Below are 57,671 nucleotides of genomic sequence, written 5' to 3' on the forward strand. Positions count from 1 at the left end.
TGTTCTATAATTAAGGCCTTTCTATATTTCAGTTCAAGAACTGGTGATTTTTGGTATTTAACCTACATGAATAGACTTTTACTACTGCCTTTATTTTCCTTCCCTATACCTGCATGTGCATATACAATGGGGGTATCAGGTTTGAATAATGGGAGGAATAGTATTGAAGATCACATCATTGATAAAGACGGCAACATTATTTAAGGTGGACATTTTCTTTAAATGAAGAACAGATTGATTATGTGATGTTTAATTAGCCACTAGGCCAACGCCTAAACCTGTGCAGCGCAGGTTTGAAACCATTTTAGTCCGGCCAACCTTATATAAGCAATCACCCGAAGCAACCACTCATTATGCTGGAATACTCTATGTTCGAAAGGCTCCCTTACCGGAGCCAGCGCGAAGCCCTGAAAAAAGAAGGTACGCTCATTGCGCAACGCCAGGTGAACGGGTATACGATCCTGCTCTACATTTTGGGGCACACCTTCGTGGAGGTATGGACGGGCGCAGAGGCAGAGGTGGTGAGTACGTTTAAGAAATCCGCAAATGCGATGGCTGTATTAGAGCCTTACATTGAAGCAATGGAGACGGTAGATTGGTTGGGCGAGAACGAGATTTGACCACGCCAAGTGTAAAAAGCACTTGTTTAAAATAGAAAGGGAAGGCATGAAGCCTTCCCTTTTTTGTTTCAGAATGCGGTATACTTTAAGCTATACCCGCTCCATCACCGGAGCTTCCTGCATGTAGCGCTCAAAGCTGTCGTCCATCTCGTCGAGCCAACGGGTGTGGTGCCTGGCAGCTTCCGTGCCCGTCATCACCGAGGTGTAGGTCTTGTCGCGGTAGCGAAGAATGTCCTCTTCCTTGTCTATGAGCCATTGCTTGAAGAGGGTTGCCACTTTGTCCAGGTCAATATTTGGATAGTCGGTCATGTTCATCAGTTCGCGCACGTACGCCGTCTGGAAGTCAATCTCATCATCGTGGGTGCAGTTCGCTGCTGCCTTGTTCAGCCACAGGTTAATATCTTTCTGTCTTTCCTCCTTTTCTGGCAGCTGAATCTTGCCCTGGATCACGTCGCGCGCGTACCAGGCCTGCACATCAAACATATTGAAGGTATAGTACTGGTCCTGCATGCCCAGGTACATGAGTTGGGGCAGTTCGTTGAAAAACAGGCCTTTGTAGATCTTGTCCGGGTAGAGGCAGTTTTTTGTTTTCAGGCGCAGCTCGTCGGGCAGGAAGGGGAATTTGTGCTGGTAGCCGGTGCACATCACCACCGCATCATAGCGTTCCTGGGTGCCGTCGCTGAAGCGGGCTATATCACCCTCAAATTGAGTGATAAGCGGTACTTCCTTCATCCCTTCAGGCCAGTCCATACCGATGGGGTTGCTGCGGTAGCTCAGGGTAACAGACCGGGCACCGTGCTTGAAGCTCTGCACGCCAATGTCCTCAGCCGAGTAGCTGCTTCCGATGAGCAACACGTCCTTGTCCCTGAAAATATCAGCTCCACGGAAGTCGTGCGCGTGCATGATCAGGCCAGGAAATTCCTCAATGCCTTCGAAGTAGGGCATGTTAGGCGTAGAGAAGTGGCCCGAGGCTACGATCAGATAATCAAACTCCTCGGTATAGGTCTTGTTATTGGCCAGGTCCTCGAGCACTACAGAAAACTGCTGCGTGTCTTCCTTGTACTCTACCCAGCGGGCGGTTGTATTGAAGCGGATGTAGTCGCGCACGTTGCACTTGTCTACACGGCCCTGGATGTAGTCAAAGAGCACAGGGCGTGGCGGATAAGAAGAGATAGGTCTGCCAAAGTGTTCATCGAAGGTATAATCTGCAAACTCCAGGCACTCTTTCGGCCCGTTGGACCAGAGGTAACGGTACATGCTGCCGTGGATCGGTTCTCCATACTTACCCACACCCGTACGCCAGGTATAGTTCCAGAGGCCGCCCCAATCCGCCTGCTTCTCAAAGCAAACGATTTCAGGTATAGCCTCGCCTTTCATTTCTGCTGATTTAAACGCGCGTAGCTGCGCCAAGCCGCTCGGACCGGCTCCGATGATACCTACTCTTAACTTCATGTATACTTAAAAATGGTGAATGCAAAATGCAATATTCTGCCTCGAGATATGTTTCAAAAAATTATTGTTTTGTGATCTGAAAAATCACAATTACGGTTTTCTGTGCGAGGCTAACACCTGCAGGGTAGAAAACAGAGAGGGGCATGGAGTATAAAAAAAGAGGCGTTGAAATGGATGCCTTACAAAAGAAGCCGGCTGGCCTGAACTATACTAACAAAGTGCCCTTCTGAAATATTCATATCTCTATATGTCAGAATGCCTGTTTTGCAAAGATACAAAATGTAGAGGAATAATTATAATTTGCCTTTTAAGTTACTGTCTGTAGGTAAAGGCCAAAATTGAAATAAGTAAGTTGGAAATTTAAAATATGCAAACCTTTTGGAAAGCTGTTCTATTGGACTTTTGTTAGTGTCCGTCTGGGTTAAAGATACTGTTCGGAAGATAATGTTGGTGGATGTAAGCAATTGCTAATCAGCATGAGAGCATATTCGAATCTGGAGATGAGTTAACTTGCGATTGCTTGGATTTAAAGATAAAACGCGGGAGTCCGGAGTATGCTGTCTGTCAGGCAATTAAAAAAATGGGAAAGTTGGTAAAAACAACTGATTTGGTCTGGAAGCAGAAGACAGTGTTTCAGTTTTATCCTGGAGTTACTCAAAAAAAACCGCTCCTCCATCGTGAAGGGGCGGTTTGCTTATACCTGTATCTATACCTTGATATTTACTCACATCCAATATACTCTCCACTTCCAATTGGAGCACCAGGAGGCAGGTTCAGCATTTTAGCCGGCTTCACTTCCTCCGGTTTTTCCATACGGGCTAGTGCGAAATCCAGATGTGCTTTGTAGCCGGTATCGCGTGTTCGCTTGGCCTGACTGGTAGCATGTTGCTTGATGTCGGCAAGTGCACTTGTGGCAATGGCGCGTGCCTGGTAAGAGGCGTTTTCGTCTTGTGCAAGGGCCATCAGGTGGGTAAGCACCACCTGCTCAGTTTGTAGTTGCACTTGTGCGGCCAGTCCGTTCTGGCGTCTGCTTTTCCAGGTGTTTTCTATTAATTGACTGGTGACATCCTGCAGACTGAGCGTATTATAACGAGCGCCAAACTCTACCAACCGCGTAGCTCGCTGCGGATGTAGCAAAAAGGAAAGCGAGAACTCTGCAGATGCCTGTGCAGCCGCCAATGGATCGAAGGTGAGGCCGGTTCTTTTGGTGAATAGCTCCCGGTTGTTGCCCAGACCCGGCGCACGTGGAGGTATCAGCGCAATGATGTTTTCGGGCAGGGTGAGCACTTCCGGTGAAATTGTAAGAAGCATGGCATCGAGGGCTTTTTGTTGCTCTCTTTTATCGAGCACTTCGGTTACTGTTTGCTTGTCGCCGCGCAGGGCGTAGGTATAGCGCATGCCGCCGATCAGCTTGGCTGCCGCCTCGGTCTGGTAACGGTGGAAGTTATAGATCGGCACCAATACATCCTCCAGCATACCCATCGGCGCATTGGTTTTTATGTTCTTTTCAGAGAAGTTCTGCAGGGCTTTGCGGCGTACGTCGAGCACACGCATCAGTTCATCGCTTGCATTCGTGCCATTGTCCCAAAGGTGGGCGGTAGGGTGGGCGCCACCGGGAGCGCGGGCATCTGTGTCTGAAATAAAAGTCAAACCCTGGGCGCGACCCTGTGCCAGCAGCTCATTCAGCGCTTTCTTTTCGTCAGTTCCTTTCGGAAAGTGCTGGTAACCATAAGTGATGGCCAATTTATCCCACTCACCAATAGTGGTGCCATAGGCATTGCTGATGTTGATCTTGCCGGCTCTGTCCAGTTGTACCTGCGGGTGCGGGTAGTCCATCACGGAGGCGTTGTTGTTGGCGTCGTAGTTGTGCATGATGCCCAGCGTATGGCCCAGTTCGTGCGCCGATAGCTGCCTGATGCGGGCCAATGCCATCTCCATCATAGCTTTGTTCTCCGGTTTTCCATCTTCATAAGGCGCCAGCAACCCTTCGGCAATCAGGTAATCCTGACGTACGCGCAACGAGCCCAGCGACACGTGCCCTTTGATAATCTCACCGGTACGCGGATCTATAACAGAAGCGCCGTAAGACCAGCCGCGGGTACTGCGGTGCACCCACTGAATCATGTTGTAGCGCACGTCCATTGGATCGGCTGTATCAGGCAACACCTCCACCCGGAAGGCATCCTGATACCCGGCAGCCTCAAAAGCCTGGTTCCACCAGCGGGCTCCGTCTAGCAGGGCGGAGAGGATCGGCTCCGGCGCGCCATTGTCTACGTAGTACACGATCGGCTTCACCGCTTCCGATACCTTGGCAGAAGGGTTCTTTTTTTGCAGACGGTGACGGGCAATGTAACGCTTTTCAATGTTTTCGTTTACCGGCGTGGCATAGTCGAAGTAGGAGATGCCGAAGTAGCCGGCTCGCGGATCAGCCTCACGTGGGGTATAGTTATTGTCCGGCAATTCAATGAAAGAATGATGCTGGCGAAGGGTAACGGCCTGCGGGTTGGGAGCCACGCTGCGCACAATAAAACCGCCGTTGTCGCTCGTAAAAGTAAGGGTGGATTCGAACTCGGTGTTTTTGGGGAAGTTTTTGGTGCGTGGCAGGTATAGCGCCGAGCGGCTGGCATCGAGGCGGTAAGTGCCCTGACCTGCCCGCCGGATGCTCCCGATGGCGTCGTGCGCATCTTGCAGTAGAAAATCAGTCGCGTCTACCAGCACCCGCTTTCCATCCGCGGCTTCAGCTTTAAACCCCCAAAGTACCGACTGTGCGAAAGACTCTTCCACAGCGCGGGCTTCGTTCTGGTTATCAGTGATGGCTCTGTAGCGCAGGTTTGGCTGCACGAGGAGTATTTTGGGTCCCACTTTTTTGAAGGACACAATGCGCTCGCCTCCCAATTGTCCGCGGTCGAGCCCGATATCGTTGGAGCCAAGACCACCCGGCAGGGAGTTTACATACAGAAAATCATAGTCGAGCTTGTCGATCTCAAGCCATATTTTACCGCTTTGCTCATCCCAATAGAAGGGGAAAAAGCCATTGAATTTTTTCATTCCCGCAGTTTTGGAGACAATGCTGGGAAGTGATTGTGCTGTAGTGCTGCCCAAAGCTAAAAGCGGGAGGAGCAGGAGGAGAATCAGTTTTTTGCAAGTCGATGTCATAGAGTCAGGTATAGGGTGATGTCGTGTATGCAGGCTTAAGTTACACATTTCAATCATAGGATACCGATAATATAGTGTAAATTGCATTAAACGATAACCTGATCTGAAACATAAAACTTTAAGAGCTCAGGTCAGTACATATTCTCTAAGTGCTCTTTGAGTAAAATCAGTAGAAACAAATAATTATCCCTATGAAAAAGATATTGATGGCCATCTCAGCCTTCGCGCTTCTGACCGCCTGCGGCAACGAACAGAAATCAGAGTATGAGCGCTACTACGACAGCGATTATCAGCCTGATACCACGGCTGTTGCCTCACGTCCGCAACCGCCACGTCCGGCCACGACGCCACCTGACAACGCTGCTACAGAAAATGTACAGACTAATCCTGCTGACACACCAACGGGAACTGGAACTACGGAAGCAGCCGGGCAGCAAAAAGAAGCACTCGCCGGCCAGTATGCGAAAGGCGAAAAACTGATTGCCGGATCTGACTGCCTGGCCTGCCACAAAGTGGATCAGAAAGTAGTGGGTCCTTCGTATGAAGAAGTGGCGCAAAAGTATGAAATGAATGATAAGAACTTAGGCTACCTGGCGGGCAAGATCATCAAGGGTGGTGCCGGCGTATGGGGACAGATCCCGATGCCACCGCATCCGAACCTGAGCGAAGCCGACGCGAAAGAAATGTCGCGTTACATTTTGTCGCTAGGCAAATAGACAGTCTTAGAAAAGCTGTTCCCGGTACCCATACAGGTATAGGAGCAGCTTTTTTTATACCTTAACCAAAGCAAGCCAACACACCATGAGCAGAGCCAAAAACTACAGTGAATTGGAAGCAGAACTGGTGCTCGACGCGAAGGCGACGCTGGGGGAAGGGGCCATCTGGCATCCGTCTGAGAAACGCCTGTTCTGGGTGGATATAGAAGGCCGTGAGCTGCATCTGTTTGACCCTACTACCGACGAAAACAAGGCCTGGCCGGTTGGAGAGCGGGTCGGTACAGTGGTACCGGTGGTTAGTGGCGGCGCCTTGGTGGCCCTACAGAACGGTGTACATTTCATTAACACAGAAACCGGCGATCTGACACTGGTGGCCAATCCGCTTAAAAAAGATGACATCCGGTTCAATGACGGGAAATGTGACCCGGCCGGCAGGTTTTGGGTAGGCACCATGGCGCTCGATTCACGGGAAGGAGCCGCTGCGCTCTACCGCATGGAGCATGACGGACAGATGACCCAGGTGCTGGAAAACCTGAGCGTTTCCAATGGCCTTGTTTGGACGGCAGACAAGCAACACATGTATTTGATTGACACGCCTACCCGTAAGGTCCAGCGGTATAGCTACGACCATGAGGCAGGAACCATACGGAAGGAGCGGGATGCGATTGCTATACCTGAGCACGAAGGAAAACCCGACGGGATGACCATCGATGAAAAAGGGCGGCTGTGGATCGCGCTTTATGGAGGTGGTGGTGTAGGCTGCTGGGATCCGGAAACCGGCGAAATGCTCCTGAAAGTAACAGTGCCTGCCCCGCATACCACCTCCTGTGCCTTTGGCGGAGAGCGCCTTGATACCCTCTACATCACCACCGCCCGCGACGGCCTGGACAATGAGCAACTGCACCAATATCCGTTAAGTGGCGGTGTCTTTGCCCTAAGACCTGATGCCAAAGGCGTACCCGCAAACTTTTTTCTGAGTCGCTTGTAAGGTATAGTGTGTATTCTGGTCTGGTTGCGAAACAATAGGATAGAGTTGCTGCTACTTCAGTAAAGTTCACCAACGTTTCATATGTTATACCTATACCTGATCGCACTACGCCGAGAGCCCTGCAGACCTTTCAACTTATAACTCGTAACTTTTAACTAAAATAACCTATGATCCAAGCAAAAGCATATGCCGCATTCGATCCTACCAGTCCGCTCGGGCCATTTAGCCTGGAGCGCCGCGAAGTAGGGGAGCATGACGTGCTGATCGATATCAAATACTGTGGCGTGTGCCACTCTGACCTGCACCAGGTGCGCGACGAGTGGGGTGGCGCCATGTACCCGCTTGTGCCCGGCCACGAAATTGTGGGCGTGGTGACGAAAGTGGGTTCTGGCGTAAAGAAATTCAATGAAGGTGACCTGGCCGGTGTGGGCTGCTTTGTGGACTCCTGCCGTACCTGCGACAGTTGCAAAGAAGGGCTGGAGCAGTACTGCGAAGTGCAGAACGTAGGTACCTACAACAGCCTGGAGCGTGACGGCAAAACTGTTACTTATGGCGGTTACTCCAGCCAGATTGTGGTGGACGAGAACTATACCTTGAAAGTGCCGGAGAATCTGGATCTGGCCCGCACAGCGCCTTTGCTTTGCGCCGGTATTACGACCTACTCACCGATTATGCAATGGAAGATCGGGGAGGGGCACCGTGTAGGTATTGTGGGGCTTGGCGGACTGGGCCACATGGCCGTAAAAATCGCTGCTGCCAAAGGTGCTGATGTGACGGTACTGAGTACCTCGCCTAATAAAAAACAGGATGCCCTGGACCTGGGAGCCCACAACTTTGCCGTGACAAAAGACGAAGCCACGCTCAAGCAATTGCGCAATTCTTTTGATTTCATCATCGATACCGTATCAGCGCCGCACGACTACAACCTATACCTATCCATGCTCAAGCGGGATGGTACCATGATCCTGCTCGGAGCGCCACCGGAGCCCTCTACCGTAGCCGGTTTCAGTCTGATCACCCGTCGCAAGCGATTGGTTGGATCCATGATCGGTGGTATACTTGAAACGCAGGAAATGCTGGACTTCTGCGCCGAGCACAATATCATGTCCGACATCGAACTGATCAAAATGGAAGACATCAACAATGCTTACGAGCGCATGATCCGCAGTGATGTGAAGTATCGTTTTGTGATCGATATGGCGAGTTTGTAAGTTACAATTAGTTTATAACGAGAGCCTCCTCGCTCATGTCTAGTATAGTGAGGCCTCTGGCCGCTACTTGTTTCAGAACAGGGCCAGATACCCTGTAATAGCAAGTCACCGACGAGGAAGATCGCAGCATTAATACAGCCCCATCTAATAGGAGATGGGGCTGTATTAATGCTTTATCCTTCTAACTCACGTTGTAGATTCGCTCTTGCTTTATCCTCCAATGCTGCCTGAAAAGCGGGAGTTATATAAATCTGTTTGTGAGAAAGGAAGTGCTGCAGCACCTTGCGTCTGCCGGGTTTGTAGATCAGGTCAGGATAAATGCTGTATTCTTTCCGCACGCCCTGGCTATACCTGTCATAGCGCGCTTCGTCTGCTCCCAAAATAGCAAGGTCTAGGTCAAGTAGCAGGTTGGTGAGATTATCCTCTTGTGTCAGATGTGTCTTGGTGGCGATGATCATTTCTTCCACCTTCATCAGATGAGCTTCAGGTATACAGAGCTGGCGCAGTCGCTCTTCTGCGACCAGGGCACTCTGTGCTTCGTTGTCGGAATGGGTCGCCTTATACACAATGTCGTGGTAGAAAATGGCGAAAAGTAGCAAGTCGAACTGCGGACTGCCAACTCTATACCTGTCTGCCAGTTCCAGCATGTAGGCAATGTGGTCGAAGTTGTGGTAGTGCCTGTCCTTTGCGGTATAAGCCTTTTTCAGTTCACGCCACAATTGCCCGATCAACTCCTCATCAGAGCTATACCTGCGGCACAGCGCTTCCCATTCTGATTTTACAAAGTCCTCCATCTGGTTTTATTTTTCAGGTCTGAAGCGCACGACAATTCTCACCTCTTGATTGATTTTCTTGCCATCCTGCGTAGCCGCTTGCCATTTTGGGCCCTGTGCTAGCAACCGCATGGCTTCATCGTTGCAAAGCTTGCAAAGGCTCCGAACTACTTCCAGATTTTCGAGTGAACCGCTTGTCGTAACTGTTGCCCGCACCACGACACGACCTCTTATCATATCGGAGGTATAGCGCAGGTTTTCTGCTAAATACTGACGATAAGCTTTATGGCCCGCTGCAGGTCTGGCCGACACAACAGGAGCTGGATTAGTAGGTTGATGCGTTACGACCACCTCACTCAAGGCACGGTTGTCCACCTGCAAGTCCATGGTAATCGGAGCTGTGCCGGCATAGACTCCCTTTTCTCTGGTTTGATAACCAATGAACCGGAAAACCAGTGTTGCCTTATCATCGGGCAAGGTCAGCACGAAATTACCCTGTGCATCAGTGGCTACTCCCTGTGTAGTGCCTTTCACTACAACCGAAACGCCGGGCAGCGGCGTACCATCCTGATCGACCACCTGCCCCTGTACCTGGTTCTGGCCGATTTGTTCATTGCGCTGCACCTGCACACCAGCTATCCGTCCTTTTAGTGCTTTGGCAACAGCGGTACTTTCCGGCATCATTGTGTTTCGCAGCGGTGTTGGCGGTACTGTCACCTCGGCCAGCTTTTGAGGCTGAGCAGTTACAACTCGCTCAGGTATAGACTCTGTCAGATCAGCCATGTTTATTTCAACTTCAACCTCTTCCAATTCATCAGCTAAAAGTGCTTCTTCCCGAACAGCCTGACTGCTCGTGCGAGCCCGCGGCGTACGAAGTGGAGCCGGCCTGGAAATGGCTGCTATCTGGCCTGGGCGCACCGTATCCGGGTTGGCATCTGCCACGGTTTCAGGTATAACCGGTGCCTGCTCTTCGCTAAAGTCCATCGCTTCCTGAATTGCTTTTTCCTGCTGGGCGGCTATTCCTTGCTGCTCGCGTACCTGCTGGTAGTTGTAATAGAAAACCACCACCGTTGAGAGCAGCACCATGGCCACGGCAGCGGCAACACGCCAATCGGTCAGGTAAAGCGGCACCGGCTTACGATTCTGGCGGCGACTTTTAACTTCAATATAGGAGTTGATGTCCTCTACCTGGCTTTCTGTCTGGGCGGCATCCGACACAGACAGTCCTTCCAGCACATCTGAGCACAGGTCGCAGTCCAGCAGGTGACGCTCCAGTTGGTGGTGCAGGGCATCGGGCAAAGTACCTGCCTGGTACTGCTCCAGCAGTTCCACGGAAGGGTGGTCGCCCTGGTCCCAAAGTATATGTCGCTTATCTGGCTGCATGGTTTTTCTCCATGATGATTTTCAGGTTTCGCTTTCCGTTCTGGATGTAGCTTTTCACTTTATTTAGGTCGCATCCCGTGAGGGCGCTGATCTCTTTATAACTCTTCTGCTGCAAATAAAACAGCTCCACACACTCCCGCTGTTGCGGTGACAATTCCTTCAAGGCCGCATGCAAAGCCTGTTCCAGTTGCTCAGATTCCTCCGCGTGAGTAGGATGCAGCGGCTCTGCAGTTTCCATAAAAGGTGACGTATTATCGGAGAGCGGCACCGTGTTTTTGTGCTTGTTTGCTCTGAGTTGCATCAGGCAGTAGTTTCGGGTGGTCACGTGCAGCCAGCTTTTAAAGTTACTGACCTCGTGTAGTAGCAGCGCTTTCGAAACATGCTCGAACAGCTGCATGGTAGCGTCTTTACTTTCCTCGGGGTCCTGCAGGTATTTCTGGCAGACCAGGTATACGAGTTTGGAGTGGCGCTGAAACAATTCTCCCAAATGCTCCAGATCGCCCGTCTCTTTATACAGCTGCACCAACTCCTGATCGTCGGGAGGAGGTTTGGCGTTGGTAAAGAGCTTGATGAAAAAAGGGAGCATGTGCCGGAATTGTTTTCTAAAGAAAAGAAAAATATTCTGAAAATTTTATGGAAAGCCTGTGGAGGTGGCATCATGTCGGAAACCAAAACATAATAGCCATGAAAAAGTACCTCTTCCTGCTCTTCGCCCTGATCCTGTTCGGGCTGACTGCAACCGCTCAAAATCGCACCGTTGCCGGCACTGTAACCGACTTGAATGGCGGCAATCCACTGCCCGGCGTGAGCATTACCATTAAAGGCACAACCAAAGGCGCCGCCACTGACAAGCATGGTAAGTACAGCTTGTTTATACCTGACAACAACGCCGTGCTGGTGTTCCGCTACATCGGCTACAGGACTCAAGAAGCAAAGGTGGGCACGCGAAATGTAGTGGATATAAAATTACAGTTGGATACCCATACACTGCATGAGGTGGTTGTGACTGAACAAAGCATACCCCGGGCACTGGCAGGTAAGGTAGCAGGTGTTTTTTCAAGGAGAGATGCGGTAGAAAACATGACCTATGCACCAGCACACGTACCCCTGCACGATACCGCTCCGCTTGTGCACAACACCGAAAACTATGATTTCATTAAAGAGAACACCTTCCTGGATGCGCAGAAAAATCCGCTTTCCACTTTTTCCATCGACGTTGATAACGCCTCTTACAGCAATGTACGCCGCTTCCTGAACCAGGGGCAGCGCCCGCCTTCTGATGCTGTGCGCATCGAGGAAATGTTGAACTATTTTAACTACGACTACCCACAGCCAACTGGTGATGCGCCCTTCTCGGTAACAACCGAGCTCTCGGCCAGCCCCTGGAACAAAAACAACCAGCTGCTACACATCGGTTTGCAAGGCAAGCGTGTTGCGACAGACCAACTGCCGGCTTCTAATTTGGTTTTCCTGATCGACGTGTCCGGTTCGATGTTCTCTACGGATAAACTGCCACTCGTGAAAGCCGGTCTTAAGTTGCTGGTGGAGGAGCTTCGTCCACAGGATATGGTGTCGATGGTGGTGTATGCGGGCGCGGCAGGATTGGTGCTGCCCTCCACCTCCGGAAAAGAAAAGAAGAAGATAATAGATGCCTTGGATAAGCTCGAAGCAGGCGGTTCCACGGCTGGTGGCGCAGGTATAAATCTGGCTTATAAAGTAGCAGAGGAGAGCTTCGTAAAGGGTGGCAACAATCGCGTGATTCTGGCTTCAGACGGTGACTTTAACGTGGGCATGAGCAGCGACAGCGAACTACAGCGCCTCATCGAGAAGAAACGTGAAACCGGTGTGTTCCTGACTGTTTTGGGCTTCGGGACAGGCAATTATAAAGACTCGCGCATGGAGCAACTGGCCAACAAAGGTAACGGCAACTACGCATACATTGATAATATCCGAGAAGCGCAGAAAGTGTTTGTGAACGAGTTCGGCGGCACCCTCTTCACCATCGCAAAAGACGTGAAGCTGCAGCTCGAATTTAACCCTGCCAAAGTAAAAGCCTACCGCCTGATCGGCTACGAAAACCGCGCACTGGCTAACGAAGAATTCAACGACGACAAGAAAGACGCTGGTGATATGGGCTCAGGCCATACTGTCACTGCTTTGTATGAAATCGTACCAATAGGGGCCTCATCCGAGACACAGGTTGGCAAAGTGGATGACCTAAAGTACCAGAAAACAAACCTCGACCCGAAAGCCAAACGAACCGACGAAATGCTCACCATGAAACTGCGCTACAAAGAACCGGATGGCGAGACCAGTAGATTGATCACCACCACGGTAAGTAGTCAGGCTATACCTTTTACGCAAACTTCCGACAACTTCCGTTTCTCAGCCGCAGTAGCTGCCTGCGGTATGCTGCTTCGGGACTCCGAGCATAAAGGCAATGCCTCGTTCCCGATGGTGCTGGAACTGGCGAAGAATGCTCGTGGTAAGGATGAAGAGGGGTATCGGATTGAGTTTGTTAATCTGGTGAAGTCGATGGGGTTGTTGAGTGATGGGAGGTAAGTAAATATTGACTTGTTGTAAAGAGGAAGAAGCAGGGAACTCCTTCCTCTTTACATTATTACTGACGGAGCATTGTGGTGACTAAATGCTATGGCTCGAGCGTCCTCGCTCGTGTCTGCTATAGTGGGGCCTCTTGCCTAGGTATAGGTATAGCACACATACTTATTTCATTGCTTCGCCTGTGCGGTGGGCACTCACTTTTTTCCTTGATGGGGGTAGGGGCCACTACTGTTCGAAACCTTGTCAAGTTCGTATTATGTAACGGGCATACATGAAAGGAGGCTGATATGAAGGCAAAGGACTTATTGGCATTTATCCCTGAAGCGGATCTTTCGCAGCTGGCGGCCCGGACGCGGGTGGACCACCAGGTCAAGAAGCTCAGCGGGCGGGTGATGTTCCAACTGCTGCTGCTCTCGCTGTTGGAGGGGGGCAAAGCAAGCCTTCGGGTGATGGAGGAGCTGCTGGCCGTGGGGCAGCAGCCCGAGGGGACGACCCTCACCGTGCTGAGCGATGCCTGGGTGAGCTTCCGGGAAAAGCCCGGAAGCTACCTCGAAAAGCCCCTGCGCCTGGTCAAGGCCACCCTGGAATCGGGGGAGCAGATCTGCTTTGTCACCAACATCGCCTGGCTGGATGCCTACCAGGTAGCGGCTATCTACAGGGAGCGCTGGCAGATCGAGGTGCTCATCAAGTTCCTCAAGCAGCACCTGCAGCTCGAGCACCTGCTCACCCGGGACGTGAACGGCATCCAGGTCATGCGCTACATGACCCTGATCGTGGCCCTGCTGCTCATCGTCTACCGCAAGCTCAACAAGCTCGACAGCGACCGCCGCGCCAGGCTGCGCTTTGCCCAGGAATTGGACGTGGAAATAGTCAGACAGATCGTGCTGCTCTGCGGAGGGGACCCTGCCAAAATGGAAAAATTCGTCACTTGACAAGGTTTCGAACAGTAGTGGGTAGGGGCCCTCGATAAAGAAAAAATAGAGGCCCCTACCCCCATCAAGGAAAAAAATCAAGACTCCCCAAATTCGCTGACCGCTCTTGACAGGGGGTAGTCATAAGGGTGCACTTGGCTGATGTGATCTATTTCATAGCTTGAGGGGCAAGTTAATCTTGCTATCCCTGCTAGTGGGGCTGTGATACAAAGTTATACCTGTCAAAAGGCAACGGTAAGAAACTCCCCTTTGAAGGGGGCAGGTAGATGTTAATCATGCACGAGAATCCTGTTAATTCTTTAATCCATGGGGGGTGGGGTCCTCTTTAATCCTGAAAATCTTAATTCAGGCAACTTTCCGCACCACCCAAGTTGTCATTGCCCGATCCTGCTCTACCAGCACCGTCTTCAGCGGCTCCAGTCGCTCGGCTCTTAATTCTCTCTCCATATCAATCACCAACTTTTCATCAGCCAAAAACCAGACCGGGCCGTGTGCCATCCGGTAAAAACGACCCTCCACCTGCTGCAGTTTTCCCTCCAGTCCAATGGTGGTGCTGAACCGGGCGAAAAGTATACTGCCCGGTTTGAGGGTACGCCAGAGTTCCCGCACGATGCCTTTGAAATGTTCCTCGCTTCGGGCAAAATGCAGTACGGCGCTGCAGAGCACCACGTCAAACTTTTCATCGGCAAAGGGCAGCGCATCCAGATCCGCGACTACAAAATTTTTGTTTGGCAGCGTAGGGGCTATTTCAGTTGCCAGATCCCGGACTTTTTCGATGGCCTCTGCTGAAATATCAGCTCCGTATACCGGCACACCGGCTTGCATCAGGTAAGCTATATTTCGACCGGTGCCACAACCGGCATCGAGTAATTGCATACCTTTCTGAATGCGACCTTTCAGTAACTGGTCAAACAGGTAGATGTCGATATCGCCGAACTGGGCGCGGAGGGAAGCAAGCGGAATGTGAAACATAAGCACTGTTGTTCAGACAATGATGTAATAATGTGTATGAGGATGAAATTAAGCATGATTTCTCTATCCTTTGTCCTTTATTTTTAAGAATATTGAACAGAAATAATTGACCGTAGCCCCTATGAATAACGTAACTGCAACCGAAACTGTGAAGCGCTCTGGCCTGTCTGTGAGCGGGTTTATCCAGAAATACGCCAACCATCCGACTTATATTCCGCCAACCGGATCTGAACTGAACGCCAAAAACTGGCAGTGTGAAGCGGCCCTGCGCATGTTCCTCAACAACCTTACCGATGAAGTTGCCGAAGATCCTTCGCGTCTTGTTGTCTACGGTGGTATCGGGCAGGCAGCGCGCACTGTAAAAGATGCGCAGAAGATTATTGAAGTGTTGCTGAACCTGGAAGAAGACGAGAGTTTGCTCGTGCAATCGGGTAAGCCAGTGGGCAAGGTGCGCACGCATACCGAGGCGCCGCGTGTGCTCATCGCCAACTCCAACCTTGTGCCGCATTGGGCGACGTGGGAGCATTTCAACGAACTCCGTGCGCGTGGCCTGATGATGTATGGCCAAATGACGGCCGGTAGCTGGATTTACATCGGTACGCAGGGCATTCTGCAGGGTACTTACGAAACGTTTGCGGCCTGCGGCAGAATCCACTTCAACGATGATCTGCGCCACAAACTGCTCGTAACAGGCGGACTCGGCGGTATGGGCGGTGCACAACCTTTGGCTGCTACAATTGCAGGTGCGACCTTCTTGGGCGTTGACATCGATCCGGAGCGCATCAAAAAACGCCTCGAAACCCGCTACATCGATAAAATGACCTACGACTATGAGGAAGCGAAACGCTGGGCACTCGAAGCCAAAGAAAAAGGCGAGGCCATCTCCATTGGTTTGGTAGGCGACATAGGCGATGTGCTGGAGAAATTGATTCAGGACAATATCACCCCGGAAATTCTGACTGACCAGACTTCCGCCCACGACCCGATCAACGGGTATGTGCCATATGGAATGACTCTGCAGGAAGCATTGGCAGTGCGCGAAAGTGATCCGCAGGAGTACAAAGCCCGCTCGCTCAAGAGCATGGCCCGTCACGTTGGCTTTATGTTGGAGTTGCAGCGTCGTGGCAGCCGCACCTTTGACTATGGCAACAACCTGCGCGAGTTTGCGCAGCAGGGCGGTGAGCCGAATGCCTTTAACATACCGGGTTTTGTGCCGGAGTACATGCGTCCATTATTCTGTGAAGGTAAAGGACCTTTCCGCTGGGCCGCTCTTTCCGGCGATCCGGAAGATATCCGCGTGACCGACGAAGCACTGAAAGAACTTTTCCCGGAGAATACGCACATGATCAAATGGCTGGACGAAGCCGAAGAAAAAGTAGCGTTTCAGGGATTACCGTGCCGCATTTGCTGGCTGGGTATGGGCGAGCGCGAAAAAGCCGGTCTCATGTTCAACCAACTTGTGCGCGATGGCAAAGTGAAAGCCCCGATTGTGATTGGTCGTGACCACCTCGACTGCGGCTCTGTAGCATCACCTTACCGCGAAACCGAAGGTATGCTGGACGGATCCGATGCCGTATCCGACTGGCCACTACTCAACCTTATGTCCAACACGGCGGGCGGTGCTACCTGGGTATCGTTTCACCACGGTGGCGGCGTAGGTATAGGCTATTCACAGCATGCAGGTATGGTGATTCTGGCAGACGGTACCGAACGTGCTGATCGTTGTCTGAGCCGTGTGCTGCACAACGACCCGGCCATGGGCATCTTCCGCCACGCCGACGCCGGGTACGAAACTGCGCAGGCTAATGCCGAGAAATTTGGCTTAAACTTATAAGGTTAAATTTGCCCTCTCTTGCATCATAGGGGAGGGCAAATTTTATATTCATTTCCTATACCTGAGAAGCAAGTTTTATTGATCCCTGACCTTTGAAACTGTATCACTTTTGATTTTCAGATTCGTTTGAAATGAAGGTCAGCACAGGTATAACAGGCAACAGTTTAAAACTATGAAACAGGATAACAATCATACTTTAATCGGTCCATTCAAGCAGCTGGTAACGATGGCTGGTTTGCCGCAGGCGGGCCCAATTGTGGATGAAGAATTGGAGGTGCTTGAGAACGCCGGTGTACTGGTCTATGATGGTCATATCGTGCTATTGGGGAGGTATGATCAACTGTTGAATATTGCACAGGAGAAAGGCTATAGCTTGCAGAAAGTTGCTGAGCCCATGGTGCTCCTGCCCGGCCTGATCGATGCCCATACACACATCTGCTTTGCCGGATCCCGCGCCAACGACTATGCCATGCGCGTCGCCGGGAAAACTTACCTGGAGATTGCCCGCAGTGGGGGCGGTATACTGGATAGCGTCCGCAAAACCCGCGAGGCCAGTCTGGTAGAGTTGGTAGAACTGCTCAGGAAGCGCTGCGACCGTCATCTGACAGAAGGTGTTACTACCTGCGAGGTAAAAAGCGGCTACGGACTTACGACTGAGGAGGAACTGAAAATGCTCGAGGCGATTCAACTCGTCAACAATCACCATGCGCTGGAGCTTATACCTACCTGTCTGGCAGCACACATGCGTCCCCCGGAGCACACCGACTCGCGTCTATACCTACAGGAAGTTGTAACGCAGCTTTTACCTCAGATAAAGGAGCAGGGTCTTGCCAACCGGGTGGATATTTTCATCGAAGACACAGCTTTCAACGAAGAGGATTCGCTGGAGTACCTAAATGCGGCCAGGGAAATGGGCTTCGAGATAACGGTGCACGCCGACCAATTCAGCACAGGTGGCAGCCGCATTGCGGCCGAAGCCGGAGCTGTCAGCGCTGACCATCTGGAGGCCAGCGCTGCCGCAGAAATTGCTTTGATGCGGGAAGCCAGTGTGGTGGCTACAGTATTGCCGGGTGCGTCATTGGGTTTAGGTATGCACTACGCACCTGCCCGCAAAATGCTCGACGGCGGTCTATGCCTTGCCATTGCTACCGACTGGAATCCTGGCTCTGCGCCAATGGGTGATCTTTTAATGCAAGCCGCACTGTTGGGCGCAGCCGAAAAACTCACTAGCGCCGAAACACTTGCAGGTATAACTGTTCGTGCAGCAAAGGCACTGAATTTGTCCGACCGGGGTACAATTGAGAAAGGAAGACTAGCCGATCTGATCGCTTTCCCAACCGACAACTATAGAGAAATCCTGTACCAGCAAGGCAAACTAAAGCCAACTAAGGTATGGAAGCGGGGCATAGAGGTATAGCATCTGTTGCTGCCTGAGTTCCTTCTGTGTCCAAACTTAGGGTTTGTATAACGTTCCCCGATTAACAATTCAACCATCAACAATTCAACCAACAAATAAATGTACAAACCCACAGCACCCGGCACCTGGAAAGGCAGAGTAGACGCTACTGATGGCGAGGATGGAAAGCGTTGGCACCAAGGTGTACAGTTGCTCAATTTGAGTGAGGCGACTGAACCGGCCGGGGCTGAACAGGCGATTGCTTTTCTAGGTTTCTGCTGCGATGAGGGAGTACAGCGGAATCAGGGAAGGGAAGGAGCGGTGCAGGGACCACCAGCGCTACGGCAGGCCATGGCTTCGTTTGCCTGGCACCTGGAAGAAGGCACTGCTTTGCTGGACGCCGGGGATGTGTACTGCACCAACCAGAACCTGGAAGAGGCCCAGAATCAACTCGGCAAGAAGGTACACGCGCTGTTGTCGAATACATACAAAACGATCATCCTTGGAGGCGGACACGAAACAGCTTACGGACACTTTCTGGGGATAAAACAGGCGTTGCCAGCAGACAAACAACTCGGCATTATCAACTTCGATGCCCATTTCGATCTGCGCAGCTACGAGAAACAGTCAAGTTCCGGCACGCCCTTTCTGCAAATGGCCGACGATTTGATAAACAGCAACTTGGAGTTCAATTACTTATGCCTGGGTATACAGCAGTATGGCAACACGCAGAAACTCTTCAACACAGCCAGGGAATATGGCGCTGATTACGTGTTCGCACCCGCCATGCAGGTATACAATTATGAAACGCTGCGCGAGAAACTGCAGCAATTTATGGCGTTGGTGGATGTATTGTATGTGAGCATTGACCTGGATGTGTTTGCTGCGGCCTATGCGCCCGGTGTGAGCGCCCCGGCTGCCCTGGGTATACATCCGGAAATTGCCCTGATCCTGCTACAGGAAATTATCAGCAGCGGCAAACTGCTCACCCTGGATGTGGTAGAACTTAACCCGACGCTCGACATAGATAATCGCACCGCCAAACTTGCGGCCTCGTTACTCTACCATGTGGTGCAGCAATGGAGTCAGGTATAGTCTTTAAAGTGAAATAATAAAAAACGCCCTTGTCTATACCTGTAGACAAGGGCGTTTTTTGTAGCTGGAAGGAATATTACTTTCCAACCTTAAACTTGGTCCAGTACGTAGTATCGGAGGTTTTAACTTCCACCAGGTACACATCAGGCCTTAGTTTGCCAAGATCAAATTTCCAGGCCTTTTGGTTTTTGGTGATGCTCACAGGCTTCTGGTAAACCATTTTGCCGGCCTTGTTTTTCACTTCCAGCCTGGCATCTTCATTCAGCTCCTGAGAAAAATCCAGCACAAAGGTGCCTTTTTTGGTCGGATTCAGGAATATACCTGACAGCGTCTCCATTCGGGTAATGGTATCCGGTTTGGCTTCTTCCAGCTGTTTTTGCTCCACAGGCGGAAGTTGGGTTGAGTTTTCCTGCGCCTTGGCGCTATAACCAGCCAGCAATAAGACGCCGGCCAGCAGGTATGTTTGTTTCATTTTCATATTTTATCTCCAGCACTTTAAGTATACCTGAGCTATACATATTTTGAGCCAGAGTTTGGGTTGTTCAGTAAATTACTGCGAAATCAGTGCAATTTTTTTAGAAGGTAACGCGGTATGCGACCACGCGATTGTCCAGAAAGGTGGGAACATAAAGCATTCCCTGCTCTTCAGAATAGAAGATATCCGCTGCATTGATCTTTTTGTTCTTCGTATCCAGAATTTTCCAGTTCCGGCCATTGATATCTACATAGTAAATCTCACCATTCCAGTTCGATACCAGCGTACCATCTGTACCAACCCGTGCAATTCCATCTGCCGAAGGAATCTTGTCAGTCCAGTCGGTGAAATCCTGCCGTTCAGTATCCAGAAAACGAACCTTGCCGGTGTTGAACGATGCCACGATCAGGCGATTATTGTCGTATAGTAAGCCATTTGGCCGCTCACGTTTGGTATCAAGCCAGTGACTGACACGTCCGTTTCGGAAAAGGTAAATGGCGCCACGCTGCGAATCAGACACGTATACATTGCCTGCATTGTCAACGGTCACATCATTGAGCATTTGTGCTTTGTCGGCTTTGTGGCGGGCCAGTACGGCGCCTGTTTGGGTGGCAATAGCGATAATCTCGTCCATATCGGCCACATAAAGTATGTTGTTGTGCAGGGCCATCCCTTTTGGGTCATTCAGGCCAGAAACCCAGTAGAGTTGATCAACGTCGCCATTAGGGTTAAGTTTTGAGATAAAACCGTCGCCATCTTTGCGGTCTTTGCTTGTCTGGTTGATGTTGGAAACGTAAAGCACATTGCGTTCACGGTCGAACACTACCGACTCCGGCGTGCGCAGGGTGTTGTCGGTAGCCCAGGCTTCGGTTAGCGTTACCGGGGCTTTTGAGGAAAAGAGTCCGCCACTGCAGCCTTGCAAGGAAAAGGCTGTGAGTAAAATCAGGCTAAGAAAGGATAATGATCGCATAGTAAGGAGTTTTGTTTTACCCTACTACGCGATAGCGCTATACCTGTTTTAATCTGTCTCGAGTCCGAGCTTCTGCATGGTGCGCAAACGGGACACTTTTCCGGTGGCAGTTTCAGAAAAAGCGGGACTGTAGTAAACATCTTTCGGCATTTCGAACTTCCGCAAAATACTGCGCATTTTGTCCATTACCTGCTGCTCTTCGTCTTCTGGCAGAGGTTTACCTTCCAGCACCAGAATCACTTTTTCGCCCAGCAGTTCGTCGGGCTGCGAAGCTACAAAGAAACGTGGTGCCTGCTCCAGATCAGCCAATGCCTCAGAAACAGCTACCTCTACTACTTCAGTCTGCACTTTCACGCCGCCGGTATTGATGGTATTATCAGCACGGCCTACCCAGCGGAATCGGGTAGGGGTGAGAATTTCCACGATGTCGTTGGTTACCAGTGTTTCGTTTTCTGTGATATCAGCTTTAATCGTGAGGCACCCGCGGTTGTCCTGGCTAATGGTTACACCTTCCGTGGTTTCGTAATAATCGGCTGCGTCAGCGCCATTGAGCAGGCGCAGGGCAATGTGAGAGGCTGTTTCCGTCATGCCATAGGTATGGTATACCGGTGCCTGCAGCTGCTGCAGTTCACGCTGCAACGAGAAACTCACCGGAGCCCCGCCCACCAGAATTGCCTTCATGTTGCTCAGACGTTCCAAGGCACTGCCGTTCTCGTGCAGAATGGTTTGCAACTGCATTGGCACAAAAGAAGAAAAGTGATAGGTTTCGTCAGCGGGCGTAAGCGTGAGCGGATTTCCTACAGGTTCTACAATGGTCATCTGCATATCCGCCAGTAGTCCGCGAACAATCATCATCATACCGGCAATATACTCTGTGTTGAGGCATACCAGCATGTGCTCATCTGCCTTCAGGCCGAGTAACTTGATGGTGCGGCGGGCACTGATTTCCATTTGCTTGCGCGTGAGCGTGATCAGCTTAGGTGTGCCGGTAGAGCCGGAGGTATGTATCGGGAATTCCTGCACTCCGTTGAGCCAGTCGCGGCAAAATTCGAGGGTCTTCGCTTCGTAGCCGTTGAGTGGCACGCTATTTCGGAAGGAATAGGCTGCTATTTCATCATAGTAGAGCTTCTTTCCGTTTAGGGTCAGGAACCTTTGCGTCATGGAGTGTCTCAATATTTGAAGCAAAAGCAGTATGTATACTGCCTCGCTGCATGTACATTTTTTACTTTCCGGAGCCTGGCAGGTATAGCTTTCTGCTTCCGCAACCAGCATGGTGCCAGGCTATACCTTACGCGTTCTGCACAGGCATGGCTACCGTTAATTTTACTCAAAATTACGAGAATCGGGTTTAAGACCTAAATATGGGTAGGTATAATTTTAGCTGAAAGGGCTTTACAATTGCACCAGTTCTGTTTTCTCTGGTTTTGGGAAATAAAGTACACTCGCTTTCCATTGCCAGGGTATAGAGAAACTTGTCGGAATTTGATTTTAGTCGTCCGTACTTTGCCCTACTTTCTCTCAGACTGGAGAAAGGTGGCAGGCCTCAGAAATTGGCAGATTTAATACCGGGTCCTAATAAAGCACATCTCTTTCTGGCCGGCTAATCAGGTTGTCGACAGAAAGACGGCCGGAGCCCAGGATCAAAAAGACTACCAGCAGAATCAGGACAATGATAGAAGACCAGAGTTCTGTGTTTTCAGAGTAAAATCCCCGCTGCGGATTAATAAAAAACACGGCTCCCAGCAGAATCGGTAATTGAAACAGAATGGCGATGCGCGTAACCAGACCCATGGCAATCAGCAGTCCGCCTACCAGGTGCGCGAAAGCCACATAATGGGCCATCCCAAACGAAACCCACTGAAACTGGCTGTTGTGCATGATGTTTTGCAAAGCCTCTGTATCCTGGATAAACATGACGCCTTTCACGAATAAAAAGATACCCAGCGCCATGCGTAGAAAGTCTACCCAAACCGGATGGTGTGTATCAGCCCAATGCTCGATCCGGTGCATGTCTTGCGTTAAGTTCATGGCTGTATGATTTTAGGTTTAACAAATTGATGTACAATTATTTAAACGAATCGTGCTGCCAAATGGATGATGAAATGAAGGATATATCGAGGGGGTGGGGTTTTTGTCTTAGCGACGGGTTTAGGTTGAGGTATTGTTACTGCTGTTGCAGGTATAGCGGTTATGTGAATTTGGTATAGGATGAAGCTGTTTTCTAGCTGGTGTAGTGGTGGCTTTTCAGGTATAGCAGATGCTTTGTTTTGTAGCTTTGCCTGTGCGGCGGGCCCTCTATTTTTTCCTTGATGAAAAATAGAGGGCCCCTACCCCCAGTAGGCAAAAAAGTCAAGACTCCCCAAATCGAGGGCCCCCTACCCCCACTCGCTGAACGCTCTTGACAGGGGGACCCTTTCACCCCCAACAGTGGAGTGTCATTTAGGTGCACCTCTAGCACAGCGAGCTGTTTCATAGCTTTAGGGGCAAGTTCGTCTTGCTATACCTGTCAGTGCTGTTTTACAGATGCTACGGAGTCTATATCTATGAGATAGCAGCAACAGGTTCCCCGCCTTAGATAAGGAGGGGTTAGGGGAAGGCCGGGATGGGGTAATCCAATCCTAAAATCTGTGGGGTAGGGACCCTTTGTAAATCCTGATTCTAACAAGCTATACCTGCCTATACCTTACAAAGCCTTCAACAGCGCCTGCTTATAAGCGGTAAACTCCGTAGCGTTTTGTTTGCTGTCAGTAAAGATCTCCAGTATACCTGCTCCGGCATCGGGTGCGAAAAAAGCAGGGAGCGCTTGCTCCAAATCCTCCAGCGACTGACAGGCAGTATAGCCCAGGCCAAAGTCAAGTGCTGTATTGCGGGCGTTAAGGTGCTGGTGTGTTTCGAAAAACTCTTCCAACTCCGGTTGGCGCTTTGGTCCATCAATTAGTCTGAAAATGCCGCCAGCGTGGTTGTTGATGATAACGATGCGCAGGTTAGCTGGTAGGTAATTGTGCCAGAGACCGTTGCGGTCGTAGAAAAAGGCCATGTCGCCTGTGAGTAGGGTGGTGATGCCCTGGCTGGTGAGGGCGCAACCAACTGTAGTGCTGGTGCTGCCATCGATGCCGCTGGTGCCGCGGTTGGCGTATACCTGCACGTTCTGTTCGGGTCGTAAGGCTAATATGTTAGCATAACGCACCGCCATGCTGTTGGCCAGGTGCAGATTGCTCTGCTGCGGCAGGTTATTGAGCACCCGACTGATGGCAGTCAATTCGCTGTAAGGAGCCGTTTTAATGAATTCTTTCAGGAAATTGCCTGCCCTGGCTTCTATACCTGTCCAGGACTTGATGTAACCAGCATCTTCGCGGGTACTGCCGGCCATGCTGCGGAAAAAGCTGTCAGGTGTGCAACGGATAATGCGGGTAAGCGACTGAAACGTATCGGCCACTTGTCCGGCCGGTTGTATGTGCCAGTGCGCCCTTGGCTTGTATTGGCGCAGGTATAGCTTCAGACTTTTAGAGATAACCGATTTGCCAAAAGTGACCAGCAGGTCGGGCTGCAATGCCTGCATTTTCTCCGGATCAGGACACGCAAAAATTGCGTCCTGGTGGCGCAACACGCCAGCTAGTTGCTGCGTGTTGCTGATGATATCACCTACCACCACAGCACCCGTCGATCCCATGAATGTGTGCAGGGCCTGCAACAATCTCGGGTCGTGATTTCCCTGCCCTGCTATAATCACTACGCGCTTAAAAAAGAGCATTTCCTGCTGCAGTTTTAGCGAGTGCATCGGGTTTAAATCAAAGGCATTGGCATCATCTTCGATAATTTTTACCTGATCATCAAACTGCAGGGCTTCGTCTTGGGTTGGGTAAAAAGGATCCCGCAACGGCACGTTGATGTGGACTGGCCCAGCAGGGAAGGCCACCGACTCGTTCAGTGCCTCCGACACCATGCGCTCGGTATGCCACACGGCATCGGGGTGCTCAAGCACGACCGGGAAACTGAAGCTGCGTTTAATGTGCTGTCCGTATACCTGCTCCTGCCGGATCGTCTGCCCGTCAAGCTGGTCGATCCACTCCGGCGGGCGGTCGGCGGTGAGCACCAGCAAAGGCACCTGCGCAAAATAAGCTTCTGCCACGGCAGGAGCATAATTGAGTGCTGCCGTGCCCGAGGTACAAACCAGCACGGTCGGTTTACCTGTCGTCTGCGCCATGCCCAGGGCAATGAAAGCTGCCGCGCGTTCATCGCTCACTGTGCGCACGGTCAGCATGGGGTGGCGGGCAAAGGCTATTGTCAGGGGTGCACAACGCGAGCCCGGCGACAATACTACATTTTCTACTCCCTTGCGGGCGCATATCTCGGCAATATTGACTACAGGCTGAAGGATCATGATTGAATTAGTGATTGAGTGAATGAGCGAATTGTTGAGTGGTTAAAGTGTTGATTTTTATCCTGTTTTAGCTAGGCTTCTGCTGGACTTTACATGAAACATGGTTGTAATGTTAATTAATTACTCATCCGCTAAATCTAATATAAAACAATTAGCCATTCACTCAATCAAAAACTCACTCATTGTTTAAAACTCCGCCAGTATTTTCCCCATTGTTTGGAGTTTGTGTTGCGTTTCCTGCCATTCTTTTTCTGAGGAGGAATCGCCCGTAATGCCAGCTCCCGCGTACAGTACGGCTTCATGCTGCCATAGCTGCATGCAGCGCAGGTTAACAAAAAGGTGTGTGCCGACATTGCTGTTCACGGGGCCTAAAAAACCGCTGTAATAGCTTCGATCGTAGCCTTCGTGGTCCAGGATAAAGCGCAGAGCAGGTTCTTTGGGGAGTCCACAAACGGCGGAGGTAGGGTGCAACAGGCGCAGCATGTCAGTACCGAGTGTGGGGAAGTCCACTTCCTTCAGGTCTACTTTAAAGTCGGTGCGCAGGTGCATCAGATTGCCAGCGGTTACGGTTCGCGGACCTACTTCAGTATACTCGCGCAGGCGCAGTTTTTTGAAACAGCTCAGCACATAGCGCTCCACCATACCTTGTTCTTCAATTTCCTTCTCCCGCCAGATGGCGTTGGCCGTAGAACCGTCTTCGCAGGCGGGTTGTGTGCCGGCCAGTGCTACCGTCTTGAATACCTGCTGCTGGTCCATGCTCACCAGAATCTCCGGCGAGGCGCCGAGCCAGGTACCCACGCCAGGTATAGCCACCAGCGAAACAAAGGCGTTGGGATAGGCGGACTGCATTTTTTCAAAGGCTTTGAGCAGACTGAAACCCTCCGGTAGAGGCGTGGTATTAATCCGGGAGAGCACCACCTTTTCCATAGTTTCTGCCCGGATCACATCCACTGCCAGACTCACAGCCGCCTTGAAGGTCTCTTCGTTGCGGTCGGCGTGGCGGGCAGGTTTGGCAGGTATAGGCCATGCGGCAGGTTTCCCGGTTTCAATCTGTGTCAGAGTTTCTGTAAATAAATCCACCTGCGTAGCGGGCGCATCTGGGGCGTAGCTGAGTTGGCGGGTTAGGGAGCTGTAGCGGATGTCGGCTTTCAGGAAAATATGGTCGTGCATCCCTTCCGTCACAAAAGGGCAGAAGAGAAAACCAGCCGGGCTTGACTCCAGTTCAGTTATAGCCGAAGTTAAATGCGGGGCAAAAGAAACGTAGGCCTGCACTTCGGTTTGCAAAGGCAGTCGCCAGACGGCAATGGCCTGCTGCCCTTGCAGTGCCGCCGATAACACTTGCTCTAAGGTATAAGTGCGTTCTCCTCCTGTTCCAGCTGCCTGTTCCATACCTTATTTTTTATCGATTACGGCTACAGTCATGCGGCTCAGGCACACCAGATCGCCGGATTCAGAAGAAATTTTGATTTCCCATACCTGTGTGCTCCGGCCCTGGTGTAGGGCTTTGGCCTCGCCGTATACCCAGCCTTCGCGCACGCTCCGGATGTGGTTCGCGTTGATCTCAAGTCCTACACAGGCTTTCTGACTTAGGTCTACGGATAGGGCGGCGCCAATGCTGCCAAGTGTTTCGGCCAGGGCCACAGAAGCCCCGCCATGCAGCAGGCCCATCGGCTGGTGGGTGCGTTTGTCAACCGGCATCTTAGCCGTTAAAATACCATCCTTAAATGAAGTCAATTCGATGCCGAGGTGCTCCACCATTGTGTTTTTACTCCAATCCTGCAGTTTTTCTAACGTAGAATCCATGTTGTATAGGCTTTGAATGCTAACTTCGCATTCTCGTATTGGTAAAGGGGCAAAAGTAAATCAATTTTGAGTATTAAGAAAATATACCTGATCCGTCACGGACAAACCGATTTTAACCTGCAGGGCATTGTACAGGGCAGCGGTGTGGATGCGTCCCTCAACGACTTGGGGCGCAGACAGGCGGCCGCTTTTTTCGAAAAATACCAACACATTCCCTTCGACAAGGTATATACTTCTGTTTTACAGCGCAGCATCCAGTCGGTGCAGGGCTTTATCGACAAAGGGATAGCTCACGAGCGCCACGCCGGTCTGAATGAGATCAACTGGGGCACGAGAGAAGGCACGCGCATCACACCGGAAGAGGATGCTTACTACCACCGCATGCTGCAATCCTGGAACGAGGGCGAGACAGGTATATGCATAGAAGGAGGGGAGAGTCCTGAATTGGTAGCTGCCCGCCAGAAACCCGTGATAGAACTGATCATCAGCCGTCCGGAGGAGAAAAACGTTTTAATTTGCATGCACGGCCGCGCCATGCGCATATTGCTGAGTCAGCTGTTGTGCTATCCGCTGCGTTGCATGGACCAGTTTGAGCACCAGAATCTGTGCCTTTATCAACTCGATTTTACGGGAAGTATGTTTGCCGTGAAGAAGTACTGCGATGTGGCCCATTTGCAGGATGTGCAGGTATAAATTCTCTGTCACAACAATTTAAGAGGTATAGTTTGAATAAAATATTTTTAGGTCTAATTTTGGGCTTTATTGATTAGACGAAACAGGCGAACAAACAAGACGATAAATTATGGCTGAAGTGATACGAATGCCTAAGATGAGCGACACGATGACGGAGGGGGTGATTGCATCTTGGCTTAAGAAAGTAGGTGACAAGGTAAGCGCCGGCGATATTCTGGCAGAGGTGGAAACCGACAAGGCTACCATGGAACTGGAATCATACGAAGATGGTACTCTGTTGCACATTGGTCCGCAGAAAGGCGATTCTGTACCAGTTGATGCTGTAATAGCGATCATTGGCAAGGAAGGCGAAGACATTTCCGGCCTGTTGGGCGAGGCAGGCGGTAAAGCTGAGCCAGCTGCCAAAGAAGAACCAAAAGAGGAGAAAAAAGAAACTCCTAAGCAGGAAGAGAAGAAAGAAGCGGCTCCGGCCAAAGCTGATGCCCCTGCTGCCAAAACTTCTGTAGATACGTCCAGCATCAAGGCTAACGTGATCCGCATGCCGAAGATGAGCGATACCATGACCGAAGGTGTGCTGGTGTCGTGGCTGAAGAAAGTAGGCGACAAAGTGAGCTCAGGTGATGTACTGGCCGAAGTAGAAACTGACAAGGCCACTATGGAACTGGAGTCGTACGAAGATGGAACGCTGCTTTATACTGGCGTAAACGCTGGCGACTCTGTAGCCATTGACGCCGTTATCGCGATCATCGGCGAGAAAGGTGCTGACTACCAGGCCCTGCTCGATGCTGAAGGCGGTAAAGAAGAGCGTTCACGCGAAGAAAACGCGCAGTCTGACGAGAACATCGAAGCCCGTACCGAGGAAACGACTGAAGATAAAGTTCAGGATACGAAAGTGCCTGCCGGCGAAACAGAGCAAGCTGCCGCTGAATCAAATGGCCGCATCAAAGCTTCTCCGCTTGCTAAAAAAGTTGCAAAAGAAAAAGGCTTTAATCTGAGCCAGATCAAAGGATCGGGTGAGGGTGGACGCATTGTGCTGCGCGACGTGGAGAACTTCACACCATCTGCCGCGCCGCAGAAAGAAGCTGCCAAGGCTCCTGCTGCCGCTCCGACTGCACAGGCTATACCTGGTGCACCGGCCGATTCGTACGAAGAAGTGAACGTGTCGCAGATGCGCAAAGTGATCGCGCGTCGACTGGCCGAGAGCAAGTTCTCAGCTCCGCACTTCTACCTGACCATGGAAATCGACATGGACAAGGCGATGGAAGCACGTGTGTCTATCAACGAAGTGTCTCCGGTGAAGGTATCGTTTAACGACCTGGTGATCAAGGCGGCTGCTGCGGCGCTTCGTCAGCACCCTGCCGTGAACTCTTCGTGGTTGGGCGATAAGATTCGTTATAACAAGCACATCAACATCGGTGTGGCTGTGGCGGTAGAAGAAGGCCTGCTGGTACCGGTGGTACGCAACGCTGACTACAAGTCGCTTTCAACCATAGCTGCTGAAGTGAAAGACCTGGGCGGCAAAGCAAAGAGCAAAAAGCTGCAGCCATCAGATTGGGAGGGCAACACCTTCACGATCTCTAACCTGGGTATGTTCGGTATCGAAGAATTTACTGCCATCATCAACCCGCCGGATGCCTGCATCATGGCTGTGGGTGGTATCAAGCAAACGCCGGTAGTGCGCGACGGACAGATCAGGATCGGCAACGTGATGAAGGTTACGCTGTCGTGCGACCACCGTGTGGTGGACGGTGCCGTTGGCTCCGCTTTCCTGCAGACATTCAAGAATCTGCTCGAAAATCCGGTGAGAATACTGGTATAAATTCCTGATAAAGAATTTCCTGATAAAGGAAAAAGACCTTTGAAGGTAGAAATAACAAAAGGGCCTCTTCGGAAACGGAGAGGCCCTTTGTGGTATAGGCATAGGTATAGGCGGCGTTAAAGTGTCCGGATTACCTGGCACGGATTGCCTGCTGCAAACACATCGGCGGGTATATCTTTCGTTACCACACTTCCTGCACCGATTACACTGCGGTTGCCGATGCTCACACCAGGACAGATGACAGCGCTACCACCAATCCAGACGTCTTCGCCAATGCGGATGGATTTGGCGTACTCCACACCCGAGGCGCGTACCTGATGATCCATGGGGTGGGTGGCGGTGTATACCTGCACATTGGGCCCGAAAAGGGTGCGGCTGCCGATACGAACCTCCATTACATCAAGCACTACACAGTTGAAGTTAAAGAAAACCCTATCGCCCACGACCATATTGGAGCCGTAGTCACAGTAAAAAGGAGGCTGTAGCCAGAGTTCTTCCCCTGCGTTTGGAATCAGGGCTTTCAGGATGCGGCTGCGCTCTTCTACCTGGTCTTCGCGGCTGTCATTAAGTTCTTTCAGGAGCAGGCGCGTGCGTAGACGCTCGTCACTCAATTGCTTGTCCAGCGGGTCGTAGAGCTCTCCTGCCAGCATTTTTTCTTTCTCGGTTTGCATAGGCAGGTATACGGCAACCAGCATGTTTAGCTATACCGCTGCCGCTTTAAACCAGTCGCTCAGAAGCTCCCGGTCAATGTCCTGCACGTTTTTGATCTTGATGTGGCGCATATCTTTTCCGGTGCCTTCCAGTAAACCGTTTGGGTCGTTGAGTTTGTCGAAATGAAAGAAGCCGAGCGTGATGTATGTTTTGGCTGTTTTGAGGTATGTAAAGTCTTTGCTGGAGCGAAAAACAGGCCGTCCCCACTTGAATTCTTCGGTTACGCCGGGTACCGTGTCGTGCAGGAGTTGGCGCAGCGCTTCAAGGGTTTCTTTGTGTTTCTCGGACGCGTTGATGTAATCAGTAACTTGTGGGTGCATGGGTGACTTAGGTTAAACTTATAATAGGCCAATATACTCAAATATGTTTTTAATGCATGTTCTCCACCTTATGCCGGCAACCGCGCCACACGCATACGATTGATATAGCGATGCATGACTTGTGGTATTATATTTTAGGTGAGATGTGGGAGGAAGTTGATTCGGACTTGAAAACCTGTTGTGTACTCGAACTATCTAATTTTAAATGGCAAGATGTTTAAAACAGTACTATAGTATGCATCAAGCGTGTGCCTTATTACCTCCAGCGATCTTGACCCTTAATTCAAATTCGGTTAAGTCATTACAGATTATCTGTGCCCCATTTTCAAGAAGCATTTTCTGATTAGCGGTGCCAAATCCGATAAACTCCAGACCGAGGTTTTTAGCTGAAATAAAGTCCCATAAACCATCACCAACAGAAATAACTTTTTCAAAATTGTGGACTTGATAATACATAGACGAGTTCATGATGGCTTGCGCTATAATTCTTTCCCTTTCGTGCAGTTTGTCCGAAGCGACTAGTTGCCATTCCTCAAATTTTATTCCGATTGACTTTAATTTATGTTCAGCCGGTCTTCTTAGCGAACCTGTTGCAAAGCAAAACCCATATTCAGAACAGCTGTCTAGCGACTTAAGAAGCTTTTTGGCACCTGCTATTTAATTAAACTTCAGTTTTTTATCTCCCACACCAAATTCGAACAATACTTCAGAGAATGCTTTCTGATGTTGTTTAACACTGTCAGTTAAAGTACCATCAATGTCGAATACGATTAATTTGTTCTTTTACAAAATGAATTATTGAATTTAGGGTAATGGTCTTGCATTGCCGAAGGGGAATTAGATGGGCTGAGGTTGAATGAAGCAAGTCCTCCCATTACGGCAATTCCAAGTTGCACTAAACCTTCGGTAGCTGGTTTTAAAAAGCAGCGGATAAGGGCTATCTTTTGGAATCACACGTAACCAGATAGCCCAAAGAAATAGTTCAGCGGCAAGCCTCTTCCGACTTAAAACCCATAATGCGTCGCCCGGTTAGGTGCAACCACGGCTTCATTGTGGGCACTCCGTACCCAACGAAGCCTTAGTTGTTAGCTTCAGGGTTTGTTTTCACTAATTATACCTTAATTTATTGCTTCCTTATAAAGTCTTGGCAATTCACGCTTCCGCTTTTTGTATCGTTCTTGATGCTCTTCTACCGTTTCGAATTCAGCGATAATGTCATCTAATAAGATTAAATTAAATTTACAATTATTGGAAAGTTTGAATACTTCTGTCTCCATTCCAACGGCCCAAGCTTTTATTCTTTTTGTTTTATTAGGGACCGTGAGCACATAGTTTCCATCCTTATCTGCTCTTGCCGTAAACACCGAATCCAAAGTTTGTATCACTGCGTCTGCAAGTGGATTCATATGCTCGTCAACTATTCTACCACTGATTGTTTTATTCTGTCCGAACGAGTTTATGCAGGAACAGAAGATAAGTACCAGTGTTACGATATAGAAATTTCTATTCATTTTACCTTCGCTTGAGATTACATGCTCTAATAATGAAAGTAATTGTGTATTTCTAATATGTATGAGAGTATAGGAAGCGTAATTTGTTCAGAAATTATAGTGTACAAGAGTTAATTAAGCGTGTATAACCGGGTAAAACGGGTGTACACGTTTATACATGCTTAATATGCATGATTTATAAGTAACTCAAGTTGCGAGCTAGTCAATGACCTGAGCTAGGGTATAGGCGAAGATAAAGAGGATGAGCTTTAGGATGAAACCTTCGGCTGTGACGGCATGGATTTTCTTAGGGAAGAAGCCGGTAATGCCTGAGAAAGTGGTTTCAATACGCTTTCGGTAGTAATCCTTGAGAAAGGTTATATGTGGTTCGTCCTTGCGCTTGCTGTTGGATTTGCGGCAGCAGCGGAGCTCAATCTGCTCGCATTCCCCGAGCAGGTCCTCCACCTCATAGCAGGTGTAGGCGGCATCGGCATAAAGTTGGCTGTCCTGGGGCAGGTCCAGTTCCATGGCTTTGAAGGCGGTGATGTCGGCAAAAGAGCCGGCATGAATGTAGAACTGGACCGGCACCCCGTCCAAGGTGGTGATGACCTGGATGCGGAAACCATAGAAGTAGCGTCGCTTGCTGACGCACTTGCCCCTATAGGCCTCTGACTGGAGCAGGTGACAGCAGGGGATGCGGATGTTGTCGCACACAGCCACCGGGAAGGAGTCGATCAGGTAAGCGCAGGTGGTGTTGAGCTCTTTCAGACTTTGCCCCAGGGCTGAGAAAAGGGCCAGCAACTGCTCCTTGAGGCCGTGCAGACGGCGGGTAAAGCCCGACTTGTCGATCTTTCTCACCCCGTGGTGGGCCTGCATGTAGCCGTAGGCCCACCACAGGTTGCCATGGAAGTAGCGGGCTGAGAGCAGAGCCGTGGTCAGGAGCTCGGCGTCATTTATTTTGCAATGCGCATCATCTTTTCTGCCAACGGCATGGAAGAAATCGTCGATGAAGCAGTATATTGTAATGGTCTGTTCTGTCATGGCTGTTACGGTTTAGGAGGTTCGCAAACTTTAAAACGTACAGCAGCCGCTGGCAGAACAGATTTTTTTATAACCCGTGAAGTATCACGCAACTTGAGTTAAGTAGTAAGTATTTGTAGGGTTTCAGTCTTTTAAATGTTCTTTTAATAAGGCTATAAATTGAATTTATCTGCAACCGCACTCCAGCAGAAAACAAAAAAAGCCGCTCTTCAACAGAGCGGCTTTTATATTACTATACCTTATGGCTATACCCTACGGAATCCACTTAATATCCGAAAAATCCGGCTTACGCTTCTCCAGGAAGGCGTTGCGTCCCTCTTTGGCTTCGTCGGTCATGTAAGCCAAGCGTGTGGCTTCGCCAGCGAACACTTGCTGACCCACCATGCCATCGTCTGTGAGGTTGAAGGCAAACTTAAGCATCTTGATCGAAGTAGGGGACTTGGCCAGAATTTCCTGTGCCCACTCGTAGGCCGTATCTTCCAGTTCGTCGTGCGGGATTACCGCATTCACCATACCCATGTCGTAAGCATCCTGTGCAGAGTAGTTGCGGCCCAGGAAGAAGATCTCACGGGCGCGTTTCTGGCCCACCATTTTGGCCAGATAAGCTGAACCGTAGCCACCGTCGAAGCTGGTGACATCGGCATCCGTTTGCTTGAAGATCGCGTGCTCTTTGCTGGCCAACGTGAGGTCGCATACCACGTGCAGCGAGTGCCCGCCACCAACGGCCCAACCCGGCACCACCGCAATCACCACCTTAGGCATAAAGCGGATCAGGCGCTGCACCTCCAGAATATTCAGGCGCGGCATACCGGCATCGTCCACATAGCCCTGGTGACCGCGGGCATTCTGGTCGCCGCCGCTGCAGAAAGAGTAAACCCCGTCCTTGGTAGAAGGGCCTTCAGCCGAGAAAAGCACCACCCCAATGGAGGTGTCTTCACGGGCATCCAGGAAAGCCTCGAACAGTTCGCCCACAGTTTTCGGGCGGAAGGCGTTGCGCACATTTGGCCGGTTAAAGGCGATGCGGGCCACGCCATTGCATTTCTTGTAGGTAATGTCTTCGTATTCCTTAACTGTTACCCAGTTTGCTTTGCTCATATCGTCGGTTTTTGATGTAAAATTATCGCATTTTCAGCTCTACAGCAAACTTTGCCGCCAGGTGCCTATTTGTGTGTGTTCAAAGACAGGCTTTTTCTGGTAAATTTAAGGACATGCGGAAAATTCAGGGTATACTGGTCGCTTGCGGGATCATGCCTATATGCTGTACCAAAAATGTTGAGCAGCCTGTTGTATTTCTGTTGCATTTCCTCACTGCTCGAATGCAGTTCCACCACGAGCTGCTGTATATCGTTCAACCGGCCCGATTCGCTCAAGTCGCTTAAAAGATTAAATTCTGCTCCTTCTATATCCACTTTCACAAAATCAATGACACTGTTTTCAGGCAATAGACCCGATAGTCTGTAGGCCGGCAGGCGCTGCTTTGTACCCTTGGCAATGAATGGATTCAGGGAACCGTTTAGTCCGGCGGTGGCGGCAGGTATATAAAAGTCTACTTCACCGTTGGTATCCGATAACACATAGTTAAACAAGCGCACACCCTTCAGTTTATTCGCTGTTACATTTTGCTGCAGCAGGGCAAAGGCATCAGGATTTGCTTCATAAGCCCTTACCTCGCTGTCGGGGTATAGCTGCTTAAAATACAGCACTGCCATACCTATGTTCGCACCGCAGTCTACAATAAATGGTTGAGTCGATGTACTCGCGAAACGGTATACCTGTTTGATGAAAATATCGGTGTAGAGTTCGGTCAGAGTTACGTAGTTATACCCGGTTACTGTAAAGCCTTCCAGTTGCAGTTGAATGGGACCATCTGTTTTTTTGCTGAACTTGGCCTGAGCGTAAATGCGCAGGAGCGTAAGAAAGGTGCGTAGACGACCTGCCAGAATCGTGTTCTGCCGGCTAAAGGCAAGCTTCCATAACCTGAAAAATGTCAGCATACGAAATGGATTAACAGAGCGACCGGCCACGGCTATACCTGACACAAATGCTCCTGTTCTGCAAGGTACGGTTTCTTCTACAAATGTATTGCTTGCTAAAGCCGCAGCAAACCGACAATTTGTCGGCTGCTATACCTTTGGCTTTTTGTTTGCAGATGCCCTGGCTATAGCACAAGCATTTTAAGGTATAACCGTATACCTTCACATAAACCTAAACACAACCATGGCAAAAATAAGATCGACTACAGTAGTAGGTATATACCACAACGGAGAAGTATGCGTAGGCGCCGACGGACAGGCTACCATGGACAAGCACATCGCCAAAAGCAATGTTAGAAAGATCCGCAAGCTGCTTGACGGCAAAATCGTGACAGGCTTCGCAGGCTCTACAGCCGATGCCTTCACGCTGCTCGAGCGATTTGAGGAAAAGCTGAACGCCTACCAGAGCAACATGAAACGTGCCGCCATTGAACTGGCTAAAGACTGGCGAAAAGACCAGTACCTGCGTAAGCTAGAGGCCATGATGGTAGTGGCTAACAAAGAGGAGCTGCTCATCATTTCCGGTACCGGCGACGTGCTGGAGCCCGACAACCAGATCGCCGCGATCGGCTCGGGCAGCATGTTTGCCCACGCAGCTGCGCTGGCCCTCAAAAAGCACGCCCCGCACCTGACAGCAGAAGAAATGGTCCGCGAAAGTCTTAACATCGCTGCCGACATCTGCATCTACACCAATCACAACCTCATCATCGAGAAACCGGCCAAGTAACCTCAGGTATAGCGCACATGGTGCAGACCATCGAACAGGCCATCCGGCAATTATACCCCATTTCTGATAAAACCTTTGGACAGCTCACGGCGCTTATGCAGCGGCAGGAGTTGCCCAAAGGCCATATCCTTTTCCGGGAGGGGGAGGTGAGCCACAAGGTGTTCTTTATTGAACGGGGCATCGCGCGCGCCTTCTGCTACCGCAACGATCAAGAAGTGACCTTCTGGTTTGGTGCCGAAAGTGATCTTGTTTTCTCGTACTACAGCTATGTAGCCAACAAGCCCGGCTATGAAACCGTAGAGCTGCTCGAAAACGCGGTCGTACATGCCATTGACCTGGCCCGCCTGCAGGACCTATACCTGACCAATATCGAACTGGCTAACTGGGGCCGCAAGTTGGCCGAATACGAACTTATCAAAACAGAAGAGCGTTTCATGGTTTTTCAGTTCCAGTCAGCCACCGAGCGCTACACGGCTCTGCTCCAGCAGAATCCCGGCCTGATCCAGCGCGTGCCGCTTAACCAGATTGCCTCATACCTGGGCGTTACGCAGGTTACCCTTAGTCGCATTCGGGCAGAAGTCCGGTGATTTTTTAACATTTGTTAATTTTCTTCTGCCACTGAGTCCCGACCTTTGTCAAAAAAGGAAAAATGGGCTGGTTGTACTTAATCATTGCGGGCATGTTTGAGATCGGGTTTACTACCTGCCTCAAGCTATCGAACAACTTTAGTGTGCTGAAGTGGTCAGTCGGCTTCTTCATCTGCATCTCTTTCAGCTTTTTCCTGCTTAACAAAGCCATCCAAACCATCCCCATGGGCACCGCCTACGCTGTCTGGACAGGTATAGGCGCGGTGGGTACGGTTATCGTCGGTATGATCCTCTACAAGGAGCCGGCCGATTTCTGGCGACTGTTCTTCATCTTCCTGCTCATTGGCTCCATTATCGGGCTAAAGTTGGTATCGGAGTAGGGAGGGGCAGGGATGTCATTTTAAAGCTTATCTTTGCCGGAGTACATATTTTTTTAACTCATAGAGAGTTGCAGGAGTATAAACACGAATCAGTAAACAGCATAAACACAAGGAAATGGAAGTATCTAATTTTTTAAAGAAGCACTACAAGCACTTCAACGCCGCTTCGCTCATCGACGCTGCCGAAGGATATAAGACGCACCTCAACAACGGGGGCAAAATGATGATCACGCTGGCAGGCGCCATGTCTACAGCTGAGCTGGGCATCATCCTGGCTGAGATGATCCGTCAGGACAAAGTGCACGCGATCTCTTGTACCGGTGCCAACCTCGAGGAGGATATCTTCAACCTGGTAGCGCACGATTTTTATGAGCGCGTACCGCATTACCGTGAGCTGTCAGCTGCCGATGAGGAAGACCTGCTTAGCCGCCACATGAACCGCGTAACCGATACCTGTATACCTGAAGAGGAAGCAATGCGTCGTATCGAGCACACGGTGCTGAAGTTCTGGGAGAAAGCTGACCAGGAAGGCAAGTCTTATTTCCCGCACGAGTTCTTCTATCAGATCCTGTTGTCAGGTGACCTGGAGCAGTACTACCAGATCGACCCGAAAAACAGCTGGATGCTGGAAGCTGCTAAAAAGAATCTTCCGATTATCTGCCCGGGCTGGGAAGACTCTACTTTGGGTAACATTTACGCCGGCCACGTGATCAGCGGCGACATCAAGAATGTGCATACAATGCGCACAGGTATACAGTACATGATGTTCCTGGCTGACTGGTATACCCAGAATGCGAAAGAGGAGTCCACAATAGGCTTCTTCCAGGTTGGCGGCGGTATAGCTGGTGACTTCCCGATCTGCGTGGTGCCGATGCTGCACCAGGATCTGCAGCGCACAGGTGTTCCGCTTTGGGGCTATTTTGCTCAGATCTCCGACTCTACGACCAGCTACGGCTCTTACTCAGGCGCTGTGCCAAATGAGAAGATTACCTGGGGCAAACTCGGCAAAGACACACCGAAGTATATGATCGAGTCAGACGCTACCATCGTAGCGCCGCTCATATTCGCAATTGTGCTGGATATGTAAGTTCTGAATTGAAGGAAGTCATTTCCTGTAATTGAAAAGCCCGCTGCGTTAGTAGCGGGCTTTTTGTTTTTCAATTGAATGGCTGAATTCCTAAATGGTTGATTGTTTGGTGCACGATTCGGAAAGGTCGCAACCTATCCCTACGAGATACCGATAACTGTTTACTGTACCTACTTTTTACCGATAATTGAATTTGCCCGGTATACATGGTCGGCAGCCTGTAGAATCTTACCTTTCAGCTTAGGGTTGTAATCCGGGTGCTCAGCCAAAAACGTGCGAATTGTTTCGGTGGCAGTCGGTGTCTGGTAATAGCCGAAAGTTGACTGCAGCCAGTTGGTTGGGAAGAAAATGTCGCCGGTCAGCTGAATTTCTTCTACCAGTTCCAGGCTCTCGCGCAGGTATTTTTCTGAAGAAGCAGCCCGCAGCGGATGGTGCAGGTATAAGAGCGCAGCGCCTACCCAGGCTTCCTTGTCGCGGTTACTGCGGTCTTTGAGCGAGGCAAAAAAAGTATCGCGCACCTGTTCTTCACCCGACAGGGCCGGCATCAGGAACTGCAAACGCTTCTGCCGGTCCGGGTTTTTGATACGGGCCAGTTGCTTTTGCAGTATACCTGCGGCGTTTGGATAGTCCTGTACGGCCAGCGAGAGGGCTAGGGAGGTATAGTCGTCTTCATTCAGGTTCACGCTAGCAGGGGCTTTCTGGAATTCCCATACCTGGTGCAACCGATCCTGTGCCTCTCTGGTCAGAGCGATGCTTTGGTAAGCTTTGAAGAGCAGCTTTTTAGCATTGTCCGATTTCTGTTCCTCCATCGCCTCCCACAGTTTTTTCTCCAAGTCAGGTGCAATCACTGTGCGTCTTTCAGGAGTTGTAAATCTCCAGAAGGTATCGCTCAGATATCCCGTCAGCAGCTTCAGGTTCAATTCATCTGTTTCCATACCTGACTCTACCAACGTGATAGGCAGCAGGAGGTCAGGGGTAACCTTTCTGTCATTGAGCATATTTTCGTAAAGGTTGATATACACGGCAGCACGCATCACCGGGTTAGCTATGCTCTGGCTAATGCCCGCTCGGTAACGCAGGTCCACCGGAAACACGCCATAACCCTGCCCCGAAGAATTGAACAGCACATTTAGTGGTATGCGTTTGCCGATCGCTTCTGTCAGTTCCACAGCTGCATCGTCCATATTCACGGTGAGCTCCTGCACGCTGTCTGCATACACCAGTGCGACCTCGAAGAGCTGTGGCCATAGGCGGTCCGAGCTGTCTTCGGCTTTCTGGGTGATCGTGAAGAAGCTGATCTTACCGTCTGTCACTTGCAAGTCGTAGTCAAATACCGGCCGCCCCGGTTCGTTCACCCATACCTGATTCCAGGCCTGTAAATCCACGGACGTACGGGCGTCCAGTATTTCGATGAGTTGCGGCCAGGTGGCATTGCTGTTGGCGTAAGTTTTCAGGTATACCTGTAGCCCTTCCTGAAAAGCTTTTTCGCCCATCAATCGCTCCAGCTGCCGCATCATGATGGGAGCCTTGTGGTAGATGATATGCCCGTAAAGTGAGCCGGCATCCTGCAGGTTGGGCAGTTCCTGCCGGATCGGGTTGGCGCCGGCCGTGCGATCCACGCTGTAGGCGGCCGGGAAGTGGTCGATCAGAAACTTGAGGTCGTAATTGCTGTCTTTCACCGTCGTCCTGGAGATCTTATCGGCCATGAAGTTGGCAAACACTTCTTTCATCCACACGTCGTTGAACCAGCGCATGGTCACGAGGTCGCCAAACCACATGTGCGCTGTTTCGTGCGCGATCAGGTTAGAGCGTGCTACCAGTTGATCTTTTGTAGCACCTTCGTCCAAAAACAGGGTAGAAGCCTTGTAGTCGATTGCACCGACGTGCTCCATGCCGCCGTACTGGAAATCAGGTATAGCCACGAAATCGAACTTCTGGAAAGGGTAGGAGATCCGGGTATAATTCTCCATAAAGGCCAGCGCATCGCGGTGGATGCTGAAGATCGGGTCTACACTTTTAAGCTTGTCCTGATCGGTTTCGCGGTGGTAAAAATGCATGGTGCGGCCCCTGTCGCTGTTACTCACTTTCCTGAAATCACCGGCCACAAAAGAAAAGAGATATGTCGGTATCGTATCGGAAGGCAGGTAGGTATAAGTCTTGGTTGCGCCCGTCAGCACCGAGTCCTGCAACGGTGCATTGGCCAGTGCTTTCCAGTTTTGTGGCAAGGTGAGCGTGAGCTTAAACACGGCTTTCAGATCAGGCTGATCTAAGCAGGGAAACACGGTGCGGGCGCGGTCCGGCACGAGCAAGGTATAGAGGAAGTTCTCGTTGCGGTTGAGCGAAAGATTACCTGCCGTGAAGTCGATCTCTACCTGATTCCGGCCCTCCTGCAGGTAGCGTGGCTGAATCACAATATGCTCGTTCTCGAATAGGGTCGGAATTTCCTTACCGTTCACTTTTACCAGCAAGACATTTTCCTGCTTCTCTTTAAAGTCGATCTGCAGTGGCTGACTCAAATTTGTTAGGTCAAACGAGATAATTTCTGTAGCAGGTAAAGGTGCCTCTTTCCCTTCCGGTATTTGCAGCTTAATATCATACTGCACATTGCGGAGTGTCTGGTTACGGTGCTCCGCTAACTTACGGGACACGCCGGTTTCTACCGGCAAGGTATAGGCGCTGCTGGCCGGGCCCTTGCTGCAGCCGCTCAGTAAGGTCAGTGACAGGGCCAGCGTTGCGGCTTTTAAGGTATAGCTGTGTTTTGACATCTTTTGTGTGAAGGGTGCTTGTAAAGATAATGGTTTTTGGAGTTGGTGTGGGTATGGTTATACCTATCCCTATCCCTACACTTAGCTTTGTTGCTACTGCTGTTGCAGGTATAGCGACCTGTGTTGCTTTGTAGCTTCGCCTGTGCGGCGGGCCCCTAGCCCCAGTAGGCAAAAAAGTCAAGACCCTCCAAATCGAGGGCCCCCTACCCCCACTCGCTGAACGCTCTTGACAGGGGGACCCCTTCACCCCCAACAGTGGAGTGTCAAAAGGTGCACCTGGTTGAGCTATACCTTCGTAGCTAGCGTGCAGGTTAGTCTTGTTATACCTGCCAGTGGTGTCTGCGACGAAGCTATACCTAACAACTGGCAGTTACGGAGATTCCCTCTTTGAAGGGGCAGGGGGATGTAAATGATGCACACGAAATCTCAGCTACTAAGCTATACCTGATGAATTAAGAGCACCAGAAAGTTCCCCTCCTGTTTGGGGGTAAGAGTTCTCTACAAAAGGAAGGGCTAGGGTAGGTAATTCACTCCCTGAGTAAGGCCGGCATAACTGCTTCTCCTAAAAAAGCAAAAGCCGCGAAACTCGCGGCTCTTGCCCAAACAAACAATCAATAACAAACATTAAAATTCTTAAGCAGGTGTCATATGGCGTTCGCGGTCCCAATGGCGGTGTTTTTTGATCGCCTCAAGGAAATTTTTGGCAAATTCACCGGCATCGGCATCGCTGCCCGCTGTGACTACGCCGCTATGCGACACCACTTTGCCCGATTCCTTTTCGGCGAAGTTTACGCCCATCACAAAAGCTCTCTCCAGCAGATTTATACCGAAGCCTGAGGTGGCAATGGGTTTGCAGTGTTTGAACGCTTCGCTCACAAAGTGAAGCGCATCACCCAGGCCCATCATCTTGCGTACACTCTTCTCACCATCCGGAATATAAACGGCATCGAACATAATAGAACCTGTCGTTACATGGCTCTTGTCTACTTCCAGTTCCTGGCCGGTACTGGAGATGCGCTTGCCCTGAAGCTTCGACACAATTTTGGCATGTGCGCCGGCAGCTTCAATAGACTCCTTCACCTGCATCACCTCATTGTAATCAAAGCCGTCTTCTATCAGGATGGCGACTCTTCTGGATTTGGCGGTTTCAACCTTGTTTTTCTCCATACTCACCGTCGGCGATTCCTGCACCGACTTGCCTTTGCTGATTTTCTGAGAAGCGGTATCTTCTACATAATTTCCTGTTGACTCCGCATCCTGGTCCACTGGCATTTCGATGCCTATACCTGCCGCCACCAGCGCAGCAAACTGCGGGTCTACTTTGTAAAAATTGGCTACCTGTCTTCTGCGGATTTCTTTGTTCTCTACCTTGCCTAATTCAAAGTGTGCAGCAGACACCAGGTGCTCTTTCTCAGGCTCTGTAAGGGAGTTCCAGAACAGAGTGGCCTGGCTGTAGTGGTCGTTAAAGCTTTCGCTACGCGCGCGGATTTTGTGTCCCTCCACTTTTTCCATGTAGTGCACGTAACCACCCATGTTTTCAGGGGCCATCATCGGGCAGCCATTGCCAATCGAGTTGGGCCAGTAGTTTGCCTTGCCTTTGCCAATCGTCATTTTCATAAAGCCTGCTCCGTGGTGGTTGTGCACCGGCACAACCGGCCTGTTAATTGGCACCTCCGTGAAATTAACACTTGTAAAGCGGTTGAGTTGCGTATCGAGGTAAGAAAAAAGGCGTCCCTGCAGCAATGGGTCGTTGGTCACGTCTATACCAGGCACCAGGTTTCCGGGGTGAAAGGCCACCTGCTCTGTTTCAGCAAAGAAATTGTCGGGGTTGCGGTTGAGTACCATTTTACCCACCGGCCGGCGTGGCACCAGTTCTTCAGGTATAATTTTGGTCGCATCGAGCAGGTCGAAATCGTATTTGAATTCATCTTCTTCCGGCACCAGCTGCACCGACAGCTCAAACTCCGGATAATCACCCATTTCGATGGACTCCCACAGGTCGCGGCGCAGCCAATCAGGATCTTTTCCGGCCAGTTTCTGAGCTTCGTCCCATACCAGTGAGTGGGCACCATAAGTAGGCCGCCAGTGAAATTTCACAAACGTACCCTTGCCCTGTTCGTTTACAAACCGGAAAGTATGCACACCAAAGCCGTCCATCATCCGGAAGCTACGCGGTATAGCCCTGTCCGACAGCACCCACATGAGCATGTGCGTCGTCTCCGGCATCAGCGAGGCAAAATCCCAGAAGGTGTCGTGCGCGGCCGAGGCCTGTGGCATTTCGTTGTCAGCCTCTGGCTTAATGGAATGCACCAGATCCGGGAATTTGATGCCGTCCTGTATAAAGAAAACCGGAATGTTGTTGCCAACCAGGTCGTAATTGCCTTCTTCTGTGTAGAATTTTGTTGCAAAGCCGCGCACATCGCGCACTGTGTCAGCAGAGCCCCGGGAGCCTACTACAGTCGAAAACCGTACAAATACCGGCGTCTTAGTGTTCGGGTCAGTCAGAAACCTGGCTTTAGTGTACTGCTTGAGCGAACTGTCGTACGGCTGGAAGTACCCATGAGCCGCTGAGCCGCGTGCATGCACCACTCGCTCAGGTATAGACTCATGGTCGAGGTGGGTCATTTTTTCACGGAAGTGGAAGTCTTCCATCAAAGTCGGACCGCGCTGCCCGGCTTTAAGCGAGTCGTCGGTGTGGTTGATGCGTAAGCCCTGGTCAGTGGTCATATACTGGTCCTTGCCGTCTTCCCGGAAGTGTTCTAATTGTTTGTCTTTACTGTTTTCGTTTACGTGATTGGACTGAGGCTTATTCATATCTTTCTCTTCCATGATTTTGTTTGTTTTTTGCAAGTAGATGAGGTAAAGCTTTAAAGAAATGTGTGCGGAATTCAATTCAACAATACGGTCCAGTATTTTAAGTGGTTAAGAAAAAATGAAATTATGCAAGATTAAAATTGGGTTAAAATAAGACTTTAGGGATAGGCTAAACAGGTATAGCTGTGCCAGGTATGAGTAGCACAGGTATAGCGCAAGCATGAATAGGAAAAATCAGAGAATAGGAGTACGTGATAATGCGACTATTTTTATAGGCTGAGCTCTTTGCGCCCGAAGCTGTACTCGTCTTCTTTCAGGTAATAATCGCCGCATTTCTGCAGTATCGTCAGGTTATCGATCGTGATCTCCCAATTGAAGTTGTAGTTGAAAAGAAAGGTAAGGACCGGGCCAAGCACGTCGGTTGAGGTATCGCCGAGGGCCAGCGAAATGTGCGGCAGCCACATGTTTGGGTTATAGTAAATACCCATCTCGCTGCTCATCTCCGAAATGTCGCGGTGCAGGCGGTCGTGCAACTGATTGAGTTGATTGGTACGAAGCACCGGAATGTAGATAACCGGCTTCTCACCCGGAAAAATTCCCAGACCGGTGGTACGGATCGTAAAAGGCTCTGTCTCGCGGGTAGTTTCCACCAAATATTGCTGCAGCTCTTCCATATCCGGGATTTCCGCGGTGAGCAGTGTCAGGTGCGGGTAGGGTGTCATCTTTACCTCATTCAGGCCAAATTGGGTGTCGAGCAAACTGGTCAGTTCGGTTACACGTGCAGAATGGGAAGGGTCGAGCAGGGATGTAACTGCGATCATAAAAGGCTATATTTTATTGCTGTTTTCAACGTATCGCCTACACATTTTTCAAAAGCATAAAGCTATAGAACGGGGCATTTGTGATAATGTTTACCTGTGCAGTGCATTTTGCGCCCGCAATGTATATTTCTACGTAGCAGGCGACTTTTGGTCTGTAGGCCTTAGCGCTGGGGATGTTTCCCAAAATAAGTACCTTTGTAGCTCAGCTTTCCGAATCTATGATCTCTATCAATAACCTTAGCTTTCATTTTGGCAGCCGTCCCATGTACGACGAGGCCAACCTGCATATCAAACCCAAAGACAAGATAGCTCTGATCGGGCTTAATGGTACAGGCAAATCTACGCTACTACGCATCATTGTGGGGGAGTACAAACCCGACGGCGGGAGCATACAGATGAGCAAGGAAACTACCATTGGTTTCCTGAACCAGGACCTGCTCAGCTACGAAACGCACGAGAGCATTCTGTCAGTTGCCATGCAGGCTTTTGATGAGGCCATTTCACTGCAAAAGGAGATTGACCAAGTGCTGGTAGAGTTTGAGAATAACTTCCACGACAAGCTGGTTGATAAACTGGCAGCGCTCCAAGAGCGGTTTGAGGCGCTCGGCGGCTATACCATGCAGGCCGAAGCAGAGTCGATTCTGGAAGGCCTTGGCTTCACAACTGAGGAGCTGAAGCAGCCATTGGCCTCTTTCTCGGGTGGCTGGCGCATGCGTGTAATGCTGGCCAAGATTCTCCTGCAGAAACCCTCGCTGCTGCTGCTTGACGAACCGACTAACCATCTCGACCTTCCTTCCATCAAGTGGCTTGAGTCATACCTGGATCGCTTTGAAGGTGCGGTCGTGATTGTGTCTCACGACCGGGAGTTTCTGGACAAAACCACCAACATTACAGTGGAAGTGTCGGGTGCAAAGCTGAATCTATACCCTGGCAACTATAGCTTTTATGTAGAAGAGAAAGCCCTGCGTAACGAGATTCAGAAAGGCGCTTATGAGAATCAACAGGCTCAAATCCGGCAAACAGAGCGCTTTATTGAGCGCTTTAAGGCCAAGGCAACCAAAGCCAAGCAGGCCCAGAGCCGCATGAAGCAGTTGGAGCGCATGGAAAGAATCGAGGAGGTAGCAGGTGAGGCAGCAAAAGTAAACTTCAGCTTCCGCTTCAACGTGCAGCCGGGGCGCCACATCCTGCGCCTGGAGCATATGAGCAAAAGCTTCGGCAGCAAACTAATATTCCGTGATACCAACGTGCATGTAGAGCGCGGCGACAAGATTGCACTCATCGGTGCCAATGGTAAAGGTAAGTCTACACTGCTGCGCATCATTGCCGGTACCGAGCCGATACAGGGCAAGCGGGAACTGGGGCATAATGTGATCATGTCGTTTTATGCGCAGCATCAGCTGGAGGCCCTGAACGTGGAGAATGAGGTCTTGCAGGAACTGCAGCAGGCTGGTTCCGGTAAATCGGAGGTTGAGTTGCGTACGCTGCTGGGTTCCTTCCTCTTCACCGGCGACGATGCGTTTAAAAAGATAAAAGTGCTGTCAGGAGGGGAGAAGAGCCGTGTGGCGCTGGCCAAAACCCTGATCTCGGAGGCAAACTTCCTGATGCTCGACGAACCGACCAACCACCTGGATATGCAGTCGGTCAACATCCTGATTCAGGCATTGGACCAGTATGAGGGTACTTTTATTATCATTTCGCACGACCGCTATTTTGTAGAAAATGTGGCTACCAAAATCTGGTACATCGAAGACTACCAGCTTAAGGAATATCCCGGCACTTACCACGAATTTGAAACTTTCCAGGAGAAGCGTGAAAAAGAAAGTAAACGTGAAGCCGCCTCAGCGCCAGCTGCTAAGAAAGAAGAACCGAAACCAAAGCGCGACAACAGCGAGTTTAATGCGCTGAACAACCAGCTGAAGCAGGTAAACCGTCAGATAAGTGAGATGGAGAAGCAGGTGCAGCAACTGGAACAGGAACTCGCCAAACACGAAACGGAACTGGCCGACCCGAAGGTATACAGTAACCCTAGCCTGTTGCAGGAAACATCCCAAAAGTTTGAAACTGTGCAGAAAGAACTGGATGCTGTCAACCAAAAATGGGAAAACCTGATGCTGGATGCCGAGGAACTGGAAGAGCAGCTCAAAAGTTAACGTGGCAAAATAACTTACGTCTGATCATACACGATAGATGTGAATTTAATTTGAAGCAGCAAGCCTTGGGTTTGCTGCTTTTTTGTGCCTTTGCTGGCTTAGTTGGCTGATTGGCAGAATAGAAGAGAAGTAATGAAGCTATGCTTTCATGCAATTGTATGCGTATGTTTAAATTGTACTTTGAGATAAGGTGCTCTTTTGCTATTTTGTTTCTCATACGCACCTTATATCTATGAAAACCTCCTTACTGTTGTTGCTGCTTAATTTTAGCAGTGTATTTAATGGCATCACTGCCCAGTATAGCGATGAGATTATTGTACAGAAAAAAGGCTTCGGATTTGCCTACTACCAGACTGGTAGCCAGCTCAGTAAAGAACAACTTTTGCACATTTTAGATCAACATCCGGAAGCACGAAAGGAGCTTCAGAAAGGCCATCGCAATTCACTGCCGGCTTCGATGCTGACCTACGCTGTTGGCCTTCTGATAACTTGTCCGATGAGCAGGCAGCTGGCAACCAACCTAACTGGCTGGTCTCAGGTGCGGGCGCAAGCTTGCTGACCTTCAGCATCCCCTTTGCCGGCGCTAAAATGAAACGGCAGCATCAGGCGATCCAGGTATTCAATAAAGGGTTGCGCTATGCCTGTATACCTAAGCCGGATCTTCGGGTTGGGTATGCTTACAACCGTGCTATCTTACTCTATACCTTCTGACAAGTGGTATTTTTGTTTCTTTAGGGTTCAGCAGTCTCCTTTCGCATGTCCAGGGTATAGAACAGCCAGCTAACCAGGGCATGGTTACTGGTGAAACTACCCGGAGTCGATGACTGTACATAGCGGTTCATGTACCCGGTCTGCAACATCAGGCCCCGGTAGCAGGCCGCTAATATCAGCGAAATGCGGTTCTGATCAAATGGAGCCGTGGCTTCTTCTCCCAGGTTCATCAGTGGTTCGTTGCTCAGGGCCAAGCTGGATTGTATACCTTTAAAATTCAGGGCCGGAAGATTGCGTCGCAGTACCGGGAAAGTGGGTAGTCAGGCAGGTGCGGATGATGCCAAAGCCTGCCGGAATGTAGTGGACGTTGTTCCAGATTAAAAAGCGCTTTGAAACCCGGCAAGTTGTCATATAACCGAACCCGATCTGCTCATCCTGCGCTACGATCTTGTACTGTGCGATAGTTTCTGACAGCAAAAGCAACAGCAGCACCAGGCTGTAGACCAGCTGGTTTACTCCTCATACCAGGTTTTTGGCAGAATTTTCACAATGCAGGAACGGCATAGACGAAGATAGTTGAAATTAAGTTGGATAGCGCCACAGTTAACATCCTGCCCGGCACCCCGTATCTACTACGGTGCAAACAGCCCTTAACATGAACCAATCAGACGTAATTCAGCAAATAGGACAGCAGAGTTCCAAAGTCTTATTTCAATATAATCTGACGCAAAATAAATTTGACTTTCTATCGCCGGCTTTTTTTGACATCTGGGAGATTGAGGAATCGCAGTTGCAGGAAAACCCCCAACTGCTGTTTGACTCCGTAATTGAAGATGACCGCCCCGCTGTGGAGCGCTGCTGGCAAAAGTTACTCAACGGAGATCATATTGACGAGATTGTACGCATAGAGCTGCAAGGGCAGAAACGCTATATCCGCTATATCGCTTACCCGATTTACGATAGTGATAAACAGGTGGCGAGCCTGGCAGGTATGGCTGAGAACGTAACCCAGCAGCAGAATTTTATAAATTACCTGACTGAATTCGGACAACGTAAGAACAGTGCGCTCGAAATGGTATCGCATGATTTGCGTGGCCCGCTGGCTGTCGTCAAAAGTGTTGCTTCACTGCTTCGCAAAGAAATTCAGGAAGACGAACAGCAGGAGATTGCACACTATACTGAAATCATTGAAAAAGCCTGTGTGCAATGCACAGACCTGATACAGGATTTACTCAGCGAAGAGCATCTCCAATCGATGGAGGTAAATGTGCACAAGACCCATGTAGATGTGAGCGAGCAGATCCGGAATGTGGCAGAGTTTTACCAGAAGGGCCAGATGGTGCAGCAGCAATTTATACTACAGCTGCCGGAAGAGCCGCTGATGCTGGAACTTGACCAGATAAAATTCTCACAGATACTGAATAACCTGATCTCTAACTCCATCAAATTCACGCCTTATACCGGCAAAATTACCATACGGGCTTACAAGGATGGGGAAGAGGCTGTGATAGAGCACAGCGATACCGGCATCGGCATACCGGAACATATGCTTCCTCAAATTTACGAACGGCGGAGTATCGCCTCCAGAAAAGGTTTGAAAGGAGAAGAATCGCGCGGGCTCGGACTCTCCATTGTGCATCAACTTGTAAAATTGCTGGGTGGCACGATCAGCGTACAGAGTCGGGAGCAGGAGGGAACAACCTTTATGCTCAGGTTACCCTTGTATGCCGCTTAGGCACGGCCGTTGCGTGCGCGGCTGATGTAAGCCAGGCTCTCTTCGTCGAGTGGTTTGTGTAGGAAACCGCGCACAAGCGGATAAGCCTGAGACTGATCTTTGTCGCTGACAGCGATGGAGGAGGTAAGGATAAACACATCCAGTTTTCCTTTGAGCGCTTCTTCATGGGGGCGCAGGGTGTCCAGAAAATCCCAGCCACTTTTAACAGGCATGTTCAGGTCGAGCAGGATAACGTCCGGCAGGGGAGCGTGAGCTGTCAATGGCAAATCAGCCAGTGCATCATCTGCTGAGGTATACGCACAGATCTCGTGGGCAAAACCTGCTTCTTCCAGCACCAGTGAGGTCAGGTAAATACTGATGTCATCATCATCAATTATGTATACCTTACTGACCATAGGCTGCGTGCTTAAAATATAAGGTAAAGGTTGTTCCTTGCTCCGGCTTACTTTCTACCTCAATTTCTCCCCCGATAGCGTTCATCTGCATTTTCACCAGGTATAGCCCGATGCCTTTTCCGTCGGGTCCTGAATGAAATCGCTTATAGAGTTGGAAAAGATGCGGTTTCACCACCTCCAGGTCCATTCCACTGCCATTGTCTTTTATACTCAGCTGTAGACTGTTCTTTATCCTTACGCTATTTAATTCAATAAGTAAGTCGCAGTGCGCAGATTTATACTTGATCGCGTTTGAGACCAGGTTGTGCAGAATGCTATAGATATAGGCACGGTTAGCAAATAGCAGGTCATCTTCTTTCAGGTTCAGCACAACGCGGCCACCGGACAGGTTGAGTAGATGCTGCAGGCTATGTACCACTTCTATCGCTACTTCGCTTAGGCTGACCATTTCGTGTGCTGCCTGCAGGTTAGCGGACCGTACAGCCAGTATTTTGTTCAGGTCACTGATCACATCGTCGAGCCGGCGGGCGCACGTCTCCAGGTTTTGCACACCTTGCATAAAGCGGGCGCTGTTGGGATCAAGTTTCTGCAGGACCGACGAAAGTCCTATCAGGTTGGCAACAGGTGCGCGCAGATTGTGCGATACGATGTAGTTGAATTGCTGCAAGTCCTGGTTCTGATGGTATAAGTGCTCAGTGGTTTTGAGCAACTGCTCCTGGTCAAGTTTGCGCTCGGTGATGTCGGTGTGAATATAAACGTGTTTCTCGATCTGGCCCTTATCATTTGCGATAGGCGAAATGGTGACATCGGCCCAGATCATTTCTCCGTTTTTCTTGTGACTAAGCATTTCCTTCCGCATGGGAACTCCCATTGCCAGTTGCTCCCTTACCCAGGCAAGCTCACGCGGGTCTATGTCAGAATTGGCCAGGAAATCACTAGGGCGCATACCAGCGACTTCTTCCAGGGTATAGCCGGTCACGTTACTGAAAGCCTCATTCACCCATTCAATCTCAAGTTGGTTGTTGGTGATGATCACGCCATTGGTGGTTTTGCTGGCAACCAGCGAGAGCTTGCGCAATTCCTCCTGCGCAGCCAGTTGTTCTGTTATATCCACAAACGATACCAGGATGCCATCAGCAAATGGACTGAGGGTCATGCGCAGTATCGTATTAATCTTAGGAAAATACTCGTCAAATTGGGAGGCTTTTTTGGTTTTGGCCACCTCAAAGCATTTCTGCTGAAACTGAGTATCAATCAGATAAGGATACTCTTCCCAGATATTGCGGTGCATCAGATCGTCGAGAGAGCGGCCGAGAAAATTAGCGAAAACCGTGTTGCCAAAGCTGTAGCGCCATGCTCTGTCCAGGGCAAAAAAGCCTTCCATCATGCTCTCCAGTATGTTATGCAGTTTCTGTGCCTGCGCTTTCACAAGCAAACCGGCCTCTTTTTCGTTAGTGCTGTCTTTGGCAATACACTGAACAGCAAGCACACGACCCTCGAGCACTACAGGAACCAATGTGGCTGACAGGTGGCGCTTAGTACCATTGTGATGTCTGATGCAGGTTTCAAAAGTGCAGGATTGGCCAGCCAGTGCTTTATTAAAAGCTTCAAATGTCTCAACACGGTATTCGGGCAGCACAAAATCACCAAAATGGCTTTCGGGGAAATCCTCGCGGGTATAGCCAGCTATGGCCACTACCGCATCGTTGCACGCTTCTACCTGTCCGTTTATGGTGAGGGTGAACACCAGGTCGGGGTTATTGAAAAATAGCGCTTTGTAATATGCCTGACTTTCCCTTTTCTGCCGCAGCGCCTCCATCTTAGATGTAATATCACGGGAGTTAGTCACAATTCCCCGTACATGCGGGTTGTCCAGCATGCTGGTAGACACGCAGCTGAGCCAGTGCCACTTGCCGTTTTTAGCCTTATAGCGGAAAGGTGGAAGGCTGATTTGCTTTTCAGCACCATACAATAGCTTAAAAAGTTCTCCTCTGAGCGTTGGTCTATCTTCCGGGTGTACAAGATCGAGCACAGGAGTCCCCAGCAGATCTTCCGGCATATATCCCATTTCAGTGCTGATAGAGTCAGATACGTACTTGTAGTTGCCTTCTCCATTAAGCACAGTGATGAGCTCGGATCCGTGGCGTACAATAGAACTATAGAAATCTGGCGTAAGCGTCAGCTCTTCAGAGGGTGTAAAATTTACCTTCATAAAGGTGTATTGGGTGTTAACTTCTTGAATGTAATTGTAATCAGGCAATATGTGTTCAATTGTTTGATAAAATTTATGAAATTGTTCTAAATGTCGAAAAATGGCTTTTTAATATCCTATTACTTGTAATGCACTCAATTGCCAGCTTTTAAGTGAGGCTGTATAAGAAGATATGTTTTGATTTTAAGTAGGATAATTAGGAGTGGTCACTAAGGAAAGAATTGCACTCTTTTAGAACATAAAAAGCCGGACTGTTTAAGAACAGTCCGGCTTTTTATGTTGGGAGTAGGTATAGCTTATTCTGTTACGGCACGCAAAGCGTTCACGCGGCCATAACCGAAGTATGGGTCGCGGCCCGGTTTGCCCAGGTCGTCGGACGTGGCGCGTAGTTTGGCCAGTACATGCGACGGATCCATTTTGCCGCCATTTTTACCGATGAGGAGGGCAGCTACACCAGCCGCATGCGGGCCCGCCATACTCGTGCCTACAGACCAGTAGTAACTGCCATTACCTGTGCTGAAAACGTAGTCGAATACATACACATACTGCCTTATGCCACCAATTACGGTTATTTCATTGCCAGGGTACATATAGTCACCGCCTGGAGCAGCGAAATGTATGTCAGAGGTACCGAAGTTGGAGTAGGAGGCGAAGCCATCCAGTGAGGTAGTGGCAGGAGCGAGCGCCCAGCCACTTGGAGCAGTTGCCGAGATAGAAATTACTGGCTGCCATATCAATGTTTGGAGCCAGGTCTGGGTGGTCGAGGTCGAAACCGCTATCCAGAACGGCTACACGCACACCGCTTCCGCGGTGGCCTGCGTTCTAGGCCTGTGGCGCTTTGATGGCAGCATGTCCCCATTGCAGGTCAAAGTAACTGTCGTTGTCTCCACTTGCAGGCGGTGTACCCACTTCGCCCAGTTCTACAATTTTCATGTCATCCGGATTATACCACTGCACCTCCAGGTCGCGCACCACAGAGCGCACACCATTTATCTTAGCGGCTTTAGAGGCAAAATTCGGGTCTTCTGAATACACAGTAGCAACCCCTGCTTCCTCCATCAAGCTGGTAATCTCGCCGTTAGCGGCTCTCAGGTTACTTGCTATACCTGCAGGCAGCTTTTCGCTGCTCGACAATACTACGTAGTGGTTTTTGCGCAGCTTCACATTAGAGCCCGGGTGGACGCCCTGTGCCATAAGCGAATCCTCTGCACTTAATTCGGCTCCGGGGTTCATGTCTTCCTCGGGGTTACAACCGGCCAGGCCAATAAAGGCAAAGGTCGCTGCCACACGCAGGCTGTTTCGGGTAGAAAATCTGTTAGTCATATTAATGGTTTTATGGTTAGCAATAGGTAAAGCATTATCCGATGACCTGAGAAGACAGACCCGCTGTGTATGGCTCTAAATTTCCCTATCCGGATCACTATTCGAGGTTTTAGGCTGGATTCCGGAGCGAAAGTTTTATAATGTCAATGATTTATCAGTTGTTATGGTAATGAGAATATATCAATACGGGATGGGTTTAATTATTGTTATAGCAAATTAAAATATAACTATATTAATGAATTATTATATAGTTTAAGTTGAATCCTTTCGGGATTGGGGAAGACTTTATATATTAAACCGAATTCAGTGCCTTTAGTAGGAAACGATTGAGTAGGGAGACGTATGAAATAGCCGCACTTGGACCTCGAGCCGTGCACAGCTCCCGCGAACGTCTCCCCAAGAGCCGTAGCTATATCTGGTACCCGTTTGGCGAAAGCCGATCTGTCAGACACTCGCAGGTCTGAAAGAGTCTGCAAGGTCCGGGACCGTAGACCACACACCGGAAAATAAATTTTAAAAAGATAACAACATTTCAATATAGACGAGCGTATATATAGGCAGCTTAGCGAAAGCTCATTTTGTATATTAGAAGTGGCCCCGGAGGTGAACGACCGGGGCCACTTTTTTTATGTCTATACCAACGCTGGGGATTGGCTGTTCAGAAATCAGAAAGGCGCGTGTGCTATGGAGTCGCATTAATATACAAACCATGCGCCGCGCTGCCAAGAAGATTTGAGTAAAATCACAAATTTATACTAAATGCGCCGATCCGTTTTGATTTTAAATATGGAAGCCCTTTCTTGCAAACCATTGTCGAAATAGCTGGGTTGGAGCACGCAGGTTGTTTAATTGTGGGAACCATGATATCGCTGATCGCCGCGCTTATACCTGCCCTACAGACTGAACTGCAATGATAATATACAAAAAAGATTATATAAACATTGCCTATTACGAGGCTGAGAAACTGCTTGAGATTACCTGGCTGGCCTACGCCTCCAGCGCAGCGTACCGCGAGGCGATGCTACAATACATTGAGGCCCTCCAAAAGTATGAAATCAAGCGCTGGTTAGCTGACTACCGTCAGGCCCGGGTGGTAAGGTTGTCAGATCAGGAGTGGACGAGAGAAGTGTGGTCTGCCTTATTTTTTCAACAATCGCAGCAACTCGAAAAGGTGGCCCGCGTCAAGTCTTCTGACATTTCAGCCCGGATCAGCTTTGAGAACATGTTCAGGTATATCGACCAGAGTCAGCTCCCTTATGGCTTTATGGAGTTTGAGTTTTATGGCGAAGCCCGGAACTGGCTGCTGGCTTAACGTTCTGCAAGCCCTACAGTTAACAAACTACCTTAAACCCAACGCACTATGCGCCCCTACATCCTCGCCGAATCGAACTGGAAAGATATTAAAGACCAACAGGTTGACGTAGCCATACTACCCTGGGGCGCCACCGAAGCACACAATTATCACCTGCCATACGGCACCGACGTTTACGAGGCCGAAGCAGTAGCTGCCGAAGCAGCCCGGCTGGCCTGGGAAGCAGGATCAAAGGTAACAGTGCTTCCGGTTATCCCTTTTGGCGTGAACACCGGCCAGGCAGACATCACACTGGACATTAACCTGAACCCCAGCACCCAACTGGCCATCCTGCGCGACATTGTGGAAGTGCTCAATAGGCAAGGGATCCATAAACTGCTGGTCCTCAACAGCCATGGTGGCAATGATTTTAAACCGATGTTGCGCGAACTCGGTCTGAAGTTTCCGGATATGTTTCTGCTCACCTGTAACTGGTTTCTGGCAGCCGATCGAAAGGCCTTCTTCAACAGCCCCGGTGACCACGCCGATGAAATGGAGACCAGCATAATGCAACACCTGCGCCCTGACCTGGTGCTGCCGCTGAGCGAGGCCGGTGAGGGCAGAGAGCACAAATCGAGGCTGACAGGTATACGTGAAGGCTGGGCCTGGTCAGAGCGCCTGTGGTCGCAGGTAAGCGACGACACCGGCATCGGCAATCCCGCTGCTGCGACGCCCGCCAAAGGCAAAGCCTTTTTTGAAGCAACTACCCGCAACATCGCCCAACTCCTGCAGGAACTCGCCGCTGTTGACCCGAAAGACAGGTATAGGAGGGGGTAGGAGTTTGAGATTTTGAGAATGAAGCGATGTTACACTGTAATGCCGTTCTTGCATTAGGGCTTTTCACTGGCTCTTCCGGACATCCGTATCTGGAAGCATTTCTGCCGCATACATTCTTGCCCCCATATACCTGCAACACTAGACTGGAACACTACGATGTGGACATCCCCAACAGTTTGTTTCGGGAATTGGATGTCCTAAAGTGCATTTAAAAGAGCCCTTCAAATCGTGCCTATACCTGTAGGGACAGGTCGCGACCTGTCCGAATCGTACACGAGCTATGCCTGTCCTATTTGCGCACCGGCGTACTTGTCCAAGTCGCTCAAGATTATTCGCTAGGAGTAGGGGCTTTTGACAAAGGAGCAAGTTAATCGTTAGCCCAATATTTTAACCTTTCAACCAAAAACAAAAACCCATGCTGCACTGGCATATCCGCCAATGTACAGCATGGGTTTTTTATGAAATAGATGCGCTTATTTCGCTGCGATGGTACGCAGGGCGTCGCGCATTTCGGTAAGGAGCACTTCTTCTTTGGTTGGAGCCGGTGGCACTGCAGGGGCAGCGGCTTTTTTGCGCATCAGGCGGTTCATACCTTTCACAATCATGAAAATAATGAAGGCCAGGATAAGGAAATTAAGGACTACAGTCACAAAGTTACCCCAGGCAAATACGGCACCGAGCTTACGCGCTTCTTCCAGCGCCAGGCCAGAAGGAACCGCACTCGAAAGTGGTACATAGAGGTTTGAGAAGTCCATGTCGCCTACGGCTGTTCCTATCAGTGGCATGATCAGGTCGTTTACAACCGAATTAACCAGACCACTGAAGGCACCACCAATGATAATACCAATGGCCAGGTCCATTACGTTGCCACGCATGGCAAACTCTTTAAATTCTTTTATCATGCCCATAAGCTCTGATTTTTGATAGTGAGTGAATTGAATGGTTTTTGATATGTAAATATATAGATTTGGAAGTATAAAGCAAGTGCTCTATACCTAAGTATTTAATGGGATTAACTGTATTGGTAGAAAAACTAGACAAGTTTAGGCTGTGTATAGAACCTATCAAGCCCGATTGTTTCCATTTTGATATTCTTGTAGGCAGCGGTAGCCTTAAACTCTTCGATGATCTCCAGCACGTCATCATCTATGTGCACGGAGTTGGAAGCATCAATCACAACGGTAGAGTTGGGGGCTACGTGGTTCAACGTCAGCATAATGCTTGCCTTGTTCAGGAAAGTTACTTCCTGTGCCAGCACCAGCTCAATGTGTTCGCCTTCGTAGTGTTCTCCGCCCTCCACAAAGAACGGTGTGCGGTAATTGTCGCGCAGAATCAAGAATACCGACACGGCGCCACCTATCATAATGCCCACAATCAGATCGGTAAGCATGACAGCTACAACCGTAACAAAAAACGGTACGAACTGGCGCTTGCCAGCCTTCCACATGCGGCGAAACAGCGAGATTGAAGTCAGTTTATAGCCCACCACAAAAAGCACCGCAGACAGCGAAGCCAACGGAATGAGGTTGAGCAGGCGCGGAATTGCCAGCACACAGACCAGCATGACGATGCCATGCGTGATGGTAGCGAGTGGTGTGCGGCCTCCGGAAGACACGTTAGCGGAAGTTCGCACAATAACCGCCGTTATTGGCAGACCACCGATCAAACCCGACACGATGTTGCCTACACCTTGAGCCTTCAGTTCGCGGTTGGTAGAAGATTTTCGCTTGTATGGGTCCAGCTTATCACCGGCCTCTGTGCTGAGCAGCGACTCTAGTGAGGCGATAAAAGTGATACTTAGTGCCACGCTCCAAAGCGCAGGATTGGTTATTTGTGAGAGATCGGGGAAAGTGAAGAAAGAGAAAAACTCACCCAGGCTTTCAGAAACAGGCAATCGCACCAGCCTTCCGTCCGCCAGAGCCAGTTCCGGCAGGTATGCCACAAAGAGCTGGTTGATGCCGATGCTGGCCAGTACCGCAATCAGGGCAGAGGGTACAAACTTAAAGAAGGTATAACGCTTCAGCGAAGGCCTGTCGAACAGGAAAATTATGGCCAGGGATATAATGGTGATCAGGGTCGCCCCCAGGCTGATGTAGTCAATGATGCCGGCAATTTCAGCAAAGATGCGGGTGCTGAAACCGCCCTCCATGCTACCAAAAAGCTCTTTGCCAGAATAACCGAAGGCTTGCGGAATCTGGTTGATGATAAGGATCAGGCCAATGGAGGCCAGGATACCCTTGATAATGGAGGAAGGGAAAAAATAAGCGATGGTGCCCGCCCTTAGGAATCCCAGGATAATTTGGAAAACACCCGCCAGGATCACGGCGCAAAGCACGATCTGGAAAGAACCAAACGATTCAATAGCCACATAAATAATGGGTGCCACACCGGCTGCCGGTCCGCTCACGTTTACCTTAGAGCCGCTCAGTATACCCACCACAATGCCGCCCACTATACCTGCAATAATGCCGGAGAACAAAGGGGAGCCCGAGGCAAGCGAAATACCCAGGCAGAGGGGCAGTGCGATCAGGAAAACAACAAGGCCAGCCGACAGATCCGTCTTCACGTGCGAGAACAGGCTGTCCTGGATTTTTGGTTGAAAAGGCAAATTATCGGATTGCATGGATGGTAACAGGGTATAACAGAGATTTTTTTAAATATTAAAAGGTAAGGTATAGAGTCGACCAATTCACACCTGTAAGGGTGAAGGAACAGGTATAGGTTATAAAGAGTAGCTGATCAGAAAGTACAGACCTGATCCGGATAGGAAGGTATAGGCGCGCCTTTCCAGAAAATTGTCCGGTGGCCAACCCTCATGAAGGGGGAGTAGGGGTGCTATGAATAAAATGGCACTGCATGATGCGCTGCAAATTACGGCTTTTAAGTACCAATTCAAAAGCCAGGTATAGAACAGTACCTAAGTCCTTTTCTATACCTGGCTTGCAGGTAATATGCTACGTTTTGCGGCGCCTGGCAAATGCCCAATCGTGCTTACGTAGGTATAAGGTAT

The 57,671-nt window shown here is 50.1% G+C and carries 52 protein-coding genes; 21 read left to right on the top strand and 31 right to left on the bottom strand.

Annotation, left to right across the window (positions count from 1 at the left end):
• Window positions 1-353: 353 nt before the first annotated feature.
• On the top strand, window positions 354-620 hold the full coding sequence (locus K3G39_RS00800; RefSeq protein ID WP_220624259.1) for a hypothetical protein: 267 nt from the start codon (window positions 354-356) through the stop codon (window positions 618-620).
• Window positions 621-710: 90 nt separating this feature from the next.
• Here K3G39_RS00800 and K3G39_RS00805 read toward each other — a convergent pair whose 3' ends face one another.
• Window positions 711-2,072: an NAD(P)-binding domain-containing protein gene (locus K3G39_RS00805; protein ID WP_220624260.1), complete on the bottom strand. Its 1,362-nt coding sequence runs from the start codon at window positions 2,070-2,072 to the stop codon at window positions 711-713.
• Window positions 2,073-2,792: 720 nt separating this feature from the next.
• Window positions 2,793-5,228 carry a zinc-dependent metalloprotease gene (locus tag K3G39_RS00810; protein ID WP_220624261.1) on the bottom strand — a complete coding sequence of 812 codons (2,436 nt, stop codon included), beginning with the start codon at window positions 5,226-5,228 and terminating at the stop codon, window positions 2,793-2,795.
• A 191-nt stretch (window positions 5,229-5,419) separates the two neighbouring features.
• On the opposite strand from K3G39_RS00810, the gene K3G39_RS00815 reads away from it, so the two are divergent.
• The 3 genes from K3G39_RS00815 to K3G39_RS00825 all read left to right on the top strand — a co-directional run bounded on the left by K3G39_RS00815 (window position 5,420) and on the right by K3G39_RS00825 (window position 8,143).
• Complete coding sequence (locus K3G39_RS00815) at window positions 5,420-5,944, top strand: c-type cytochrome (protein WP_220624262.1); 525 nt, start codon at window positions 5,420-5,422, stop codon at window positions 5,942-5,944.
• Window positions 5,945-6,029: 85 nt separating this feature from the next.
• Window positions 6,030-6,932 carry an SMP-30/gluconolactonase/LRE family protein gene (locus tag K3G39_RS00820; protein ID WP_220624263.1) on the top strand — a complete coding sequence of 301 codons (903 nt, stop codon included), beginning with the start codon at window positions 6,030-6,032 and terminating at the stop codon, window positions 6,930-6,932.
• A gap of 167 nt (window positions 6,933-7,099) precedes the next feature.
• Window positions 7,100-8,143: an NAD(P)-dependent alcohol dehydrogenase gene (locus K3G39_RS00825; RefSeq protein WP_220624264.1), complete on the top strand. Its 1,044-nt coding sequence runs from the start codon at window positions 7,100-7,102 to the stop codon at window positions 8,141-8,143.
• A gap of 173 nt (window positions 8,144-8,316) precedes the next feature.
• Here the strand turns inward: K3G39_RS00825 and K3G39_RS00830 are convergent, their stop codons facing one another.
• The 3 genes from K3G39_RS00830 to K3G39_RS00840 are packed head-to-tail and all read right to left on the bottom strand — an operon-like array spanning window position 8,317 to window position 10,885.
• On the bottom strand, window positions 8,317-8,937 hold the full coding sequence (locus K3G39_RS00830) for a hypothetical protein (protein WP_220624265.1): 621 nt from the start codon (window positions 8,935-8,937) through the stop codon (window positions 8,317-8,319).
• Window positions 8,938-8,943: 6 nt separating this feature from the next.
• On the bottom strand, window positions 8,944-10,299 hold the full coding sequence (locus tag K3G39_RS00835; RefSeq protein WP_220624266.1) for a TonB family protein: 1,356 nt from the start codon (window positions 10,297-10,299) through the stop codon (window positions 8,944-8,946).
• Window positions 10,286-10,885 carry an RNA polymerase sigma factor gene (locus tag K3G39_RS00840; protein ID WP_220624267.1) on the bottom strand — a complete coding sequence of 200 codons (600 nt, stop codon included), beginning with the start codon at window positions 10,883-10,885 and terminating at the stop codon, window positions 10,286-10,288. Before K3G39_RS00840 ends, K3G39_RS00835 begins: the two co-directional genes overlap by 14 nt.
• Before the next feature lie 98 nt (window positions 10,886-10,983).
• Between K3G39_RS00840 and K3G39_RS00845 the strand changes: the two genes are divergently transcribed.
• Both K3G39_RS00845 and K3G39_RS00850 read left to right on the top strand, forming a co-directional pair.
• Complete coding sequence (locus K3G39_RS00845; RefSeq protein WP_255593700.1) at window positions 10,984-12,861, top strand: von Willebrand factor type A domain-containing protein; 1,878 nt, start codon at window positions 10,984-10,986, stop codon at window positions 12,859-12,861.
• 305 nt (window positions 12,862-13,166) lie between these two features.
• Entirely contained in the window at window positions 13,167-13,793 is a 627-nt protein-coding gene (locus tag K3G39_RS00850) for a transposase (RefSeq protein ID WP_220624268.1), read from the top strand.
• Window positions 13,794-14,138: 345 nt separating this feature from the next.
• Here the strand turns inward: K3G39_RS00850 and K3G39_RS00855 are convergent, their stop codons facing one another.
• Window positions 14,139-14,765: a bifunctional 2-polyprenyl-6-hydroxyphenol methylase/3-demethylubiquinol 3-O-methyltransferase UbiG gene (locus K3G39_RS00855; protein ID WP_220624269.1), complete on the bottom strand. Its 627-nt coding sequence runs from the start codon at window positions 14,763-14,765 to the stop codon at window positions 14,139-14,141.
• A 121-nt stretch (window positions 14,766-14,886) separates the two neighbouring features.
• Between K3G39_RS00855 and hutU the strand changes: the two genes are divergently transcribed.
• From hutU to hutG, 3 genes are all read left to right on the top strand, one after another.
• Entirely contained in the window at window positions 14,887-16,599 is a 1,713-nt protein-coding gene (gene hutU / locus K3G39_RS00860) for a urocanate hydratase (RefSeq protein ID WP_220624270.1), read from the top strand.
• Window positions 16,600-16,771: 172 nt separating this feature from the next.
• Window positions 16,772-18,016, top strand: coding sequence for an imidazolonepropionase (gene hutI, locus K3G39_RS00865; protein ID WP_220624271.1), 1,245 nt, complete (start codon window positions 16,772-16,774; stop codon window positions 18,014-18,016).
• 99 nt (window positions 18,017-18,115) lie between these two features.
• The gene (gene hutG, locus K3G39_RS00870; protein ID WP_220624272.1) at window positions 18,116-19,090 is read left to right on the top strand and encodes a formimidoylglutamase; all 975 of its coding nucleotides are present in this window, start codon (window positions 18,116-18,118) and stop codon (window positions 19,088-19,090) included.
• 76 nt (window positions 19,091-19,166) lie between these two features.
• Here hutG and K3G39_RS00875 read toward each other — a convergent pair whose 3' ends face one another.
• The 7 genes from K3G39_RS00875 to K3G39_RS00905 all read right to left on the bottom strand — a co-directional run bounded on the left by K3G39_RS00875 (window position 19,167) and on the right by K3G39_RS00905 (window position 26,719).
• Complete coding sequence (locus tag K3G39_RS00875; RefSeq protein ID WP_255593701.1) at window positions 19,167-19,562, bottom strand: hypothetical protein; 396 nt, start codon at window positions 19,560-19,562, stop codon at window positions 19,167-19,169.
• A gap of 103 nt (window positions 19,563-19,665) precedes the next feature.
• Window positions 19,666-20,535 carry an SMP-30/gluconolactonase/LRE family protein gene (locus K3G39_RS00880; protein WP_220624274.1) on the bottom strand — a complete coding sequence of 290 codons (870 nt, stop codon included), beginning with the start codon at window positions 20,533-20,535 and terminating at the stop codon, window positions 19,666-19,668.
• A 48-nt stretch (window positions 20,536-20,583) separates the two neighbouring features.
• Window positions 20,584-21,696 (bottom strand): AMP-binding protein, encoded by a 1,113-nt coding sequence (locus K3G39_RS00885; RefSeq protein WP_220624275.1) that lies wholly within the window; start codon window positions 21,694-21,696, stop codon window positions 20,584-20,586.
• 411 nt (window positions 21,697-22,107) lie between these two features.
• Window positions 22,108-22,563: a DoxX family protein gene (locus tag K3G39_RS00890; protein ID WP_220624276.1), complete on the bottom strand. Its 456-nt coding sequence runs from the start codon at window positions 22,561-22,563 to the stop codon at window positions 22,108-22,110.
• A gap of 655 nt (window positions 22,564-23,218) precedes the next feature.
• Window positions 23,219-24,916: a 2-succinyl-5-enolpyruvyl-6-hydroxy-3-cyclohexene-1-carboxylic-acid synthase gene (gene menD, locus K3G39_RS00895; protein WP_220624277.1), complete on the bottom strand. Its 1,698-nt coding sequence runs from the start codon at window positions 24,914-24,916 to the stop codon at window positions 23,219-23,221.
• Window positions 24,917-25,102: 186 nt separating this feature from the next.
• A complete protein-coding gene (locus K3G39_RS00900; protein WP_255593703.1) occupies window positions 25,103-26,305 on the bottom strand; it encodes an isochorismate synthase in 1,203 nt (400 codons plus the stop codon).
• 3 nt (window positions 26,306-26,308) lie between these two features.
• Entirely contained in the window at window positions 26,309-26,719 is a 411-nt protein-coding gene (locus K3G39_RS00905; RefSeq protein WP_220624278.1) for a hotdog fold thioesterase, read from the bottom strand.
• Between the two features lie 66 nt (window positions 26,720-26,785).
• On the opposite strand from K3G39_RS00905, the gene K3G39_RS00910 reads away from it, so the two are divergent.
• Together K3G39_RS00910 and K3G39_RS00915 are read left to right on the top strand one after the other, a co-directional pair.
• Window positions 26,786-27,412 (top strand): histidine phosphatase family protein, encoded by a 627-nt coding sequence (locus K3G39_RS00910; RefSeq protein WP_220624279.1) that lies wholly within the window; start codon window positions 26,786-26,788, stop codon window positions 27,410-27,412.
• A 109-nt stretch (window positions 27,413-27,521) separates the two neighbouring features.
• The gene (locus K3G39_RS00915) at window positions 27,522-29,231 is read left to right on the top strand and encodes a pyruvate dehydrogenase complex dihydrolipoamide acetyltransferase (protein ID WP_220624280.1); all 1,710 of its coding nucleotides are present in this window, start codon (window positions 27,522-27,524) and stop codon (window positions 29,229-29,231) included.
• 116 nt (window positions 29,232-29,347) lie between these two features.
• Here the strand turns inward: K3G39_RS00915 and K3G39_RS00920 are convergent, their stop codons facing one another.
• The 8 genes from K3G39_RS00920 to K3G39_RS00955 all read right to left on the bottom strand — a co-directional run bounded on the left by K3G39_RS00920 (window position 29,348) and on the right by K3G39_RS00955 (window position 34,787).
• Window positions 29,348-29,902, bottom strand: a complete 555-nt coding sequence (locus K3G39_RS00920) for a sugar O-acetyltransferase (protein ID WP_220624604.1) — start codon at window positions 29,900-29,902, stop codon at window positions 29,348-29,350.
• Window positions 29,903-29,932: 30 nt separating this feature from the next.
• Window positions 29,933-30,262, bottom strand: a complete 330-nt coding sequence (locus tag K3G39_RS00925; RefSeq protein WP_220624281.1) for a DUF1801 domain-containing protein — start codon at window positions 30,260-30,262, stop codon at window positions 29,933-29,935.
• A 240-nt stretch (window positions 30,263-30,502) separates the two neighbouring features.
• Window positions 30,503-30,730, bottom strand: coding sequence for a hypothetical protein (locus tag K3G39_RS00930; RefSeq protein WP_220624282.1), 228 nt, complete (start codon window positions 30,728-30,730; stop codon window positions 30,503-30,505).
• 189 nt (window positions 30,731-30,919) lie between these two features.
• Window positions 30,920-31,033, bottom strand: coding sequence for an HAD hydrolase-like protein (locus K3G39_RS21105; RefSeq protein ID WP_220624605.1), 114 nt, complete (start codon window positions 31,031-31,033; stop codon window positions 30,920-30,922).
• A 347-nt stretch (window positions 31,034-31,380) separates the two neighbouring features.
• On the bottom strand, window positions 31,381-31,773 hold the full coding sequence (locus K3G39_RS00940) for a carboxypeptidase regulatory-like domain-containing protein (protein ID WP_255593705.1): 393 nt from the start codon (window positions 31,771-31,773) through the stop codon (window positions 31,381-31,383).
• Window positions 31,774-31,971: 198 nt separating this feature from the next.
• A complete protein-coding gene (locus tag K3G39_RS00945) occupies window positions 31,972-32,793 on the bottom strand; it encodes an IS982 family transposase (protein ID WP_220624284.1) in 822 nt (273 codons plus the stop codon).
• Between the two features lie 252 nt (window positions 32,794-33,045).
• Window positions 33,046-33,888 (bottom strand): 1,4-dihydroxy-2-naphthoyl-CoA synthase, encoded by an 843-nt coding sequence (locus K3G39_RS00950; RefSeq protein ID WP_220624285.1) that lies wholly within the window; start codon window positions 33,886-33,888, stop codon window positions 33,046-33,048.
• 65 nt (window positions 33,889-33,953) lie between these two features.
• Window positions 33,954-34,787: an FkbM family methyltransferase gene (locus K3G39_RS00955; protein WP_220624286.1), complete on the bottom strand. Its 834-nt coding sequence runs from the start codon at window positions 34,785-34,787 to the stop codon at window positions 33,954-33,956.
• A 223-nt stretch (window positions 34,788-35,010) separates the two neighbouring features.
• Between K3G39_RS00955 and hslV the strand changes: the two genes are divergently transcribed.
• From hslV to K3G39_RS00975, 4 genes are all read left to right on the top strand, one after another.
• Complete coding sequence (gene hslV / locus K3G39_RS00960; protein WP_220624287.1) at window positions 35,011-35,553, top strand: ATP-dependent protease subunit HslV; 543 nt, start codon at window positions 35,011-35,013, stop codon at window positions 35,551-35,553.
• A 17-nt stretch (window positions 35,554-35,570) separates the two neighbouring features.
• The gene (locus tag K3G39_RS00965) at window positions 35,571-36,140 is read left to right on the top strand and encodes a Crp/Fnr family transcriptional regulator (protein ID WP_220624288.1); all 570 of its coding nucleotides are present in this window, start codon (window positions 35,571-35,573) and stop codon (window positions 36,138-36,140) included.
• Window positions 36,141-36,202: 62 nt separating this feature from the next.
• Entirely contained in the window at window positions 36,203-36,520 is a 318-nt protein-coding gene (locus K3G39_RS00970; RefSeq protein WP_220624289.1) for a multidrug efflux SMR transporter, read from the top strand.
• Between the two features lie 115 nt (window positions 36,521-36,635).
• A complete protein-coding gene (locus K3G39_RS00975; protein WP_220624290.1) occupies window positions 36,636-37,607 on the top strand; it encodes a deoxyhypusine synthase family protein in 972 nt (323 codons plus the stop codon).
• Between the two features lie 170 nt (window positions 37,608-37,777).
• On the opposite strand, the gene K3G39_RS00980 is transcribed toward K3G39_RS00975, so the two are convergent.
• From K3G39_RS00980 to K3G39_RS00990, 3 genes are all read right to left on the bottom strand, one after another.
• The gene (locus tag K3G39_RS00980) at window positions 37,778-40,372 is read right to left on the bottom strand and encodes a M1 family aminopeptidase (protein ID WP_220624291.1); all 2,595 of its coding nucleotides are present in this window, start codon (window positions 40,370-40,372) and stop codon (window positions 37,778-37,780) included.
• Window positions 40,373-41,005: 633 nt separating this feature from the next.
• Entirely contained in the window at window positions 41,006-43,201 is a 2,196-nt protein-coding gene (locus K3G39_RS00985) for a catalase (RefSeq protein WP_220624292.1), read from the bottom strand.
• 254 nt (window positions 43,202-43,455) lie between these two features.
• Window positions 43,456-44,007 (bottom strand): 2'-5' RNA ligase family protein, encoded by a 552-nt coding sequence (locus K3G39_RS00990; RefSeq protein WP_220624293.1) that lies wholly within the window; start codon window positions 44,005-44,007, stop codon window positions 43,456-43,458.
• A gap of 218 nt (window positions 44,008-44,225) precedes the next feature.
• Here K3G39_RS00990 and abc-f point away from each other — a divergent pair, with 218 nt between their 5' ends.
• The 3 genes from abc-f to K3G39_RS20670 all read left to right on the top strand — a co-directional run bounded on the left by abc-f (window position 44,226) and on the right by K3G39_RS20670 (window position 46,868).
• Window positions 44,226-46,157: a ribosomal protection-like ABC-F family protein gene (gene abc-f, locus K3G39_RS00995; RefSeq protein WP_220624294.1), complete on the top strand. Its 1,932-nt coding sequence runs from the start codon at window positions 44,226-44,228 to the stop codon at window positions 46,155-46,157.
• A gap of 232 nt (window positions 46,158-46,389) precedes the next feature.
• Window positions 46,390-46,716, top strand: a complete 327-nt coding sequence (locus K3G39_RS01000; protein ID WP_220624295.1) for a hypothetical protein — start codon at window positions 46,390-46,392, stop codon at window positions 46,714-46,716.
• 29 nt (window positions 46,717-46,745) lie between these two features.
• Window positions 46,746-46,868 carry a hypothetical protein gene (locus tag K3G39_RS20670; RefSeq protein ID WP_255593708.1) on the top strand — a complete coding sequence of 41 codons (123 nt, stop codon included), beginning with the start codon at window positions 46,746-46,748 and terminating at the stop codon, window positions 46,866-46,868.
• Between the two features lie 20 nt (window positions 46,869-46,888).
• Here K3G39_RS20670 and K3G39_RS01005 read toward each other — a convergent pair whose 3' ends face one another.
• Window positions 46,889-47,122 (bottom strand): DUF2490 domain-containing protein, encoded by a 234-nt coding sequence (locus K3G39_RS01005; protein WP_220624296.1) that lies wholly within the window; start codon window positions 47,120-47,122, stop codon window positions 46,889-46,891.
• Window positions 47,123-47,523: 401 nt separating this feature from the next.
• On the opposite strand from K3G39_RS01005, the gene K3G39_RS01010 reads away from it, so the two are divergent.
• The gene (locus K3G39_RS01010) at window positions 47,524-48,603 is read left to right on the top strand and encodes a PAS domain-containing sensor histidine kinase (protein ID WP_220624297.1); all 1,080 of its coding nucleotides are present in this window, start codon (window positions 47,524-47,526) and stop codon (window positions 48,601-48,603) included.
• On the opposite strand, the gene K3G39_RS01015 is transcribed toward K3G39_RS01010, so the two are convergent.
• From K3G39_RS01015 to K3G39_RS20680, 4 genes are all read right to left on the bottom strand, one after another.
• Window positions 48,600-48,998 carry a response regulator gene (locus K3G39_RS01015; protein ID WP_220624298.1) on the bottom strand — a complete coding sequence of 133 codons (399 nt, stop codon included), beginning with the start codon at window positions 48,996-48,998 and terminating at the stop codon, window positions 48,600-48,602. The two genes, K3G39_RS01010 and K3G39_RS01015, sit on opposite strands and share 4 nt — an antisense overlap.
• Window positions 48,988-51,210 carry a PAS domain-containing sensor histidine kinase gene (locus K3G39_RS01020; RefSeq protein WP_220624299.1) on the bottom strand — a complete coding sequence of 741 codons (2,223 nt, stop codon included), beginning with the start codon at window positions 51,208-51,210 and terminating at the stop codon, window positions 48,988-48,990. Before K3G39_RS01020 ends, K3G39_RS01015 begins: the two co-directional genes overlap by 11 nt.
• A gap of 296 nt (window positions 51,211-51,506) precedes the next feature.
• Window positions 51,507-51,947: a S8 family serine peptidase gene (locus tag K3G39_RS20675; protein ID WP_255593709.1), complete on the bottom strand. Its 441-nt coding sequence runs from the start codon at window positions 51,945-51,947 to the stop codon at window positions 51,507-51,509.
• An 85-nt stretch (window positions 51,948-52,032) separates the two neighbouring features.
• On the bottom strand, window positions 52,033-52,533 hold the full coding sequence (locus tag K3G39_RS20680) for a hypothetical protein (protein WP_255593710.1): 501 nt from the start codon (window positions 52,531-52,533) through the stop codon (window positions 52,033-52,035).
• Window positions 52,534-53,443: 910 nt separating this feature from the next.
• On the opposite strand from K3G39_RS20680, the gene K3G39_RS01030 reads away from it, so the two are divergent.
• Together K3G39_RS01030 and K3G39_RS01035 are read left to right on the top strand one after the other, a co-directional pair.
• The gene (locus K3G39_RS01030) at window positions 53,444-53,845 is read left to right on the top strand and encodes a hypothetical protein (RefSeq protein ID WP_220624300.1); all 402 of its coding nucleotides are present in this window, start codon (window positions 53,444-53,446) and stop codon (window positions 53,843-53,845) included.
• A gap of 48 nt (window positions 53,846-53,893) precedes the next feature.
• The gene (locus tag K3G39_RS01035; protein ID WP_220624301.1) at window positions 53,894-54,661 is read left to right on the top strand and encodes a creatininase family protein; all 768 of its coding nucleotides are present in this window, start codon (window positions 53,894-53,896) and stop codon (window positions 54,659-54,661) included.
• 473 nt (window positions 54,662-55,134) lie between these two features.
• Here K3G39_RS01035 and mscL read toward each other — a convergent pair whose 3' ends face one another.
• Window positions 55,135-55,563 carry a large conductance mechanosensitive channel protein MscL gene (gene mscL, locus K3G39_RS01040; RefSeq protein ID WP_370627167.1) on the bottom strand — a complete coding sequence of 143 codons (429 nt, stop codon included), beginning with the start codon at window positions 55,561-55,563 and terminating at the stop codon, window positions 55,135-55,137.
• Between the two features lie 131 nt (window positions 55,564-55,694).
• Entirely contained in the window at window positions 55,695-57,284 is a 1,590-nt protein-coding gene (locus tag K3G39_RS01045; protein WP_220624303.1) for a SulP family inorganic anion transporter, read from the bottom strand.
• Window positions 57,285-57,671: the final 387 nt, after the last annotated feature.

The sequence above is a fragment of the Pontibacter sp. HSC-14F20 genome, from assembly GCF_019599265.1.
In the GTDB taxonomy this organism is placed as follows: Bacteria; Bacteroidota; Bacteroidia; order Cytophagales; family Hymenobacteraceae; genus Pontibacter.

Coding starts and splice junctions, on each gene's coding strand:
- K3G39_RS00800 (WP_220624259.1), top strand. CDS start 354: ATGCTGGAATACTCTATGTTCGAAAGGCTCCCTTACCGGAGCCAGCGC.
- K3G39_RS00805 (WP_220624260.1), bottom strand. CDS start 2,072: ATGAAGTTAAGAGTAGGTATCATCGGAGCCGGTCCGAGCGGCTTGGCG.
- K3G39_RS00810 (WP_220624261.1), bottom strand. CDS start 5,228: ATGACATCGACTTGCAAAAAACTGATTCTCCTCCTGCTCCTCCCGCTT.
- K3G39_RS00815 (WP_220624262.1), top strand. CDS start 5,420: ATGAAAAAGATATTGATGGCCATCTCAGCCTTCGCGCTTCTGACCGCC.
- K3G39_RS00820 (WP_220624263.1), top strand. CDS start 6,030: ATGAGCAGAGCCAAAAACTACAGTGAATTGGAAGCAGAACTGGTGCTC.
- K3G39_RS00825 (WP_220624264.1), top strand. CDS start 7,100: ATGATCCAAGCAAAAGCATATGCCGCATTCGATCCTACCAGTCCGCTC.
- K3G39_RS00830 (WP_220624265.1), bottom strand. CDS start 8,937: ATGGAGGACTTTGTAAAATCAGAATGGGAAGCGCTGTGCCGCAGGTAT.
- K3G39_RS00835 (WP_220624266.1), bottom strand. CDS start 10,299: ATGCAGCCAGATAAGCGACATATACTTTGGGACCAGGGCGACCACCCT.
- K3G39_RS00840 (WP_220624267.1), bottom strand. CDS start 10,885: ATGCTCCCTTTTTTCATCAAGCTCTTTACCAACGCCAAACCTCCTCCC.
- K3G39_RS00845 (WP_255593700.1), top strand. CDS start 10,984: ATGAAAAAGTACCTCTTCCTGCTCTTCGCCCTGATCCTGTTCGGGCTG.
- K3G39_RS00855 (WP_220624269.1), bottom strand. CDS start 14,765: ATGTTTCACATTCCGCTTGCTTCCCTCCGCGCCCAGTTCGGCGATATC.
- hutU (WP_220624270.1), top strand. CDS start 14,887: ATGAATAACGTAACTGCAACCGAAACTGTGAAGCGCTCTGGCCTGTCT.
- hutI (WP_220624271.1), top strand. CDS start 16,772: ATGAAACAGGATAACAATCATACTTTAATCGGTCCATTCAAGCAGCTG.
- hutG (WP_220624272.1), top strand. CDS start 18,116: ATGTACAAACCCACAGCACCCGGCACCTGGAAAGGCAGAGTAGACGCT.
- K3G39_RS00875 (WP_255593701.1), bottom strand. CDS start 19,562: ATGAAACAAACATACCTGCTGGCCGGCGTCTTATTGCTGGCTGGTTAT.
- K3G39_RS00880 (WP_220624274.1), bottom strand. CDS start 20,535: ATGCGATCATTATCCTTTCTTAGCCTGATTTTACTCACAGCCTTTTCC.
- K3G39_RS00885 (WP_220624275.1), bottom strand. CDS start 21,696: ATGACGCAAAGGTTCCTGACCCTAAACGGAAAGAAGCTCTACTATGAT.
- K3G39_RS00890 (WP_220624276.1), bottom strand. CDS start 22,563: ATGAACTTAACGCAAGACATGCACCGGATCGAGCATTGGGCTGATACA.
- menD (WP_220624277.1), bottom strand. CDS start 24,916: ATGATCCTTCAGCCTGTAGTCAATATTGCCGAGATATGCGCCCGCAAG.
- K3G39_RS00900 (WP_255593703.1), bottom strand. CDS start 26,305: ATGGAACAGGCAGCTGGAACAGGAGGAGAACGCACTTATACCTTAGAG.
- K3G39_RS00905 (WP_220624278.1), bottom strand. CDS start 26,719: ATGGATTCTACGTTAGAAAAACTGCAGGATTGGAGTAAAAACACAATG.
- K3G39_RS00915 (WP_220624280.1), top strand. CDS start 27,522: ATGGCTGAAGTGATACGAATGCCTAAGATGAGCGACACGATGACGGAG.
- K3G39_RS00920 (WP_220624604.1), bottom strand. CDS start 29,902: ATGCAAACCGAGAAAGAAAAAATGCTGGCAGGAGAGCTCTACGACCCG.
- K3G39_RS00925 (WP_220624281.1), bottom strand. CDS start 30,262: ATGCACCCACAAGTTACTGATTACATCAACGCGTCCGAGAAACACAAA.
- K3G39_RS00930 (WP_220624282.1), bottom strand. CDS start 30,730: ATGAACTCGTCTATGTATTATCAAGTCCACAATTTTGAAAAAGTTATT.
- K3G39_RS00940 (WP_255593705.1), bottom strand. CDS start 31,773: ATGAATAGAAATTTCTATATCGTAACACTGGTACTTATCTTCTGTTCC.
- K3G39_RS00945 (WP_220624284.1), bottom strand. CDS start 32,793: ATGACAGAACAGACCATTACAATATACTGCTTCATCGACGATTTCTTC.
- K3G39_RS00950 (WP_220624285.1), bottom strand. CDS start 33,888: ATGAGCAAAGCAAACTGGGTAACAGTTAAGGAATACGAAGACATTACC.
- K3G39_RS00955 (WP_220624286.1), bottom strand. CDS start 34,787: ATGCTGACATTTTTCAGGTTATGGAAGCTTGCCTTTAGCCGGCAGAAC.
- hslV (WP_220624287.1), top strand. CDS start 35,011: ATGGCAAAAATAAGATCGACTACAGTAGTAGGTATATACCACAACGGA.
- K3G39_RS00965 (WP_220624288.1), top strand. CDS start 35,571: ATGGTGCAGACCATCGAACAGGCCATCCGGCAATTATACCCCATTTCT.
- K3G39_RS00970 (WP_220624289.1), top strand. CDS start 36,203: ATGGGCTGGTTGTACTTAATCATTGCGGGCATGTTTGAGATCGGGTTT.
- K3G39_RS00975 (WP_220624290.1), top strand. CDS start 36,636: ATGGAAGTATCTAATTTTTTAAAGAAGCACTACAAGCACTTCAACGCC.
- K3G39_RS00980 (WP_220624291.1), bottom strand. CDS start 40,372: ATGTCAAAACACAGCTATACCTTAAAAGCCGCAACGCTGGCCCTGTCA.
- K3G39_RS00985 (WP_220624292.1), bottom strand. CDS start 43,201: ATGGAAGAGAAAGATATGAATAAGCCTCAGTCCAATCACGTAAACGAA.
- K3G39_RS00990 (WP_220624293.1), bottom strand. CDS start 44,007: ATGATCGCAGTTACATCCCTGCTCGACCCTTCCCATTCTGCACGTGTA.
- abc-f (WP_220624294.1), top strand. CDS start 44,226: ATGATCTCTATCAATAACCTTAGCTTTCATTTTGGCAGCCGTCCCATG.
- K3G39_RS01000 (WP_220624295.1), top strand. CDS start 46,390: ATGAAAACCTCCTTACTGTTGTTGCTGCTTAATTTTAGCAGTGTATTT.
- K3G39_RS20670 (WP_255593708.1), top strand. CDS start 46,746: ATGAAACGGCAGCATCAGGCGATCCAGGTATTCAATAAAGGGTTGCGC.
- K3G39_RS01010 (WP_220624297.1), top strand. CDS start 47,524: ATGAACCAATCAGACGTAATTCAGCAAATAGGACAGCAGAGTTCCAAA.
- K3G39_RS01015 (WP_220624298.1), bottom strand. CDS start 48,998: ATGGTCAGTAAGGTATACATAATTGATGATGATGACATCAGTATTTAC.
- K3G39_RS01020 (WP_220624299.1), bottom strand. CDS start 51,210: ATGAAGGTAAATTTTACACCCTCTGAAGAGCTGACGCTTACGCCAGAT.
- K3G39_RS20680 (WP_255593710.1), bottom strand. CDS start 52,533: ATGACTAACAGATTTTCTACCCGAAACAGCCTGCGTGTGGCAGCGACC.
- K3G39_RS01030 (WP_220624300.1), top strand. CDS start 53,444: ATGATAATATACAAAAAAGATTATATAAACATTGCCTATTACGAGGCT.
- K3G39_RS01035 (WP_220624301.1), top strand. CDS start 53,894: ATGCGCCCCTACATCCTCGCCGAATCGAACTGGAAAGATATTAAAGAC.
- mscL (WP_370627167.1), bottom strand. CDS start 55,563: ATGATAAAAGAATTTAAAGAGTTTGCCATGCGTGGCAACGTAATGGAC.
- K3G39_RS01045 (WP_220624303.1), bottom strand. CDS start 57,284: ATGCAATCCGATAATTTGCCTTTTCAACCAAAAATCCAGGACAGCCTG.